The organism is Microbacterium sp. 05N427 (genome assembly GCF_056397105.1).
Genome location: NZ_JBFTMT010000008.1, coordinates 1 through 57,671, shown reverse-complemented (window position 1 = coordinate 57,671; position 57,671 = coordinate 1). Strand labels below are relative to the sequence as shown.

50 protein-coding genes, 1 tRNA gene, 1 rRNA gene and 1 pseudogene (1 of these 53 running past the window's edge) are annotated in these 57,671 nt (G+C 67.8%); 17 read left to right on the top strand and 36 right to left on the bottom strand.

Annotation, left to right across the window (positions count from 1 at the left end):
* Together AC1DG4_RS09990 and AC1DG4_RS09985 are read right to left on the bottom strand one after the other, a co-directional pair.
* A protein-coding gene (locus tag AC1DG4_RS09990) for a hypothetical protein (RefSeq protein WP_477381963.1) crosses the window boundary here: on the bottom strand, nt 1–638 show its 5' portion. It extends 79 nt beyond the left edge of the window; the window shows 638 of its 717 coding nt (coding positions 1–638); the start codon lies at nt 636–638; its stop codon lies beyond the left edge, outside the window.
* A 64-nt stretch (nt 639–702) separates the two neighbouring features.
* Entirely contained in the window at nt 703–1,341 is a 639-nt protein-coding gene (locus tag AC1DG4_RS09985; protein ID WP_477421213.1) for a TetR/AcrR family transcriptional regulator, read from the bottom strand.
* Nucleotides 1,342–1,421: 80 nt separating this feature from the next.
* Here AC1DG4_RS09985 and AC1DG4_RS09980 point away from each other — a divergent pair, with 80 nt between their 5' ends.
* Both AC1DG4_RS09980 and AC1DG4_RS09975 read left to right on the top strand, forming a co-directional pair.
* Entirely contained in the window at nt 1,422–1,706 is a 285-nt protein-coding gene (locus AC1DG4_RS09980) for a DUF1905 domain-containing protein (protein ID WP_477381965.1), read from the top strand.
* The gene (locus AC1DG4_RS09975) at nt 1,703–2,485 is read left to right on the top strand and encodes an alpha/beta fold hydrolase (protein ID WP_477381966.1); all 783 of its coding nucleotides are present in this window, start codon (nt 1,703–1,705) and stop codon (nt 2,483–2,485) included. Before AC1DG4_RS09980 ends, AC1DG4_RS09975 begins: the two co-directional genes overlap by 4 nt.
* A 904-nt stretch (nt 2,486–3,389) precedes the next feature.
* Here the strand turns inward: AC1DG4_RS09975 and AC1DG4_RS09970 are convergent.
* Nucleotides 3,390–5,417, bottom strand: coding sequence for a hypothetical protein (locus tag AC1DG4_RS09970; protein ID WP_477421212.1), 2,028 nt, complete (start codon nt 5,415–5,417; stop codon nt 3,390–3,392).
* A gap of 35 nt (nt 5,418–5,452) precedes the next feature.
* Nucleotides 5,453–5,653 carry a hypothetical protein gene (locus AC1DG4_RS09965; RefSeq protein WP_477381968.1) on the bottom strand — a complete coding sequence of 67 codons (201 nt, stop codon included), beginning with the start codon at nt 5,651–5,653 and terminating at the stop codon, nt 5,453–5,455.
* Between the two features lie 526 nt (nt 5,654–6,179).
* Here AC1DG4_RS09965 and AC1DG4_RS09960 point away from each other — a divergent pair.
* From AC1DG4_RS09960 to AC1DG4_RS09950, 3 genes are all read left to right on the top strand, one after another.
* Nucleotides 6,180–8,498, top strand: coding sequence for a hypothetical protein (locus AC1DG4_RS09960; protein ID WP_477421211.1), 2,319 nt, complete (start codon nt 6,180–6,182; stop codon nt 8,496–8,498).
* Nucleotides 8,495–9,511 (top strand): DUF3644 domain-containing protein, encoded by a 1,017-nt coding sequence (locus AC1DG4_RS09955; RefSeq protein WP_477381970.1) that lies wholly within the window; start codon nt 8,495–8,497, stop codon nt 9,509–9,511. Before AC1DG4_RS09960 ends, AC1DG4_RS09955 begins: the two co-directional genes overlap by 4 nt.
* Nucleotides 9,512–9,647: 136 nt before the next feature.
* Nucleotides 9,648–13,214 (top strand): SIR2 family protein, encoded by a 3,567-nt coding sequence (locus AC1DG4_RS09950; protein ID WP_477421210.1) that lies wholly within the window; start codon nt 9,648–9,650, stop codon nt 13,212–13,214.
* Nucleotides 13,215–13,502: 288 nt separating this feature from the next.
* On the opposite strand, the gene AC1DG4_RS09945 is transcribed toward AC1DG4_RS09950, so the two are convergent.
* Both AC1DG4_RS09945 and AC1DG4_RS09940 read right to left on the bottom strand, forming a co-directional pair.
* The gene (locus AC1DG4_RS09945) at nt 13,503–14,327 is read right to left on the bottom strand and encodes a hypothetical protein (protein WP_477381972.1); all 825 of its coding nucleotides are present in this window, start codon (nt 14,325–14,327) and stop codon (nt 13,503–13,505) included.
* A 300-nt stretch (nt 14,328–14,627) separates the two neighbouring features.
* A tRNA-Pro gene (locus AC1DG4_RS09940) sits at nt 14,628–14,704 on the bottom strand.
* Between the two features lie 119 nt (nt 14,705–14,823).
* On the opposite strand from AC1DG4_RS09940, the gene AC1DG4_RS09935 reads away from it, so the two are divergent.
* From AC1DG4_RS09935 to AC1DG4_RS09920, 4 genes are all read left to right on the top strand, one after another.
* Nucleotides 14,824–15,408 carry a GNAT family N-acetyltransferase gene (locus AC1DG4_RS09935; RefSeq protein WP_477381973.1) on the top strand — a complete coding sequence of 195 codons (585 nt, stop codon included), beginning with the start codon at nt 14,824–14,826 and terminating at the stop codon, nt 15,406–15,408.
* A 59-nt stretch (nt 15,409–15,467) separates the two neighbouring features.
* Nucleotides 15,468–16,187 (top strand): lysoplasmalogenase, encoded by a 720-nt coding sequence (locus tag AC1DG4_RS09930; protein WP_477381974.1) that lies wholly within the window; start codon nt 15,468–15,470, stop codon nt 16,185–16,187.
* Entirely contained in the window at nt 16,184–16,585 is a 402-nt protein-coding gene (locus AC1DG4_RS09925) for an RNA-binding S4 domain-containing protein (protein WP_477381975.1), read from the top strand. Before AC1DG4_RS09930 ends, AC1DG4_RS09925 begins: the two co-directional genes overlap by 4 nt.
* 79 nt (nt 16,586–16,664) lie before the next feature.
* On the top strand, nt 16,665–18,161 hold the full coding sequence (locus AC1DG4_RS09920; RefSeq protein WP_477421209.1) for an HNH endonuclease signature motif containing protein: 1,497 nt from the start codon (nt 16,665–16,667) through the stop codon (nt 18,159–18,161).
* A 12-nt stretch (nt 18,162–18,173) separates the two neighbouring features.
* Here AC1DG4_RS09920 and AC1DG4_RS09915 read toward each other — a convergent pair whose 3' ends face one another.
* Nucleotides 18,174–19,130, bottom strand: coding sequence for an NUDIX domain-containing protein (locus AC1DG4_RS09915; RefSeq protein WP_477381977.1), 957 nt, complete (start codon nt 19,128–19,130; stop codon nt 18,174–18,176).
* Nucleotides 19,131–19,204: 74 nt separating this feature from the next.
* On the opposite strand from AC1DG4_RS09915, the pseudogene AC1DG4_RS09910 reads away from it, so the two are divergent.
* A pseudogene (locus AC1DG4_RS09910) lies at nt 19,205–19,534 on the top strand (GNAT family N-acetyltransferase); the annotation flags it as partial.
* 140 nt (nt 19,535–19,674) lie between these two features.
* On the opposite strand, the gene der reads toward AC1DG4_RS09910, so the two are convergent.
* The 8 genes from der to AC1DG4_RS09870 form a co-directional block, all read right to left on the bottom strand.
* Complete coding sequence (gene der / locus AC1DG4_RS09905; RefSeq protein ID WP_477381979.1) at nt 19,675–21,198, bottom strand: ribosome biogenesis GTPase Der; 1,524 nt, start codon at nt 21,196–21,198, stop codon at nt 19,675–19,677.
* Nucleotides 21,191–21,919 (bottom strand): (d)CMP kinase, encoded by a 729-nt coding sequence (gene cmk / locus AC1DG4_RS09900; protein WP_477381980.1) that lies wholly within the window; start codon nt 21,917–21,919, stop codon nt 21,191–21,193. Before cmk ends, der begins: the two co-directional genes overlap by 8 nt.
* Nucleotides 21,912–23,033 (bottom strand): prephenate dehydrogenase, encoded by a 1,122-nt coding sequence (locus tag AC1DG4_RS09895; RefSeq protein ID WP_477381981.1) that lies wholly within the window; start codon nt 23,031–23,033, stop codon nt 21,912–21,914. Before AC1DG4_RS09895 ends, cmk begins: the two co-directional genes overlap by 8 nt.
* Nucleotides 23,030–23,872 (bottom strand): pseudouridine synthase, encoded by an 843-nt coding sequence (locus AC1DG4_RS09890; RefSeq protein ID WP_477381982.1) that lies wholly within the window; start codon nt 23,870–23,872, stop codon nt 23,030–23,032. Before AC1DG4_RS09890 ends, AC1DG4_RS09895 begins: the two co-directional genes overlap by 4 nt.
* Nucleotides 23,869–24,459 carry an SMC-Scp complex subunit ScpB gene (gene scpB, locus AC1DG4_RS09885; protein WP_477421221.1) on the bottom strand — a complete coding sequence of 197 codons (591 nt, stop codon included), beginning with the start codon at nt 24,457–24,459 and terminating at the stop codon, nt 23,869–23,871. Before scpB ends, AC1DG4_RS09890 begins: the two co-directional genes overlap by 4 nt.
* A 19-nt stretch (nt 24,460–24,478) precedes the next feature.
* Entirely contained in the window at nt 24,479–25,330 is an 852-nt protein-coding gene (locus AC1DG4_RS09880; protein ID WP_477381983.1) for a segregation and condensation protein A, read from the bottom strand.
* Nucleotides 25,314–26,177 (bottom strand): ParA family protein, encoded by an 864-nt coding sequence (locus tag AC1DG4_RS09875; RefSeq protein ID WP_477381984.1) that lies wholly within the window; start codon nt 26,175–26,177, stop codon nt 25,314–25,316. Before AC1DG4_RS09875 ends, AC1DG4_RS09880 begins: the two co-directional genes overlap by 17 nt.
* Nucleotides 26,178–26,292: 115 nt before the next feature.
* A complete protein-coding gene (locus tag AC1DG4_RS09870; protein ID WP_477381985.1) occupies nt 26,293–27,321 on the bottom strand; it encodes a LacI family DNA-binding transcriptional regulator in 1,029 nt (342 codons plus the stop codon).
* A gap of 144 nt (nt 27,322–27,465) precedes the next feature.
* Here AC1DG4_RS09870 and AC1DG4_RS09865 point away from each other — a divergent pair, with 144 nt between their 5' ends.
* Genes AC1DG4_RS09865 through AC1DG4_RS09845 form a run of 5 tightly spaced genes read left to right on the top strand, consistent with a single transcriptional unit; the run spans nt 27,466 to nt 34,250 of the window.
* Nucleotides 27,466–28,752, top strand: a complete 1,287-nt coding sequence (locus AC1DG4_RS09865; protein WP_477381986.1) for an ABC transporter substrate-binding protein — start codon at nt 27,466–27,468, stop codon at nt 28,750–28,752.
* Complete coding sequence (locus AC1DG4_RS09860) at nt 28,746–29,657, top strand: carbohydrate ABC transporter permease (protein ID WP_477421208.1); 912 nt, start codon at nt 28,746–28,748, stop codon at nt 29,655–29,657. The genes AC1DG4_RS09865 and AC1DG4_RS09860 overlap by 7 nt, the downstream gene beginning before the upstream one ends.
* On the top strand, nt 29,654–30,481 hold the full coding sequence (locus AC1DG4_RS09855) for a carbohydrate ABC transporter permease (protein ID WP_477381988.1): 828 nt from the start codon (nt 29,654–29,656) through the stop codon (nt 30,479–30,481). The genes AC1DG4_RS09860 and AC1DG4_RS09855 overlap by 4 nt, the downstream gene beginning before the upstream one ends.
* Entirely contained in the window at nt 30,478–33,099 is a 2,622-nt protein-coding gene (locus AC1DG4_RS09850; protein WP_477421207.1) for a family 78 glycoside hydrolase catalytic domain, read from the top strand. Before AC1DG4_RS09855 ends, AC1DG4_RS09850 begins: the two co-directional genes overlap by 4 nt.
* On the top strand, nt 33,096–34,250 hold the full coding sequence (locus AC1DG4_RS09845; protein ID WP_477381990.1) for a serine hydrolase domain-containing protein: 1,155 nt from the start codon (nt 33,096–33,098) through the stop codon (nt 34,248–34,250). The genes AC1DG4_RS09850 and AC1DG4_RS09845 overlap by 4 nt, the downstream gene beginning before the upstream one ends.
* Here AC1DG4_RS09845 and AC1DG4_RS09840 read toward each other — a convergent pair.
* From AC1DG4_RS09840 to AC1DG4_RS09775, 14 genes are all read right to left on the bottom strand, one after another.
* Nucleotides 34,247–34,990, bottom strand: coding sequence for a gamma-glutamyl-gamma-aminobutyrate hydrolase family protein (locus tag AC1DG4_RS09840; protein WP_477381991.1), 744 nt, complete (start codon nt 34,988–34,990; stop codon nt 34,247–34,249). The genes AC1DG4_RS09845 and AC1DG4_RS09840 overlap by 4 nt on opposite strands.
* Nucleotides 34,987–35,766: a 3-oxoacyl-ACP reductase gene (locus tag AC1DG4_RS09835; RefSeq protein WP_477381992.1), complete on the bottom strand. Its 780-nt coding sequence runs from the start codon at nt 35,764–35,766 to the stop codon at nt 34,987–34,989. Before AC1DG4_RS09835 ends, AC1DG4_RS09840 begins: the two co-directional genes overlap by 4 nt.
* Nucleotides 35,767–35,798: 32 nt before the next feature.
* Nucleotides 35,799–37,202 carry an aldehyde dehydrogenase family protein gene (locus AC1DG4_RS09830; RefSeq protein ID WP_477421206.1) on the bottom strand — a complete coding sequence of 468 codons (1,404 nt, stop codon included), beginning with the start codon at nt 37,200–37,202 and terminating at the stop codon, nt 35,799–35,801.
* A 34-nt stretch (nt 37,203–37,236) separates the two neighbouring features.
* Nucleotides 37,237–38,628, bottom strand: coding sequence for a glutamine synthetase family protein (locus AC1DG4_RS09825; RefSeq protein WP_477381994.1), 1,392 nt, complete (start codon nt 38,626–38,628; stop codon nt 37,237–37,239).
* A gap of 15 nt (nt 38,629–38,643) precedes the next feature.
* A complete protein-coding gene (locus AC1DG4_RS09820) occupies nt 38,644–39,366 on the bottom strand; it encodes a FadR/GntR family transcriptional regulator (RefSeq protein WP_477381995.1) in 723 nt (240 codons plus the stop codon).
* A 7-nt stretch (nt 39,367–39,373) separates the two neighbouring features.
* The gene (locus AC1DG4_RS09815) at nt 39,374–40,921 is read right to left on the bottom strand and encodes an amino acid permease (protein WP_477381996.1); all 1,548 of its coding nucleotides are present in this window, start codon (nt 40,919–40,921) and stop codon (nt 39,374–39,376) included.
* A gap of 88 nt (nt 40,922–41,009) precedes the next feature.
* Nucleotides 41,010–41,915 (bottom strand): site-specific tyrosine recombinase XerD, encoded by a 906-nt coding sequence (xerD, locus tag AC1DG4_RS09810; RefSeq protein ID WP_477381997.1) that lies wholly within the window; start codon nt 41,913–41,915, stop codon nt 41,010–41,012.
* A 1-nt stretch (nt 41,916) separates the two neighbouring features.
* Nucleotides 41,917–42,516: an NUDIX domain-containing protein gene (locus AC1DG4_RS09805; protein WP_477381998.1), complete on the bottom strand. Its 600-nt coding sequence runs from the start codon at nt 42,514–42,516 to the stop codon at nt 41,917–41,919.
* A gap of 1 nt (nt 42,517) precedes the next feature.
* Nucleotides 42,518–44,203: a CTP synthase gene (locus tag AC1DG4_RS09800; RefSeq protein WP_477382017.1), complete on the bottom strand. Its 1,686-nt coding sequence runs from the start codon at nt 44,201–44,203 to the stop codon at nt 42,518–42,520.
* Between the two features lie 36 nt (nt 44,204–44,239).
* A complete protein-coding gene (locus AC1DG4_RS09795) occupies nt 44,240–45,154 on the bottom strand; it encodes a carbohydrate kinase family protein (protein WP_477381999.1) in 915 nt (304 codons plus the stop codon).
* Nucleotides 45,155–45,181: 27 nt separating this feature from the next.
* Nucleotides 45,182–46,675, bottom strand: a complete 1,494-nt coding sequence (locus tag AC1DG4_RS09790; protein WP_477382000.1) for a glycoside hydrolase family 32 protein — start codon at nt 46,673–46,675, stop codon at nt 45,182–45,184.
* Entirely contained in the window at nt 46,672–47,505 is an 834-nt protein-coding gene (locus AC1DG4_RS09785) for a carbohydrate ABC transporter permease (protein WP_477382001.1), read from the bottom strand. Before AC1DG4_RS09785 ends, AC1DG4_RS09790 begins: the two co-directional genes overlap by 4 nt.
* Before the next feature lie 8 nt (nt 47,506–47,513).
* Nucleotides 47,514–48,467 (bottom strand): carbohydrate ABC transporter permease, encoded by a 954-nt coding sequence (locus tag AC1DG4_RS09780; RefSeq protein ID WP_477382002.1) that lies wholly within the window; start codon nt 48,465–48,467, stop codon nt 47,514–47,516.
* Entirely contained in the window at nt 48,467–49,849 is a 1,383-nt protein-coding gene (locus AC1DG4_RS09775) for an extracellular solute-binding protein (RefSeq protein ID WP_477382003.1), read from the bottom strand. The genes AC1DG4_RS09780 and AC1DG4_RS09775 overlap by 1 nt, the downstream gene beginning before the upstream one ends.
* A gap of 181 nt (nt 49,850–50,030) precedes the next feature.
* Between AC1DG4_RS09775 and AC1DG4_RS09770 the strand changes: the two genes are divergently transcribed.
* Nucleotides 50,031–51,056: a LacI family DNA-binding transcriptional regulator gene (locus AC1DG4_RS09770; protein WP_477382004.1), complete on the top strand. Its 1,026-nt coding sequence runs from the start codon at nt 50,031–50,033 to the stop codon at nt 51,054–51,056.
* A 35-nt stretch (nt 51,057–51,091) separates the two neighbouring features.
* Here AC1DG4_RS09770 and recN read toward each other — a convergent pair whose 3' ends face one another.
* Genes recN through AC1DG4_RS09740 form a run of 6 tightly spaced genes read right to left on the bottom strand, consistent with a single transcriptional unit; the run spans nt 51,092 to nt 56,450 of the window.
* A complete protein-coding gene (recN, locus tag AC1DG4_RS09765; RefSeq protein WP_477382005.1) occupies nt 51,092–52,777 on the bottom strand; it encodes a DNA repair protein RecN in 1,686 nt (561 codons plus the stop codon).
* Complete coding sequence (locus tag AC1DG4_RS09760) at nt 52,774–53,682, bottom strand: NAD kinase (RefSeq protein ID WP_477382006.1); 909 nt, start codon at nt 53,680–53,682, stop codon at nt 52,774–52,776. Before AC1DG4_RS09760 ends, recN begins: the two co-directional genes overlap by 4 nt.
* The gene (locus AC1DG4_RS09755; RefSeq protein WP_477382007.1) at nt 53,679–54,494 is read right to left on the bottom strand and encodes a TlyA family RNA methyltransferase; all 816 of its coding nucleotides are present in this window, start codon (nt 54,492–54,494) and stop codon (nt 53,679–53,681) included. Before AC1DG4_RS09755 ends, AC1DG4_RS09760 begins: the two co-directional genes overlap by 4 nt.
* Complete coding sequence (locus AC1DG4_RS09750; protein ID WP_477382008.1) at nt 54,491–54,673, bottom strand: hypothetical protein; 183 nt, start codon at nt 54,671–54,673, stop codon at nt 54,491–54,493. The genes AC1DG4_RS09755 and AC1DG4_RS09750 overlap by 4 nt, the downstream gene beginning before the upstream one ends.
* Before the next feature lie 38 nt (nt 54,674–54,711).
* Complete coding sequence (locus AC1DG4_RS09745; protein WP_477382009.1) at nt 54,712–55,743, bottom strand: HAD-IIA family hydrolase; 1,032 nt, start codon at nt 55,741–55,743, stop codon at nt 54,712–54,714.
* Nucleotides 55,740–56,450 carry a hypothetical protein gene (locus AC1DG4_RS09740; RefSeq protein WP_477382010.1) on the bottom strand — a complete coding sequence of 237 codons (711 nt, stop codon included), beginning with the start codon at nt 56,448–56,450 and terminating at the stop codon, nt 55,740–55,742. Before AC1DG4_RS09740 ends, AC1DG4_RS09745 begins: the two co-directional genes overlap by 4 nt.
* A gap of 6 nt (nt 56,451–56,456) precedes the next feature.
* On the opposite strand from AC1DG4_RS09740, the gene AC1DG4_RS09735 reads away from it, so the two are divergent.
* Nucleotides 56,457–57,512 carry a hypothetical protein gene (locus AC1DG4_RS09735; protein WP_477382011.1) on the top strand — a complete coding sequence of 352 codons (1,056 nt, stop codon included), beginning with the start codon at nt 56,457–56,459 and terminating at the stop codon, nt 57,510–57,512.
* A gap of 54 nt (nt 57,513–57,566) precedes the next feature.
* Here AC1DG4_RS09735 and rrf read toward each other — a convergent pair.
* Nucleotides 57,567–57,671 (bottom strand): 5S ribosomal RNA (gene rrf, locus AC1DG4_RS09730); the annotation flags it as partial.

The following is a 57,671-nucleotide window of genomic DNA, read 5'->3' as shown; positions in this document are numbered from 1 at the left end:
GTGACCGCGATCTCGGGCGAGAGCTGGGCACCGACGCCGTAGACGAACGGATCCGTGTCGATCTCGACGGCCTCGACCTCGCGTCCGTCGACTTCGAGCCGCGCCTTCGGGTTTACCGCGGACAGCCGTGCGTGCCAGGGCTCGCTGCCCGGCGGGCCGCTCGGCGGACCGTCCGGGATGCCGAGCTCGGCGCGGAAGCGGTTCATGAGGATGTGGTTCACGTGCTGCACGAGCTGATTCGGCAGCGACTGGTATTCCTCCGGGTCGTACGTCCACGTGGTGCGCACCGCTTCCCTGAGTATCGGGTACCGCATACGTTCGGCCCCCTCGATGATCCAGGGAGGACGCGGCCACGGCGGCTCCAGCTCGAGGGACTCGCGGGTGACGTCGTCGAGCTCGGCGAGGTTGACGGGATCGTCGTGATCGTCCGGGTTGTGCCACAGCGTGTAGGTGACCGAAACGGTCGTCTGCGTCGAGTGCTCGATGCCGCCGACGAACATCAGGCTGAGGCTGTCGAGATCCTCGAGGGTCGGCTGCGGCACCAGGCCGTAGACCGCGAATGGGAGTGCCCGCACGATCTCCGCACGTTCGATCCTCGGATCGGGGGCATCAGGAGGGAGGACTCCGGAGATCCACATGTCCCGAGCCTGACCGACATCCTGGGTCACGACAACCCTTCGATGCCGCTCGTGGCTGCGCCCCCTACCGCGTCGCCCCGGACGGATCCTTCGGTGCATAGGCGCGGAGAAAGACATCCACCGCGGCATTCACATGCTCCTCGATCTCGCCGCGGGTGAGGATCGCGTCGTCGCCGAGCATCATCGCGCGGTTGATGGGCTCCCCCATGACGAGCCAGTTCAGCTGCGTCGCCGCCTGCACGGGATCGCCGATGGTGAGCGCGCCCGTTGCCGAGATCGCCCCGAGGAGCTCGGCGAGGACCTCGATCGCATAGGCCGGGCCGTTGCGATACAGCGCCTCCGCCAGTTCGGGGGATCTCGTCAGCTCGCCGATCACGAGGCGGCGAAGTGCGAGCACACGAGGATCGAGCACCTGAGCCAGCTGCACGACCAGGCGCTCGCGCAGCAGTTCCCGAGGATCCGCCGTCTCATCCATGCCAGGCGAGGCGGCGAAGGCCGCGCCTCTGGCACCGGTCGTGCTCGTCGTGACGAGTTCGAGGAACAGCGCCCGCTTGCTGCCGAAGTGACTGTAGAGGGTCTGCTTCGCCACTCCCGATTCGTGGGCGATCGACTCCATCGTCACCGACTCGTAGCCGGTCGCCAGGAACTGCTTCTMCGCGGCGTCCAACGCCGCTTCGCGTTTGAGCTTCGAACTCGGTCGCATCCGCTCACCCCCTTGTCAAAATCATACCGAAGAGTCTATTCTCCAAACAAGACCGATGAGTCCAATAACTGGAGGATCGCATGCTGGCACACCCTGACACCCCTGTGGAGTTCGACGCGATGTTGCGGATCGCTCCCGAGACCGGATCCTGGACGGTCTTCGACGTCCCGGACTCCCGCGAGATCTTCGGCACCGGGAATCCTGTGAAGGTCACCGGGGCCATCGACGGGCACCCGATGCGGATCACGCTCATGCCGACCGGCAACGGCGCCCACGTCGGACCGGTCAAGGCGGAGCTGCGCAAGGCCATCGGCAAGGCCGCAGGCGACGCGGTCCGCGTCCGGCTCGACGGGAGGGCATCGTGAACACGCTGAGCACCGCCGCGGGCGACACCGTGACCTACGACCACTACGGTCCGGCCGAGGCTCCCGGCGTGCTGTTCATTCAGGGCGCCGGCCCCACGCGCGCCGATGATCCCGTCACGACGGAGACCGCGCGCCTGCTCGGCGAGAGCGGCGTGCAGGCCGTCGTCTACGACAGAGTCGGCCGCGGCGACTCCCCCGCTGCCGGCCCGATCCCCCTCGAACGCGAGATCGCGGCGATCACCGCGCTCGCCGCGACGATACCGGGGCCCGTCGTACTCGTCGGGCACTCGTCCGGATGCGCAATCGCCATCATCGCGGCGCCGGAAGTTCCGAACCTCGGCGGCCTCTTCCTCTGGGAGGCGCCGCTGGGCCAGTTCCCCGAGGGCGCGCCGGCGTGGTGGGCGGGCGTCGCAACACACATCTCCGCGGGTCACCTGGAGGACGCGGTGGCCGCCTACATGGTCGGCATGCCGCCGGAGTGGCTCGACCAACTGCGACGCTCGCCGGCATACCCCGAGCTCGTCAACTCATGGGTTCCGGACGGGTCCGCGCTCGCCCTGGTCGAAGAGGACGGCGTCGCTGCGCGGTTACGTGGGATCGCCGCTCCCGTCCTCGCTCTCGTGGGCACCGAGACGTTCCCGGGGATGGCCGAAGCGGCGGATGCGATCGCCGACGCCGTGGCGGCCGGGACGAGCGAGAGCCTCGCCGGCGCCTGGCACAGCTGGGATCCTTCCGCGATGAGCGCGCGGCTGGCGGGGTTCGTTCGGGACGGGTGCTGACAGGCTCGTGGCTGGCCCCCGGCGGCTCGCACCCACTGAACCTTTCGAGACCCCTGCGTGCGCGCCGCACCAGTCGCAGCACCGAAGATCCTCGCCTAACTCAGCTTCAACCGGTCGCTCGGGTTCTCCGTGGAAGAAGGTTAAGGTTCCACCTCCGCACAGCAGAAGGTGCTCTGAACTTCATCCGTATACGAAATGAGGCAGCCTTAGTCGCGCTGTCCGGCAGAAACCTAACCACATCTATCAACCGCCCGAAGACAAAGGTGCGGTCAATTGGACCGAGGCCGAGTCCGAGACTGCCGAACCCTTTGGAGCATCCGGAAGATAAGCGAGGCCGACAGGATTTGATCCTACGACCCCTTGGAGGATCCGGTCGATTTCCGGTCTCCGCCGATCGTCTCGGGAACTCGCGGATTCCCTTGTGTTTACAGGGAACCGGGCAGTTCGCTTGGAAGGAGTGTAGCCGGTTGACGGCGGGTCTTGGTGAGTGATCTAGATGGGTTTCTGATAGGTCGTGCTTCGGACTCGCGCCAAGAACAATTTACGGGCTCGAGCGGGATCCGGATAGAGTGGCGGATCGCTGATCGGTGGCCAGCGCCCACGATGTCAAGCTGCGTGGTGTAGTTCGGATTCAGGAGGTTGACGGACGGCTCAGCGCATTTGGAAACCTCGACCCAACGAAGCGTCGGTGGTCGTGCGCATAGGGAGCCACTATCGCGCAAAGCGTCGGGTGGCGCATAGGCGCACTAGACGCCACTCACGACTCGCCCTGTCCGCGCAATGACAGCCCCGGGCTCACGACGCGATTCCATGCACGCTCAGCCACCGACAACCGCTCGCCTTTGCCTGAGCGCTGATCTCAGCGTCCGATTAACATCAGCGCATGGAGCCGACACTAGTGCATTCACTCGAGTTGGTCAGCTCCTTCGAGCGAAGACGCGAGCGCCGACAGGCGAAGCGCAATCGTTGTTGCCGGTTCAACGGCCAGGTAGTGGCTTCCTCTTAGCGCGACGCCCGCAATGAGGGGTGATGTGAGTAGATCAGCGGCGGTTCGGAGGTCCTGCTTGTCGGCCTTGATCGCAAACTGATCGCGAATTGCGCGGTACATGCCGTCGAGGTCGAGACCCGCGGTGACATTGGGGTCGTTCTCTGCAGCCTCGCGTAGCAGAACGGTCAGCACGATGCCGACCAGTCCCTCCTTCGCGCTCCGCACCGACAGAGACTGGGCGAGGGCTTGATGGCCGTCATTGCCTTCCAGAAGTGTCTTGAGGTCGTCGCGTCCAAGCGGGGTCGTGGAGTGTCGACGAACGAGCGATGCAAGGAAATCGGTTGAAATGAGCGCGATCTGCTTGTCCGTCGCCCAGCTTGTCAAGCGCCCGGCAAAACTCGGTCCCACGATCGCCGCGAGCGATGCCCCGTGCTTCCGCTTATGGTCCTCGATCGCATCCAGCTTGACGGCATTCTCGCTGACGACGCCGTGAGTGGACGACTTGGCATCGATAATCGCGACGATACGATCCTTCGGTTGCGTACCGATCTCGGCCACCACATCGGTGTTTCCGGGGCCGCCGACAACCTTGGTGGCCGCACCTAAGTAGCCAAGTGCAGCCGCCACCGCCCGTTCGAGTCGTTGTGGCTGCTCAGACCGCGTGCTGGCAACCTCCAGCTCCCTAGCGATCTCCTCAGATGTCGGTCCGCTCTCGTCAGCGACACCCGAGGTAGTCGACTCGCCGGTGTCGTCGGTGAGCGTGCGACGAAGCGGGAGCGAGGCAGCTAGGTCACGCCCGAATGCCGTGCTGGCATATCGCGCGTACCCGATCTCGCGGATGGCACCGACGTCGAGGAGGAACGGCAGAATCCGCGCTACGGCAAGAGCAGATGTGCTTCGTTCGCCATATCGCGCATCGATCGCCGCGGCCAACGCTGGAGCGCGATTTACTTCGTCGACCAGATCGATCAGCTCGCCGACGGGGAACGTCTTGGCATGAAGTATCCGAATTAAGTCAATGGAGGACCTTGATTCGAGCCACTCGCGAGCAATAGGACTTGCGGAGAACGTGGAGCGGCCAGTCGGCTCAAACAAGCCACAGCCGCGCAAAGTCCCGAGCGAGGACTTGGCGCTACTCTCGCTGAGGCCGAACGTCAGGCGGGTGGCGGAAAGGAAGTCATCAATTGAGATCTGATCAGCCGCAAGCTCAATGAGCGCCGCGACGGACTTATTCACTGGGCTTTCAGGGTTGGCCGGGAGATACCCCAGTCCCCGGCGGCGGTCTGCGTCGATGGACGGGTCCGCCGCAAGCGTCATCAGGAGCGCCTCGATCGCCGGCCCAGACGCGGGAAGCGGCTGGGCGGGCTGATCGCTTTCGTCAGAACTGTCGACCATGTGTAGGGAGAGAGTGGGCAGGATCTCTCTGCCGGCATCCGTAATTGCGTAGAAGTTGTTGTAGAGCCGCTGAGCGAACCCGAGCGAGATGAGCCATGTCATACGGCGCCTTACCTGGTMTCGACTCCGCCAGTCGAGCTTGTACTCATCGTTCGCGAGGTCGTGAAGCTCGACCATTTCACGAGGCCGGTCGCTGATAGCGGAAAGGAGTTCGCCTACGAACTTCGCTCTCGCATGAATCTGGCGCAGCAGACGATCAGGGGAGGGGTCTTTCAGCCACTCACGCCCAGAGGCTCCGATTTCAACCTCCCGCTCGGCGGTCCGGTTCACGAGATCGAAAGGTGCCAACTGATTCGCGTACTGCTCAAGTGTGTACTGCGTATCCGAATCGGGGTTCGTGAACCTCGTCTCTCTTGCGAGCGGACCCGATTCGTCTAGCCACTTCATTAGACGAAGCAACTGATCCCGCCAGCCGTCGGTCGGGCTCGGAAGGGTAGGCACAGCGCCCACTTTTGCCAACCAGGGGAGCTCTTCAGCCTGGGTTTCCATAGCTTAACGATACCGTCCCACACCGCCACCCCATATCAAGCACCGAGGGCATCGACACGACGCCGAACGGCACGCTCCTGCACGGGATCATGGCGTCGATCGCGGAGTTCTACTCGCACCTCGCGCAAGAAGTAGACCGTGGAGACGGGTACGCCGAGGTACGCGGCGAGCTCGCCGACGTCGAGCAGCGGCTCCAGGCCCCAAGGGTTGCCGGTCGGTCCGTGTTCGGTGTCCATACCGAACAGGTGCGTCCTGCTCCCTCCCAAGAATCGGAAGCAACCGGCAAGACGGGACGGCTACCAGAGCAGGCGGCCCGAGCGGGCCGCGAGGGGGCCAAAGTGATGGGTTCTCGATGACCGGATCACATCCACCTACGGAAAAGTCCCGGAAACCCTTGAGTCTCCGGGACTTCTCAGTCGGGCTGACAGGATTTGAACCTGCGACCCCTTGACCCCCAGGTGCCAGAACAGCATTGCCTGGGGAAACTCCCGCGTGATTCTGCGACTCAGCGGTTGCCCTGCGATGCATGGGATGCAGGAATCGCATGATTGTGGTCCCCTTGTGGTCCCCTTTTGGTCCCCTTGGCGCCCCGGCCGCGGAGACCCACTGCTGCAGATCGGACACGGCGCGTCTCGACGGATACTCGGCTTTGTCGCCGGGCGATGCCAACCTAGACGTGACGGTTCGCTAGATCCGTAACAGATCAGATCGAATGCACGAGGTAGGGCAAGGCGGCCGCCCTCTGCGAGAAGGGGGTCCGCCGTGGCTTCGGAGGCTGCTCTGACAACGGGCAAGGTAGTTCTACGCCCGTGGCGTGTCGGAATAGTCCTGGACACGGCGAACCCGACTGCGGTCCGTGAAGCGATCCGAGCTCTGAGCGCGGTATGGGGTGGCATCTACATGCCGCTGTTGAATGTGAACGATGGTAGCGATCGGCTCAAAGAACAGGCCGCCGCGTTCGACGTCGACTCGTTGCACTCCGACATCGATGACGAACAGCTGCAGAAGTTCCTTCGCTCCCCGGGGTGGGCATGGCAAGGCTATGGAGAATACGGACCGCTCGTAGACGGTCCCGAGCCGTCGATCCGACACGGTCTTCTCAAGTGGGTCGAATTGGTCGATATCGGGAAAAGAGTGGCGCAACCTCAGTGGTCGGACGAGGATCCTGATGAGCTGGCCTACGCGGCGATGTTCGGCCTCCCACCTCTGTCCGATGACCCAGATCCGGCAGTGGCTATCTCGATAGCGGAGGCACTGGCGCTTGATCCGTCGCAGTCGACGCCCGGTCTAGTCCGTGCCACTGCCAGCTACCTGACGTTGTTCGGAGCAGAACATCGAAACCGGACCGGAGGAGTCCTTATACTCCGGACTGGCAACACACACGATGTCGTCAACTATTGGAACCTCCGGGCAATGGGCGTCGACGTCACAGCGGTCCCCGCAGGTGCCGCGTCCGAGACATTGGAAGTTCTACTAGCCGGCCCGCTGCCTACGCAGACGTGGATGTCGGGCGGTCCTAGCCCGATATCACGGGAGGTGCTGCCAGTGTACGGTGCGGAGGGCGCAGGACCCGCCCTGCTCGATCTCCTCAACGCACGGGCTGGTCAACTGGGAGTGACAATCAGTCACGAGACCGAGATCCCCTGGCCAAGGGACGCTTTTCCCGGAGTCACGACACGCTTCTCGCGGTCGTTCAGCCAGGACTCCCGGCCGACCGCGCAAATGATTGAGCTTCCGCTTCCCGAACTACCCCTCACGCATCGACCTTCGTCCATATGGCGAGGCATCATCGCCGCCGAGTTGCAGCCCCACACCTCGCAGGGGCACGATCCTCGACTCACGGCGGCTATCCCGCCGTACCGTAGACACTCCCAATTGCTTGAGCAGGCCACCAACCTACAAGGGATCAGGCAGAGGCGTGCTGCCGCGGCCGCACAGGTGATGGGCGTCGACGCCACCGCTGACACAGCACCGCTGGTCTTCGCTTTCAACCTTGATGTCTTCCAGCGCCTCTTCGATGACTCCTCGATTGAGGTCTCACAATCCGACATCGGCAAGTTCCAATCGCGCGCCGCTGAACGGCTGGGCGGCCCTTTTGGTGGCCTCTTTAGCCAGCCGGGGGCGCGCGCGGTCCTGTCTGAGACGGCGCGGAAGGGTGAGGGGCTGCACCTCGATCACCTACGCCGCATCTTCACCGACAACAAAGGCCCGTGGCCAGGGTGGTTCTACAGGGACCAGAAGCACTACGGCGTGGGGGAAGTTCTCAGCATGCTGAACACCGGCCTGTTCGTGCCGACGAGCCGAGTCCAATGCGCTCATTGCCGGGTTGATCGCTGGTTGTCCGCCGACGACCTCGCCACACGAGTCGAGTGCGAGCTATGCGGTGAGCAGTTCAACTTGGCGCTATCGCACGCCCTGGTCAAGCCCGAATGGCGCTATCGACTTGCCGCCCACCTCCGCCCCGACCAAGTTGACTCCCTGGTCTCGGTCCTCGCCACCACCTCGTTGCTACGACAGTTTCGGCACGTGGAAGAAGCCACGATGCCCCACGTCCTAGGACTCGAAGTCGCYATCGACGGGAAGAAGATCGAAGTGGATGTGGCGGTCTACCTTCCCAGCCACGACTGGACTGTGGTGCTGGGAGAAGTGAAGACACACAGCCGGATCGATGAAAACGACGTCCTCAACCTCGAGCTCCTCGAGAAGCGTCTCTCGCAAGCCGGCGTCCGGACCGTCACACTGTTCGCCACGATGAAAGATGAGTTCAACGACACCGAACGATCAGTGCTCAAGGCGCGGGTGGAACGGTCCCGCCTCGTGAAGACATCCCGGGCTGATCTCGCTCCCAACGTACCGATAGTCCTGACAGGACCTGACCTCTCGCATCCGCCCATGTCAGAGGACCACCCCTGGCGCTGGGATCACAACTACCAAGGACTGCTCGGAACGGCACTGACCTCCTGCAAGCGAAACCTCGGGCTGGAGGRCTACGAACGAGCGTCAGCTGACGAGATCACGTGGCGTTGGGATTCTCCCGAGGACGCCTCTGCAACCAACGCCGATGGAGAGTCCGGACAATGAGCGCGCCGTACGTTTCGATCAAACGGCTGGTCGATAACTCCCTCGCCGCGATGCTCTCCGCGGTGGAGATCTACAACAAACCGCAGATGACGTATCGCGACGAGGTGACAGTGATGCTCATCGTCAATGCGTGGGAGCTGGCGCTCAAGGCGACACTGCGGCAAACGAACCGCTCTATCTTCTACAAGAAGGAACGTGGCGAGCGGTACCGCTCGATCGGGATCGACGACGCACTTGGGCGAATGAACGCCAACACGCTGTGGCTCCCGGAGGTGGACGGCGCCGCAGTGACCGCCAACGTGAAGGCTCTCACGGAGTATCGCGACCGCGCGATCCACCTGTACAACGCGCACGGACTCGGTGCAGTCATCTACCCGTTCCTTCAACAGAACGTACTGAACTACCGTGATTTTGTGCTGGCGAAGTTCAAGAAAGACCTTGCCGAATCCATGACCTGGCAACTGCTACCACTTGGTGCGACGGCGCCAGCAAAGGCAGTGCAATTCATGAGGGTCAACAAGAACGCCGCGATGGTCGCCGAGGTAGAAGAGTTCATCAACGAACTACGATCCCTGATGGACGACGCCCAAAACTCCGGCGGAGACATGGGACGTGTCGCGACGATCTACGACATCCACATGCAGTCACAGAAGAAGATAACGAGCGCCGACCTCGTGGTGGCGGTGTCACCAACCGCTGACGGTCGGATCGCGATCCGCAAGACGGACCCGAACCAGACACATCCCTTCAGCGCGACGGAGTTGGTCAAGAAGGTCAATGAGAAGCGCAAGGGCCGGCCGATCACGTCAGATGACCACCAGGCACTCTGCTCGAAAGAATCGCTTCGCGACAACACGACATTCGCCTGGAAGCACAGCAACGGCGCATCACATGTCTGGTCGGGCGATGCCGTGACCTACCTTGTGTCGTTGACCGACCAGCAGTACGACGAGGTACGGGCCCAGTACCGCAAGCATCTCCGCGACGCGAAGAAGCAAAGTCAGAAGAACTAATGGGCCACGCGACATGGCCCTCGGGCAGGCCGAAGGCGCGATGACCGCCCAGCGACAGGCGATGGCGACTTGACGAGCTCCTCGCTTTTCACCTGTGTCGACCCTGCGGCACCACTATGCGGTAGTAAGTAGAGCTATGAGGATCACGGACGACGTCGACTTGCCCGAGGCTCTCATCACGGCGGCCGCCGCCGGGGATCTGGTTCTGTTCGTCGGTGCCGGAGCCTCCATGAACGCACCATCGGGACTCCCCTCGTTCGCCGAGCTAACGGCCCAGCTGGCCGCGGCGACGGGCGTCGAGTGGGACGAGCGACTGGAGCCGGATGCGTTCATCGGGCGATTGTGTGATTCCGATCCCACGGTGAGAGAGCGCGCCCGCGCGATCATTGCTACGCCGGTCTCGAAGCCCAACGACACACATCGCGCAATCGTTCGACTTAGTAGCGCCTGCGGCACCGTACGCATCGTGAGCACGAACTACGACGAGCACCTTTCGACCGCTGCCGCTGAGCTCGCGATTGAGGTTGGCGATGTCTACAGCGGCCCCGCGGTGCCGTTGGGGCGCGACTTCACGGGGCTCGTGTACCTCCATGGCCGTGTTTCGCGGCCCGCGGCAGAACTCGTGATCACCGACGATGATTTCGGCCGCGCGTACCTCTTTGACGGGTGGGCGCGGCGATTCGTCACGGATCTGTTTCTCAATCGCACTGTCCTGTTCGTCGGCTACAGCCACAGCGACGCCGTGATGAAGTATCTTGCACGAGGCCTGCCGCCCACGACGAAGAGATTCGCGCTCACAGACTCTCCGGACGACCCGAAGTGGCGCGACCTGCGCATCACCCCCATCGACTATCCGAAGGCGGCCGAACATGTCGCACTTACAACGGCGCTGGACGAATGGGCACGCCGACTTGAGATGGGCCAGCTCGACCATCGGGCCAGGGTCCACGAGATCGTCCGTGGTGGACCGCCCAAGTTGCCGGTAGAGGCTGACTATCTTGCCGCGGCCCTCAAGCTTCCCGCCGGCGTGAGAGCGTTCAGCGAGAAGGCGCGCGGAGAGGAGTGGCTTCTCTGGGCTGAGCAGCAGCCGGCGTTCTTGTCGTTGTTCACCTCGGGGCGGCACACGACCGACGAGAGCGAAGTATTGGCGCAGTGGTTCGCCGACCACTACGTGGCTGACGCCGAGATGACAGACCTGGCTCTGGCTACCCTCGCACGACAAGGGCCGATCGTGTGCGCTCGACTGCGCCAGGCGATTGCCTACGCCGCCTATGCCCTCCGCGAGTCCTCACCGGAATTGGCGACACGATGGTCCGTTATCGTGACAGCTGGTCTGCGTACACACGATGAAGATCCCGAGGAAACGTGGAACATCCTGCACCGATCGACGAGGCACGGCCTGTCCGTACTTCCTCTCCTGCGGCGCGCGCTCCGACCTCGGATTCAATTCAAAATCGAGCGCCCGTGGTTTCTCGAAGAGACTGAGGCACGCGACCGAACCAAGGCCAGTGTGAGGTGGTCCAGCTCCACGTCAGATCTGCGGCAACTCTGGGAGACAGTGCGCGAGGACCTCCCGGCGGACGCAACTTCCATCCTCCAGATATTCGAACAGTCTCTGAACGACGCATACGAGTTGCTGGCAACGTGCGAGCCGAACAGGTCTTGGGACAGTYGGTCCCATCGGCGCTCAGCTATTGAACCGCACGATCAAGATCGGTTACGAAGTTACGAAAGCACCCTGATCGACGCCCTTCGGGAAACGGGCATCATCTTGATCGGAACAGACGGCTCCATCATCGAACGTTGGCTCAAAAGCGACTTCGCGCTCTTCCGCCGGCTGGGTCTCCACCTTGTCACCGAGCATCCAACCATGAGAGCCCATGACAAGCTCGTGATGCTGCTTGCAGGACCGCATCTTTACGACATTCATAGTAAGCACGAGGTCTTTCGGCTCCTCGCGAGGATCGCGCCGAATCTGGAGGATCGCGATCGGAAGCTGCTCCTCGGACGTGTCCTCGAAGGTCCTCCGCCATTTGACCTCGATCCCGAGCGCGAAGAGCAACTCCACGAAAGATGCATCTTCGACATCGTCGAGTGGCTCACACGCTACGTCAGCGGATGGGACGACCTTGAACGCGCGGCCGCTGCGATCCGAGATCATCGACCGACCATCGGAGTGCGCCCGCATCCCGACTTCGACTATTGGATGGACTCGGGTGGCTGGGTCGAGGAGGCAGCACCGTTCTCCACCGACGAGTTTGTTGGAGCATTCGACGACCACGGTCCCGCGGGCGCCGTCGCGCTGGCAGTCAATCAGTCATACGCCGAAGACGCGCTGGATGGGCCGACCTGGCAGGGTGCGTGCGCCGTCGTGCAACAGGCGATCGAGAGCCGGCCGGACATTGGTCTGGCACTCCTCGGAGAGCCGATCGTCTCGGAGAACCCTGTACGAAAAAGCGACTTCAGGGCTTCAGTCATCACCGGGCTCGGCAATGCCAAGCTCACGGACCAGCAGATCGAACCGGCGCTCGCATCGCTGCTAGCCCTCGTCGCGGATGCGCGACTCGCCCGTTCGATCAGCGATCTCTGTCTCTCGGCTGTGGAGAGTGGCGCACCGGAGCACTCGGAGTCAGTGCTGGTTCGGCTCGATGAGCTGGCAAGCGCTGTGTGGGACACGCACGCTCCGGAATTGGAGGAACGCGACTCCCAAGATTGGCTGATGCTCGGACTCAACACGTGGCCCGGAGTTCTCGCACAATATTGGGTCAACCGTGTGCGCGTGCGGTGGACAGCCGAGGGGGACGATTGGCGAGGGCTTTCCACGGCCGACAAGGAAGCCGCGGCGAGGCTGCTGGATCCCGCTGACTACGCAACTCGCGCGAGTTTGGCGATCATCGCCGCGGACACATACTTCCTATTCGGTGCTGATCCCACGTTTGCACGCGAGCACCTCTTTCCATTGTTCGAGGCCACGACAGGCGAAAGAGCGACCCAAGCCTGGAAGAGCTACCTCCACCACCCCCGAGCCAACGATGCGATGCTGGAGGCCGGCTTCTGGCAGCAGCTGACTTCGGCCCATGATCTGATCGCTGGCCTGGGCTCCGAGCACGGTCTTGAGCGCCAGTACTGGTGGATGATGGCGTCAATCTGCATCCGATCGGGGGCAGCAGACGGTGTCGATGCGCCGGCTTTTCTCGCCAGCCTCACCGAGCCTGCGCAAGTTTGTGGCTTCATCAGTGCGATGGCCGATGTGCTCCACGACATCGACGAAGCGGAGTCGACGAACGCTTGGACTGCGTGGCTTGCCAAAAGCGTCCGAGTTCGCCTCTCTCAACCGATCAGCATGATTCCCGCGCAGGAACGCACAGCGTGGGGCGACATGGCGCTCCGCACGCCCAGCGGCATCACCTTGGAGACACTCGAAGTCACGGACTTAGCGCCGGGACCGCTCGGGGAGCACACCACGTTTGACGACCTGCCGGCCGAGATCATTCGCACGCATCCGGACAAGATTGCCCAGATCATCACCCGTCGCCTCGCACTGATGAGCCAATCTGATTGGCACATCGCTCACGAATTGCAATCAGTCGCAGGCCTGCTCAAGGAGAGCGGCGTCAGCGATCTGGAACTTCGAAACCTCGCGGAACATGCGATACGCATCGGTGTCCACAGCGCCGCGTCCTGGGCCGACGACGTCACCTGAGAACCCGGAAAGCCGGAGTCAAGCGGAACCAACGCCTGTAGGTCGGATCAACCATTGTGGCGCGTTCCGCAGTGGCAGTTCGCCGTTGCGCGGTCGGTAGGCGAGCCTTCAGAGAGACCTTCTGGGCGCCCGGTTCCACCAGGCTGAGTGGGGTGCCGCCGATCAGTGGGTGGTCTTACTGAGTGTTATGCCGTTCGAAGGGCATGCCGCGTATGACTCGGAAGGCACCTCGGTGGCCGCCAGCGCGTCACTCTCTCACGGCCCTAACCTCATCGTGGTCGGCGGCCGTCAAACCATGGGGCGCTGGTTCTGATGCTCCTCGGTTGCGTACCGCAGGAAGAACGCGACTGTGGTTTCCAGATCGGTGACGGCGATCTCAAGGAAGTTCGCGTAGACGCTCATACTGATCGGATGCTCCGAAGGATTCCGCACCGAATGCGGGCCAACCCCGATGCCCGCTGAGATCGGGACGTTTCCGTGGGACACGCCCGCGCAAGCCATCCAGCACGACTCCATCAAAGTGGGATAGCTCGGTCGCACAGCGCGGCTTGCTTCCCGAACGACGCCGCTCAACGCCACCCTCTTCGACGTCGTCACCTTCTCCGGGTCAAGCCCCTTGATCGGCTCCGCGATCTCGTGGATCGTCTCTTCAAGGTCATACACCGCGCTGAGATCCGGATTTGCGTTAGCAACGACCGCCATGTCAACAGCGCTCTGGGTGTCCCACCACATCCGCTTGAGGAATCGCTCAACCCGGACACGATGAGACGGGTCCGCGATGAGCCAATGTGCTGTCGCTATGCACTCGATCGCGACTCTCAGCACAACGAACGACGTCAGAGCCGGGGTACGACCGTCGCAGGCAGATCCGATGTAGTGCTGTGCCAGTCGGAGTTGAGTCCGCACCATGTCCGATGGGAGGAACGTTTCCTCGAAGCAGCGATCAACCGCTGACGCACGACCTCCAGGGATCACTTTCACAGTGTCAATAAGCTCGCCCACCTCTTCCAGGCGGGCCCGGGCGACACGTACATGATCTTGCGGGTCAGGTTCCTGAATCCGCGCTTCAAAGAACGCAGAGATGCGCCCCAACTCCTCCTCATCGATCTCCACAGGTTCAGGCTACGTCGAACGCCGCTGACACCCCCCGCCGACGCAAGGACGAACAGGCGCATCTCCGGAGATGCGTTGGGCCACCTCGCCGCCATTCGGCGCCGAGGCTCTCGATTGCGGCCAGTCCGGAGGGCATTGGTCCCCTTTTGGTCCCCGTCGCCCACAGGCCACCCGACAGAGGCGCCCCTATGGGGTGCCTGACGGCTGGACTCGACTCCCAGGGGACCACATGGGGACCACCTGAACGAACCCCAGATATGACTAGCCCTGGTGAGATTTACCGTCTCACCAGGGCCCTTGTGGTCGGGCTGACAGGATTTGAACCTGCGACCCCTTGACCCCCAGTCAAGTGCGCTACCAAGCTGCGCCACAGCCCGTGGACGACCGCACCGAAGCGCGGGCAACTCGACCATCCTAGCCGACTCGAGGAGCGTCCGCGAAACCGGGTGAGGCGCCGGGCGCGGCGCGTGTCGCCGGCCCCGCGTATCGTCAAGACATGTCAGCAATCACGACGAAGGCAGCGACGCCCACGGAGTGGGAGGACGTGCAGCGCACGCTCACCGGAGGCGGCGACGGCGCCTCGTGCCAGTGCGTGTGGCCGGTGCTGCGTAACAAGGACTGGAACGCCACGACGAAGGACCAGCGCGTCAGGATCCTGCGGGACGAGATCACGACCGGTCCCCCGCCGGGCATCGTCGCGTACGTCGACGGTGAGGCCGCCGGCTGGATCCGCATCGGGCCGCGCCCGGCGCAAGCTCGCCTCGCCTATACGCGCAACATCGTCGCCGCGACGCAGGAGCCGCTCGACGATGGCAGCGTGTGGGCGGTGACGTGCTTCTCCGTGCGGCGCGACCATCGCGGACAGGGGTTGAACGCTGCCCTCCTCGGAGCCGCCGTCGACTACGCGCGCGAGTCCGGCGCCCGCGTCATCGAGGGCTACCCCGTCGACACGGCCGCGATGAAGGTGTCCTCGAACGAGCTGTTCCATGGCGCGCTGTCGACCTTCCTCACCGCCGGATTCTCGGTCGTCGGCGAGCTGCGATCCGGGCGCCCCCTGGTGAGCATCGACCTCGCGGGATAGTCGTGAACGCCGATACGACAGCGTCGGCCCGCGCATCTCCTCGCTCCTACGATGGAGGGATGCAGAGCCGCACCCGACTTCGCGCCCTGTGGCCGTTCGCGCCGTACCTCGTCGTCGCCCTGGTCCATGTGATCGTCCTCGCCGCCCACAGCCCTCTCGCGGTTCCGACGAAGGCGCTGCTCATGCCGCTACTCGCGGTCCCTGTCGCGCTCACCTGGAAGACCCTGGCGCCGCGCGGAGCCACGGTCTTGCTGATCGCCGCCCTGTTCTTCTCCTGGCTCGGCGACGAGGCCGGGCTGTTCTTCCCCTTCGCCCCGGAACTGCCGCTCATGCTGGGCTTCTTCGGGCTCGCGCACGTCGCCTACATCCTGCTGTTCCTCCGCCACCTGCGCGTGCGCCGGCTGCCGCTCTGGACAGTGGTCTACCTGCTCTGGTGGCTGTTCATGATCGCGATCCTCGGACCGCACACCGGATCCCTGTTCGCGGCGGTCGCCGTGTACGGGGTCGTGCTCGCCGGGACGGCGGCGACCTCGGCGCGCTGCCACGCGATCGTCGCTTGGGGTGGCGTCTTCTTCCTCTCCAGCGACACGATCCTGGCCTTCCGACTGTTCCTGCCCGACACGATGCCCGACTGGACGAGCCCCGCCGTCATGGTCACCTACACGATCGGGCAGGGCTTGATCGTCGCCGGCGCGCTCCTGACCCTGCGGCGCGGCGAGGCCCGCCAGACGCCGGTCGGCGCCGGTGCGATCGACCGCGGCACGGAGGCGCTCGCATGAACACGGATCCCTGGGCCAGCGGCCCCGTACGCATCGACAGCTGGCTCTGGGCTGTGCGCGTGTTCAAGACCCGTTCCGCAGCGACGACCGCGTGCCGCGCCGGCCACGTGCGACTCAACGGAGACCGCGTCAAGGCATCGCAGAGCGTGAAGATCGGCGACGAGCTGCGCATCAGGATCAGTGGGTTCGATCGGATCCTGATCGTGCGCCAGACCCTGGTCAAGCGCGTCGGCGCTCCCTTGGCCGCCGTCGCCGCCGAGGATCGCACGCCGGCCCGCGATCCGATGGCCGCCGCGGGCTTGCGGGATCGCGGAGCAGGGCGCCCGACCAAACGCGAACGCCGCGACATCGATCGGCTGCGCGGGCGCGATCCCGATGGCGAGCGCACCGGTCACTAGTCGATAATTCCAATGCGATCAGGGAGAAAAGTTATCCACACCCCCTCCTGAGTTCGAAGTTCTGTTCTATAATGGGAGCATGAACAAAGCCCCGCTCCGGCCCGCCGCAGATCGCGGCGCGCTGCTGGATGCGTGGGTGACGAAGCGGGCCGAGATCGCACGACTCGAGGGCGRGGCTTCCGAGCTGCTAGCCGCCAGGGCGGTGATCTTCGACGAGGATGTTCGCGCCGATCCGCAGCACCGTGACATGATCCGCCGGTCGATGATCGCGGAGTACTCCGCCGCAGGGCGCATCTCCAAGACCGCCGCGGAACTCGGTTTCAACGACGCTGCCGCCCTGAGCGAGTTCTTCCCCGCACTGCGTCATGCCCTGCAGCAGGGCGCGATCACGGCTCAGCACGTCCGCGTGCTGGTTGCTGCCGCCGCGCCCGTTCGTGAGGCGGTGCTCAACGGCGACCTCGACGCCGAGGCGCTCACGGTGTACGAAACCGCCGCCATCACGGTCGCCGAGCACGAGACGCCGGCGCGCACCCGTCCGTACGCTCGGCAGATCGCGGCGACCCTCGCGGGAGAGAGCATCCGGGAGCGCCACGCCAGGGCGGCATCCGAACGTCAGATCACCGTCCGCCCCCTCGACGACGGACTGGCTCTACTGACGGCGGTGCTGCCGGAGGTATATGCCGTCGCGATCATGGATCGCCTCCGCAGCCTTGCGACGGCCGTCGCGGCCACCGGTCGGAGCGCTCACGAGAACGACCTCGGTCTGATCTTCGCCGACCCGATCACGGAACGCTTCGCGGGCGCGGATCCCGAGGAGTTCCCCTTCCCCGAGGATCTCCTGCCCGACGATCCTCGGCTGCAGACGTACGACCGCATCGCAGCGGCAGGAACCTACGCCCTCGACCCGGATCACGACCTTCACGATCCCGAGACCGACACCTGCGAAGCCACGAAGGTCGGGCCCGACGCCCGACCGGAGTTCATCGCGGCGGACGGACGCACCCGCCGCGAGATCGAGGCCGACACCTTCATCGACCTGCTGCTCGCCGCGACTCCCTCCGAGGCTCTCGGCACGGGACTGGAACGGATCACCGCGACGGTGCAAGTGACGATCTCCGCCACCACCCTCGCCGGAGAGGACGACCGACTCGCCGAACTCGATGGACACGGCCCTCTGCATCCCGACATCGCCCGCGATCTCGCCCATCACGCCCGCGGATGGAACCGGCTGTTCCTGGATGACACCGGGATGGTCACCAAGGTCGACCGCTACACGCCGACCACCGCGATGAAACGGTTCCTGAGGGCGAGGGATCAGCGCTGCCGCTTCCCGGGCTGCCACACTCCCGCCCTCCGCTGCGAGATCGATCACAATCACGACTACGCCCTGGGCGGGCTCACCGAGATCACCAACCTGAGCGACTTCTGTCCAGGGCATCACGCGCTCAAACATCCGGATGTCGACGAGGGCCACCGCTGGACCGCGCGGCAGCTCCCCGACGGCTCCCTGCGCTGGACCAGTCCGATCGGCCGCGCCTACGACGATCGCGCCCCACGACGCGTCATGTTCGTCTGAGACCCGCCGGTACTAGTCCGCCGGCAATGCAGCCTCGTCCAGTTGCTCGAGCAGCCAGCTCACCGGCTGCACCTCGGCCGGACCACCATCGCCCGTCAGCTCCTCGATCCGCGCGGTCAGGCCGCGATCGCTCGTGACGACGAACACGCGATCGCCCGCTGCCACACGCTCGCCGGCGACAGCGACGATCGTGTCATCGCCCGCCGCGGGAGCACGCACGATCTCGACCGCGCACGCCACGTCGGCACTGTCCGCCGGATCGGCGACCTCGCGTGCCGCCCCTTCCGCGACGAGCACGACCCGCGGATGCCAGCGCGTCGAATCCAGCGCGACCCGCTCGGCCGAGACACCGCGCCGCGCCCAGGCGTCCAGCCGGTCGCGAAGGCGCGCGGTCGCTCCCGCACGGTCCTTCCACCAGCCGTCCGGCACGGATCCGACCACGTTCGCCGCGTCCACCACGACCACTGGCCGCACGCCCAGCAGCGCCCGCAGTTCGGGCCATGACTCGGCGAAACCGGGATGCAGCGGACGGTGGTCCACCTCGTCGACTGGCACCCATTGCAGCGCGAGGCTCTCCGGATCACTGATCACCGGCTCGAACGGTGTCACCACGTCCGCGACGACGGTCGTGTAGCTCCAGATACCCAGATCCAGCACGCTCTCGAACTGCGCGCGGACGGCGCCGTCCGGCACGCCGGCCTCCTCCTGCGCCTCGCGGATCGCGCCCTCACGAGCGGACTCGCCATGATGCAGCGCTCCGCCGGGCAGCGCCCAGGTGCCGCCGTGGTGGCTCCACGCGACTCTGTGCTGCAGCAGCACGCCGCGCTCCCTGTCGTGGGCGAGCAGCCCTGCCGCGCCGTACCGGCCCCAGTACCGCTCCCCTGTCGGCGCCACCACCCAGGCATCGCCGCTGTTCAGCGGCCCGTGAGGGCGCCGGGGTTCGCCGGGTTCCGGGGGAACGATCGTCACCCCTCCACCCTTTCACACGCCGTCGAGGGGTGGCCCTGTGCGACGGCTCATTGCACGCCTTCGCCGTTGCAAGAATGGACGGTATGAACGACGCCTACGAAGTGGACGACGATCCCTCCCGCATCCAGATCGAAGCCGTGTGGACGTGGCTCTCGACGGAGGTCTACTGGGGTCGCTGGCGCACGCGCGCCGACGTCGAGGCCCAGCTCGCGACCGCCTGGCGCGTCGTCGGCGTCTATCGCGCCGGGACCGGCGAGCAGGTCGGTTTCGCGCGCGCGGTCTCGGACGGCGTCGGCTTCGCCTACCTCGCCGACGTCTACGTCGACCACGAGCACCGCGGCCACGGCCTCGGCAAGCGCCTGATGCAACTCATGATCGACGACGGCCCCGGCGCGGACATGCGCTGGACGCTGTTCACGAGCGACGCGCACGGCCTCTACCGGCAGTTCGGATTCACCGAACCCGACCGCACGGCAATGGTGCGCGCCTCCCGCCAGGGCTACAGGACAGGAACGGCGCCGACCCTGGAGTCGGCGCCGTATCCTCAGCGCTGCCGGCGCTCGCGCACCCGCATGTTGATCACGATCGGGGTGCCTTCGAAGTCGTACAGCTCGCGCAGCCTGCGCTGGATGAACCGGCGATACCCCGGGTCGAGGAAGCCGGTCGTGAACAGCACGAATGTCGGCGGACGCGTGGTCGCCTGGGTACCGAACAGGATCCGGGGCTGCTTGCCGCCGCGCAGCGGGTGCGGGTGTGCGGCGACCAGCTCGGAGAGGAAGGCGTTGAACTTGCCGGTCGGGATCCGGCGGTCCCAGTTCTCCAGCGCGGTCTCCAGCGCCGGGACCAGCTTGTCCAGGTGACGACCGGTCTTCGCCGAGATGTTCACGCGCGGAGCCCAGGCGACGTGCGCCAGGTCCTGCTCGATCTCGCGCTCCAGGTACCGGCGACGGTCCTGGTTCTCCATGTCGTCGTCGAACAGACGGTCCCACTTGTTGAACGCGAGCACGAGCGCGCGGCCCGACTCCAGCACCATGTCGATGATGTTCAGATCCTGAACGCTGATCGACTGGCTCACATCGAGCACGACGACGGCCACCTCGGCCTTCTCCAGCGCCGTGGACGTGCGCAGCGACGCGTAGAAGTCCGCGCCCTGCTGCAGGTGCACGCGGCGGCGGATGCCGGCGGTGTCGACGAGGCGCCACAGCTTGCCGCCCAGCTCCACGACCTCGTCCACGGGGTCGCGTGTGGTGCCCGCGAGCTCGTTGACGACGACGCGCTCCTCCCCCGCAGCCTTGTTCAGGAGCGAGGACTTGCCGACGTTCGGCCGGCCCAGGATCGCGACGCGGCGCGGTCCGCCGATCTCGCCCTTGGCGACGGCGGAGACCTCGGGCAGCTTCTCCATGATCGCGTCGAGGAGGTCTGCGACTCCGCGTCCGTGGATTGCGGACACGGGGTACGGCTCGCCGAGACCCAGGTTCCACAGCGCGGCGGCCTCGGGCTCCTGCCGGGCGTCGTCGATCTTGTTCGCGACCAGGAAGACGGGCTTGCCGCTCTTGCGCAGCAGCTTCACGACGTGCTCGTCGGTCGAGGTGGCGCCGACCATCGCGTCGACGACGAACATCACCACGTCGCAGAGGTCGATCGCGACCTCTGCCTGCGCGGCGACCGAGCGGTCGATGCCCTTCGCGTCGGGCTCCCAGCCACCGGTGTCGACCAGCGTGAAGCGCCGGTCCATCCACTCGCCCTTGTACGTGACGCGGTCGCGCGTGACGCCGGGGGTGTCCTCCACGACCGCCTCGCGACGGCCCAGGATCCGGTTCACGAGCGCGGACTTGCCGACGTTCGGCCGGCCCACGATCGCGATGACCGGCAGGGCGGGCAGGAACTCGATCCCGTCCTCGCCCGCGACGAGACCCGCGAGCAGCTCGGCGTCCTCGTCGTCCAGGTCGTAGTCCTCGAGGCCCGCGCGCAGGGTCGCGGCGCGCGACTCCACGAGCTCCGCGTCCATCGCGTCCAGCTTCTCGGCAAGACGGTCTTCGCCGCCCTCGTATTCTTCTTCGTCAGCCATTGTCGGCTCCTCGCTGCGCTCCGGGCGCACGTCGCTCGATCACCGCGATCACGGCATCGATGGTCTCCTCGAAGTCGAGGTCGGTCGAATCCACGACCTCCACTCCTTCCGCGGCGGTGAGGAAGTCCACCACCGCGCTGTCCTTGGCGTCGCGGTGGTGCAGAGCAGCGGCGACCGCCCCTGCATCCTCCGCGTCGAGTTCCGCGGCCCGGCGCGCTGCGCGCACCTCAGGTGCCGCGGTGAGCAGGATCCGCACGGGGGCGTCCGGGGCGACCACGGTCGTGATGTCGCGCCCCTCCACCACCACGGCGGGGTATTCGGCCGCTCGGGCGATCCGGCGGAACGCGTCGTTCACCTGCGCGCGCACGGCCGGCACGCGTGCCACGCCGCTCACGGCGCCCGTGACGCGCGGGTCGCGGATCGCGCCCGTCACATCCGTCGCGCCGACGTGCACGAGACGGTCGTCGGGGTCGAGCCCCTGCGCGAACGGGAAGTCGGCGGCGGCGGCCAGCACCGCTGCCTCGTCGGCGGTGTCGTCACCGCGGTCCAGGACGTGCCAGGCCAGCGCGCGGTACGCGGCGCCCGTGTCCAGGAATCCGTAGCCGAGGCGTCGTGCCACGGCCTTGGACACGCTGGACTTCCCGGATCCGGCCGGGCCGTCGATCGCGACGATGAAAGGCGCCTGCGCCGCGGTCCCTGAGCCTGTCGAAGGGTCAGTCATCGGGCATGCTCGCAATCCGCCATCCCCTGGCCTCCAGTCCTTCGACGGCGCCGCGGAGCGCGGCCGGCGTCACGCTGATCTCCGCGAGGCCGAACTGTGCACCAGGCGAGTGCTCCAGGCGCAGGTCCTCGACGTTCACCTCGAGCTCGCCGAGTTCGCCGAAGAGGCGGCCGAGCTGACCCGCGGTGTCGTCGATCATCACCACGAACGACTCGAACCGGCGGTTCTGGCCGTGCTTGCCCGGCAGCCGCTCGACGCCCTCGTTGCCGTGCCGGATCGCCTCGGCGACGGTGCGCCGGGATCCGGTGCGGTCGGGCTCGCGCAGCGCGTCGGCCACCTCGGCGAGGTCCGCCGCGAGCGCGTCCAGCACCGACACGACGGGGGCCGCGTTCGCGCCGAGGATCTGCACCCACAGCTCGGGGGCGGAGGCGGCGATGCGCGTGGTGTCGCGCACGCCCTGGCCGGCGAGGCGGAGAGAACCGTCCTCGGCGTCGGCGAGGCGGGCGGCGAGCAGGCTCGCCACGACCTGAGGAACATGCGAGGTCAGCGCGACCGCGCGGTCGTGCTCCTCCGGAGTCATCTCGAGCGGCATCGCCTCGAGGTCGAGAGCCAGGCCTTCGACGAGCGCGAGATCCGCCGCGCGGGTCTCCTCGTCGCGGCAGACCACCCACGGGCGGCCGATGAAGATGTCGGCGCGCGCCGAGATCGCTCCCCCGCGCTCGCGACCGGCGAGCGGATGGGATCCGATGTACCGCGTCAGATCGACGCCGCGCGCGCGGAGCACGCGCAGCGGCTCAAGCTTGACGCTCGCGACATCGGTGACCACGGCTTCCGGGAACCGCGTCAGCTCGGCCTCGATGACGTCGGCCGTCACGTCCGGCGGCACGGCGACGACCACGAGCGACGGGGCGTCATCCTCCCGGGCGGCGCGACCTGCACCGTAGTCGATGGCGAGCCGCAGCTGCGCAGGAGAGGTGTCGGCGAGGGCGACGTCGACGCCCTTCGCGGTCAGGGCGTGCCCGATGCTGGCGCCGAGAAGCCCCGCGCCCACGATCCGGATGGTTCCGGAAAGTCGCGCGGCACGCTCGTTCGGCGTCCTGCTCGTGTCGCTCACTCGTTCTCCTGCGCGTCTCCCCGCGCGGCGTCGGTCCCCGAGGCCGTCGAGGGGTTCGAAGCGCCCTCGGCCGGGGAATCCTGGCGCGACAGGGTCAGAAGCGCGCCGAGTTCGATTTTAGTCAGTTCGCGGGACTTCCCCGCCGGGAGCGTTCCCAGGTGCAGCGGGCCGAACTGACGTCGCACGAGTTCGGTGACCGGGTGACCGACCGCGGCGAGCATCCGGCGCACGATCCGATTGCGTCCGGAGTGCAGGGTGAGCTCGACGAGACTTGATCCCGCCCTGGTCGCCGAGCCCGTCGAGGCGTCCAGCAGCCTCGCCTTGTCGGCCGCGATCACTCCGTCTTCGAGCTCGATGCCCTTCGTGAGCTTCGCGATCGTCTGCGCGGTGACGACGCCCTCGACCTTGGCGATGTAGACCTTGGTCACGCCGAAGGAGGGGTGCGCGAGCACGTGCGCGAGGTCGCCGTCGTTAGTGAGGATGAGCAGCCCGCTGGTCTCCGCGTCCAGGCGCCCCACGTTGTAGAGGCGCTCCTCGTAGTCCTTCGTGAAGCGGCGCAGATCCGGGCGCCCGTTCTCGTCCTTCATCGTGCTGACCACGCCGGTGGGCTTGTTCAGCATGACGTAGCGCTTGCCGGTGTCCAGCTGCACCGCGGTGCCGTCGACATCGACCAGATCGTTCTCCGGGTCGATCCGTCGGCCGAGCTCCGTGACGACGGATCCGTTCACCCGGATGCGTCCTTCGACGATGTACTGCTCGATCACGCGTCGCGATGCGACACCGGCGTTCGCGAGCACCTTCTGCAGGCGCACGCCCTCAGGGAGTTCGGTCGTCATCATGCCCTTTCACTGAATCCTTCTGAGCCGTCGTCGAGCAGCGGCGAGATCGGCGGCAGCTCGTCGAGCGAATTGATGCCGAGGTTCTGCAGCAGCGCGTCGGTCGTGCCGTAGTTGATCGCCCCGGTCTCGGAGTCCTGGAAGAGCTCGGTGATGAGCCCGCGGCCGAGCAGCGTGCGCACCACCGAGTCGACGTTGACGGCGCGGATCGAGGCGACCTGACTGCGGGTGACCGGCTGCTTGTAGGCGATCACCGCGAGCGTTTCGAGCGCGGCCTGGGACAGCCGCGCCGGAGCCTGCCCGCCCACGAAGTCGGCGACGAGATCGTCGTAGTCCTCGCGCACGTACAGCCGCCAGCCTCCGCCGACCTCGCGCAGCTCGAAGCCGCGACGAGGACCCTGCCCCCGCCCGTCGTACTCGTCGACGAGGGACYCGATCGCCTGCCGCACCGCGGGCACGGGCGCGCTGACGGCAGCGGCGAGGGAGACGAGGCTGTGCGGCTCGTCGATGATGAGCAGGATCGCCTCGAGCTTCTCCGTGAGCGGCTGCTCCACGGTCATGGTGCCCACGGGCGCAGCGTCGTCGGTCATGGTGTCATCGGTCATGGTGTCATCGGTCATAGTCGGCTCCCAACGTCGCCAGCATCTCGTCGGTCCAGTGCTCGGCAGACCATCGCAGGGTCAGCTCGCCGAGCGGCTCGAGCTGTTCGAAGGAGAGCGCCGCATGCCGGTACAGCTCGAGTACGGACAGAAAACGCGCCACCACGATCCCCGGCTCCACAGCCCCCGCCACGATCTCACGGAACGTCACGGATTCCGCGCTGCGCAGCAGCGTCACCACGATCGCGGCCTGTTCCCGGATGCTGACGAGCGGCGCGTGCAGGTGGTCGAGGCCGACCGTCGGGATCTCCTTCGGCGCGAACGCGAGCAGGGCGAGCGTGCCGAAGTCGGCGGTGCTGAGCGTCCACACCAGCTCCGGCGTGCGTGCGCGGTGCTTCTCGTCCAGCCGCACCGCGCGGGCGTGGCGCCGATCCTCGTACTGCAGGCTGCGCGCGAACCAGGTCGAGACCTCTTTGAACGCCCGATACTGCAGCAAACGCGCGAACAGCAGATCCCTGGCCTCCAGGAGCGCGACGGACTCGGCGTCCACGAGCTCGCCCTGCGGCAGGAGCCCGGCGACCTTCATGTCGAGCAGGGTCACCGCGACGACGAGGAACTCGCTGGTCTCGTCGAGGTCGTCCCCTGAGCCTGTCGAAGGGTCGGATCCGAGGTCCCGCAGGTACGCGATGAACTCGTCGGTGACCCTGCTCAGCGACACCTCCGTGATGTCCATCTCGTGCTTCGAGATGAGGTTCAGCAGCAGGTCGAACGGCCCGTCGAAGTTCGACAGGGAGACACGGAACCCGGACTCGGGCTCGGGGATAGGGGCGTCCTCGGGGATCGCGTCAGGCGACGGCGCCACGAGCGACCAGCTCCCGGGCCAGTCGCAGGTACGCCTGTGCGGCGGGATGCTCCGGCGCGAACTCGGTGATCGGCACCCCCGACACCGAGGCGTCGGGGAACTTGACAGTGCGCCCGATCACGGTCTCCAGCACGTCGTCGCCGAACGCCTCGACCACGCGCTCCAGCACCTCGCGGGAGTGCAGAGTCCGCGCGTCGTACATCGTCGCGAGCAGGCCGTCGAGAGTGATCGAGGGGTTGAGGCGGTCGCGCACCTTGTCGATCGTCTCGACGAGCAGGGCGACGCCGCGCAACGCGAAGAACTCGCACTCGAGCGGGATCAGCACGCCGTGCGCGGCCGTGAGGGCGTTCACCGTGAGCAGGCCCAGCGAAGGCTGGCAGTCGATCAGGATGACGTCGTACTCCCCCGCCACCTGGCGCAGCACGCGCGAGAGGATCGTCTCGCGCGCGACCTCGTTGACGAGGTGCACCTCGGCGGCGGACAGGTCGATGTTCGCGGGGATCAGATCCAGTCCCTCGACGTGCGTGTGCACGATCGCATCGTGAGGGTCGCGCTTGGTGTCCAGCAGCAGGTCGTAGACCGTGGGGATGTCGTGCGTGGGGATCCCGAGACCCGCCGACAGGGCGCCCTGCGGGTCGAAGTCGACGGCGAGCACCTTGCGCCCGTACTCGGCGAAGGCGGCGGCGAGGTTGATCGACGTCGTGGTCTTTCCGACGCCGCCCTTCTGGTTGCAGAGGGCGATGATCCGCGCGGGACCGTGCACCTTCAGCGGAGCGGGGATGGGGAAGCCCTGGTAGGGACGCCCGGTCGGCCCGATCGGGGTGTCGTCCTTCGTCTTCTTCGCCACGTTTCTCCTGCTCGTCGTGCTCGATCGATCATAGCCGCCGACGAGGTTCCAGCCAGGGCCCCACACGCCGTTCCGCCCGATCAGCGGGCGCGCATGCGCTCCTTCGCCGCCGCGATCAGCCCGCGGCGCGCCGGGATGACGCGCGGACGACGAGTCGCGGCGTCGTCACCACGTGGCGCGCCTCGGCGCGCCCATCGAGCCGCTCCAGAAGCAGCTCGGCGGCGCGACGCCCCATCTCGAAGCCCGACTGGTCGACAGAGCTCAGCCCGACCGGGGGCAGAGCGGCTGTGGGCGTGTTGTCGTATCCGACGAGTGCGGGCCTCCGGTCGCCTGCGCCGCTCCACAGCTCAGCCATCAGACCGAAGGCCGCGATGTCTGCTCCGGCGTGGATCGCCGTGGGTTGTTCGTCCCTGCCTCGCAACAGCTCCCCGGCCCGCCTGCCGCCATCCAGGCTCCACTCGGCCGGCACCACATCGATGAACTCGTCCAGCCCGTGGGCGCGCATGGCGTCGAGGTATCCGCGCTCTCGAACGAGCTCGGGGCGTCTGTGGTCGTCCGGATCCGGTCCGGAGTGCGTCACATACGTGATGCGTCGATGCCCCTGGGCCACGAGATGGTCCACGATCAGGCGCGACCCCAGGGCATCATCCCCCGCCACGGTGTCGAAGGACTCGGCCGGACCGTGTCGACCGATCACAACCGTCGGGATGTGCCTGGCCACGTCCTCGAGATCGTCCTCCCGCAGATGCGGCGCGATGAGCACGAGTCCATCCATCTGGCGATCCCGCATCGCCTCCAGCATCCTGCTCTGCGTCGCGCGCGTCGGACCGGCGGGGCCGACGAGAGGTTCGTAGCCTGATCCGGCCACGGCGGCCGCGACGCCGTCGAGGAGCATGCCGAAGAACGGGTTCTGGATGTCGGAGACGAGGACGCCGAGCGTGAACGTCTTGCCGCGCATCCCTCGCGCCGATGCCATCGGGCGGTAGCCGAGCTCTTTCATCGCCGCTTCGACGCGCTGCCGGGTCTCGTCGCTGATCCCCGCCGCTTTGCGCAGCACCAGCGACGCGCTCGCCGTGGAGACTTGGGCCCGTGCGGCGACATCGCGGATGGTCGGCCTGCGTCCAGCGGACTTGGTGTCGGTCATGCTCCCTCTTCATCCTCCCGTTGACTCGATGAACCGAAGGCTTGACATCGAGTCGGCGGCTTCCCTAGATTATGCCACTAGAACGGTCTAGAAGAACGTTCTAGTAGATCGTGAACCCGACCACTGGACCCAACGGAGTGACCAATGAAGACTCGCGTACTGCTCGCCGGGGCCGTAGCCGCCGGCGCCTCCCTCGTGCTCGCCGGGTGCACCGCGTCGTCTGACGACGGCACGGCGCCGACGTCGCTGACGATGTGGCACAACTCCGCGGACTCCCCCGCACTCCTTCAGCTCTACAAGGACTTCGAGGCCAAGACGGGCATCGCCATCGAGCTCGTGGACCTCCCCTCCGACTCGTTCGAGACGACGACCCTCACCAAGTGGGCCACCGGAGATCGACCCGACCTCCTCGAGTTCCATCCCACCGTCGCCAATATGCTCACGCTCAACCCCGCGAAGAACATGCAGGATCTGACTCAGATGGAGTTCGTCAAGGCTTCAGGAGACCTGTACGCGTCCATGGGGTCCCTGGACGGCACGGTGTACGCGGCCGTCACCGGCTTCCCCTCGGTTTTCGGTGTCTACTACAACAAGGCCGTGCTCGCCGATCAGGGTCTCCAACCGCCCCGGAGCTTCGACGACCTCAGCAAGCTGTGCACGGCGCTGAAGCCGACCGGAGTGGCACCGATCTGGGAGTCCGGCGGCAGCGTGTGGCCCACCCAGGTCCTCCCTCTGCTCTACGTCGCCGACCACAACTCCGGCAACGCGTACGGCGCGGCCATCGGAGGCAACAAGGAGGCGCTGGATGCCGCGGACAGCCCGTTCCTCGCCGGCCTGACGGCGTACGCGGGGCTCCGCGACGGCGGCTGCTTCAACGCGGATGCCACCTCCGCAACGTTCGAGGACGGCCTTAAGGCGGTCCTCGAGGGCAAGGCGGCGATGACGGCACTGCACTCCGACACATACGCGTCCCTCCTCGCCGATGCCGACGGGTCCCCGGAGGGACTCTCAGCCGCCGTCGGCTTCGTCCCCGTGTCGTCGTCGTCCCCCGTGGCCTCGTGGGCCGGTGGGCCCCTCGGCACCTACTACGCACCCAAGACCGGTGACGCCGCCAAGGAGAAAGCTGCGCTCTCCTTCATCGAGTACGCGACCGGGTCCGGCTACCAGAAGCTCGTCGACAAGGGGAACTCGTTCCCCGTCATCGACACGGCGAAGACGCCGAAGGGCTTCTCCGAGCTCCAGCTGAGCTACCAGTCGGCCTTTGAGGGCGACTCCAGCATCGCGTTCAACTCGAACGTCGCAGGATTCGGCGCCCTGGCGACCGAGACTTCCAAGCTCTTGGCCCGACAGACGACACCGGAGGCCGCCGCCCGCACCGTGCAGGCCGCGGTCGAGCAGGCATCGACGGCGGCTGGTCTGCCCGGATGGTGATCGCCTCGGCACCCCGCCCCACGGCGGAAAGCAGCGCGCACCGGGTCCGCCGGAGAGGGGGCTGGATCTGGTTCGCGCTCCCCTCACTCGTCCTGGTCGTGCTGTTCTTCCTCATCCCGTTCCTGCTGAACCTGCCCTTCGCGTTCTCGTCTTGGAGCGGCTATTCGAACGACATCCGCTTCACGGGACTCGCCAACTGGATCCTGCTGTGGCGGTCCGGAACTCTGAGCAACGCGATCATCGTCACGCTGGTGTACGCCGTGATCGCGATGGTGATTCAGAACGTCGTGGCGCTCTCCCTCGCCAACGCGCTGCGCGAGACGACTCGCATCAACGCGTTCTTCCGCTCCCTGTTCTTCCTGCCGGTGCTCATCTCGCCCCTCGCCGCCGGGTACATCTGGCGGGCGATCGTCGCGCCGAACGGGGTGCTCAACGATGCCATCGGCGCGTTCGTCCCCGGGTTCGACCTCGCCTGGCTCGGCGATCCGGTCGCCGCTCTCGTCACGGTCGCCTTCATCGATGCGTGGAAATGGTCCGGCATCGCGACGCTCGTGTACATCGCCGGCCTCAACAGCATCCCCGCGTCCCTGCTCGAGGCCGCGGAGATCGACGGCGCCTCTCCATCGYAACGGTTCTGGCGTGTCGTGTTCCCGCTTCTCGCGCCGGCTTTCACCTTCAACGTGGTCACGACGCTGATCGGAGCCCTGAGCGCGTACGACATCATCGCGTCGACAACCTCCGGCGGCCCTGGCATCTCGACGCAGACGCTCAATGTCGCCGTTCAGCAGCAGTTCGGCCAGTCGTACTTCGGCACGGCCAGCACGCTGAGCCTGACCGTGACGATCCTGGTGGTGCTGATCGCTCTACCTCTGGTCTCCTGGCTCCGTCGACGGGAGATCGCATGATCCGCCTCCGCCGCGTCCTGAAATACACCGTGGTCGCACTCTTCGCCGTCCCGTGGATCCTCATCCCGTTCTGGCTCCTCGTGGTGAACTCGTTCAAGTCGCCCGCAGAGGCGGCGGACCTGTCACTCGCGCTGCCCGAGCAGTGGGCACTCGTCGAGAACTACACCGCGGTGTTCACGAAAGGCCACTATCTCGTCGGCCTGCGCAACAGCGCACTCGTGGCCGTGCCGACGATCGTCGTCGTCCTGCTGCTGGGGGCCATGGCCGCCTGGGCCTATGCGCGCAGCACGCGTCGCTCGTTCCAGGTGTTCTTCTACGTCACCTCGCTCTCGATCCTCCTCCCGCCCGCGGTGATCCCGACGCTCTTCCTGCTCTCCACCCTCCACCTCGACGGGTCGATCGCCGGATACGCCCTCATGATGATGGGCACCAGGATGGGGATGATCGTCTTCCTGACCACGGGCTTCGTGCGCAGCATCCCCGTGGAGCTCGAGGAGGCCGCGGCGATCGACGGCGCCCACCGCCTGCGCATCTTCGTCTCCGTGATGCTGCCGCTGCTGCGGCCGACGCTGTTCGTGGGCGGCGTGCTCCTCGTGATCCAGGTGTGGAACGACTTCTTCTTCGCCCTGCTCCTGCTGAAGACCTCTGCGAACGCGACGCTGCCCCTCACGCTGTTCTCCTTCGCGTCGGCATCGACCACCACGCTGAACTGGAACCTCGTGTTCGCGCACGTGATCATGACCAGCCTGCCCCTCATCGTGCTCTACCTGATCGCTCAGCGCCGCGTTCTCGCCGGCCTCACCGAAGGCGGGGTGAAGGGATGACGGCGCGGGTGCGCGAAGATCTGGCGCCGTCGCCCGTCGGCTTCGAGCACCTCGGAGCGAACGTGCTCGGCATCGGCGAGCGCAGGCCGCGGCTGTCCTGGACGCGGCAGATCCATCCCGACCGAGCAGCGGCCGTCTCGCACGAGCTGCGCGTGGCGGACGCCGTCCACGAGGCCGTCTTCGTACTGGCCGGCACCGCCGGCGTCCTGGAACCATGGCCCGCGCTCGACCTGAGGTCGGGAGAGCGCCGCTCCCTCCAGGTGCGCGTCTTCTTCGACGATGGCACGGTCTCGGGATGGAGCTCGCCGTCGTTCGTGGAGGCTGGTCTGCTCGAGGCGGGCGAATGGGTCGGATCGTTCGTCGGCGCTCCCCCCGCGTCGGCCGGCGAGCCCCCACCCATCGTGCGGCGCATCTACGAGGTCCACGGCGAGGTCGTCCGCGCCCGGCTGCGCTCGAGCGCCCACGGTCTCTACACCGTGACCGTCGACGGAGCACCCATCGACGATGCCGTTCTGGAGCCCGGGTGGCAGAGCTATCACCACCGGCTTCGCTACCGGACCCACGACCTGACCCGCTACGCACGAGAGGGGCGTCTGACGATCGGCGCGCTCCTCGCCGACGGCTGGTACCGCGGAAGGCTGGGTTTCCCGCTGATCGCCCGCGAAGAGGTGTACGGCTCCCGGCTCGGCTTCCTTGCTCAGCTCGAGCTCGAATTCTCCGACGGTCGCCGCGAGGTGCACGGCACCGACGGCTCCTGGGAATGGCGCTCGGGCCCGGTCCGCAGCGCGGGGCTCTATGACGGCGAGCATTGGGACGCGCGCCTAGACGTGGACTGGACCTCCGCGGACGGCTGGAGGCCGGTGACCGTGCACGAGCCCCCTTCCGCACGCCTGGTCGCTCCCTCCGCGCCTCCCGTCCGCGCCACGGAGACGCTGGCCGCCCGGCGGATCTGGACCTCCCCGACAGGGCGGACCCTCGTGGACTTCGGTCAGAATCTCGTGGGCTGGGTGCGGGTGCGGGTCGACGGACCGGCCGGCACGCGGATCGGCCTGCGTCACGCCGAGGTCCTCGAGGACGGGGAACTGGGAACCCGTCCGCTGCGGACGGCGGCCGCAGAGGACTCCCTCGTGCTCGACGGCCGCGGCGTCACCGCCTGGGAGCCCCGCTTCACCTATCACGGCTTCCGGTATGTCGAGGTGACGGGCTGGCCGGGCGAGGGGCCGGATGCCGACGCGCTGGAAGCCGTCGTCGTGCACTCCGACATGACGAGGACCGGGTGGTTCTCCTGTTCCGATCCGCTGCTGAACCGGCTGCACGAGAACGTCGTGTGGGCTATGCGCGGCAACTTCGTGGACATTCCGACGGACTGCCCCCAGCGCGATGAGCGCCTCGGCTGGACGGGCGACATCGCGGTGTTCGCCCCGACCGCGACCTACCTGTACGACTGCGCCGGCTTGCTCGGATCCTGGCTCGAAGACCTCTCCGCGGAGCAGAAGGAGGACGGCACGGTTCCCTACTTCGTGCCAGAGCTGCCCGTCCCCGACGATGTGCGGCACCTGCCTGGGCTCGATCCGCAGCCGGCCGCGGTCTGGGGCGACGCCGCCGTGATCGTGCCGATGGCGCTCTACGAGGCCACCGCGGATGCCGGCCTCCTCGAACGCCAGTATCCGAGCATGTGCGCCTGGGTCGAACAGGTGCAACGGCTCGCCGGTGCGGAGCGGGTGTGGGACAGCGGCTTCCAGTTCGGCGACTGGCTCGACCCGAGCGCGCCCGCGGACGACCCCGCGGCCGGGCGCACAGATCCCGCCTTCGTCGCGACGGCCTACTTCGCCCGCTCCGCCCGACTCCTCTCCGCGGCCGCAGAGACGCTAGGGCGGCCCGGGGATGCAGGACGTTGGGCCGCCCTGGCCGACCAGGTGGCGAGGGCTCTCCGACGGCGTTTCCTCGACGACGAGTCGGGGCTGCTGCTGCGCCCCTCGCAGACGGCGTATGCGCTGGYCCTCCACTTCGATCTGCTCCCGAGCGGCCTGCGGGCGCGCGCGGGAGCCGAGCTGGTGCGGCTCGTGCGTGCCGACGGCCATCGGATCGGCACCGGCTTCGCCGGGACTCCGGTCGTGCTCCACGCCCTGAGCGCTGTCGGAGCGCACGAGGACGCGTATGCGCTGCTGCGCCAGACCGAGGCCCCGTCCTGGCTGTACGCCGTTCAGATGGGCGCGACCACGATCTGGGAGCGCTGGGACAGCATGCTGCCCGACGGAAGCATCCACCCCGGCGAGATGACATCGTTCAATCACTATGCGTTCGGAGCAGTGGCGGACTGGATGCATCAGCACATCGGCGGCCTCCGCCGCACCGCCCCGGGATGGTCCGAGTTCGTCGTCGCGCCGAGGCCGCACAAAGACATCACGGAAGGCTCGACGGCTCACCTGAGCCCGCACGGGCGGATCGCCGTGTCGTGGCGGGCGACCGACGGCACCCTCTCCGTCGAGGTGCAGGTGCCGGTCGGCACCCGTGCGCTGTTGGATCTCCCCGGCGTCTCGCCCGAATACGTCGGCCCAGGCGCCCATGTGCGCACCGCCTCCCTGCACGTCCGACCTGAAGGGAGCACCGTACGGTGATCACCGAGAAGAGACTCTCCGAGCTCGATGCCGTCCTCGCCCGCGTGGTCGAGGAGAGCGGAGCCCCGGCCGCGCAATACGCGTTGGCCCTGAACGGCCGCGTCGAGCAGGCGGGCGCCCTGGGCCGCGCCGATGCGGACTCCCGCTTCTGCATTTTCTCGGCGAGCAAACCCGTCTTCGCCTCGCTCATCCTRCATCTCGCGAGCGCGGGGACGCTCGATCTCCGCTCCCGCGTCGCCGATCTGTGGCCGGAGTTCGCCGCGGGAGGGAAGCAGGACGTGACGATCGAGCAGCTGCTCCTGTTCACGGCGGGCATGCCGTCCTACTGGCCGGCGCGCGATAGCGCCATCGATCACGAGCGGCGCGCAGCCGAACTCGCCGCCACGCCCATCGAGACCGCTCCGGGCACTGCCTACGCCTATCACCCCGTCTCCGCGCACTGGGTGCTCGCGGAGATCGTGCGACGCACGACAGGGCTCGACCACCGCGAAGCGCTGCGCCGCCTCGTCCTCGATCCGCTCGGGCTCGACCGCATGCAGCTGGGGGTTTCTCCTGTTGAGCAGCAGGGCATCGAGCCTGCCGGGTTGGTGGGAGCATATGACCTCGCATACGCCGAGGCGACGCTCGGTCAGCCGCTCACGCCCGCCGAGCTGGATGCGGCGAATGCCCTCGCGCTCGACATCGGGCGGGATCCAGCCCTCATCGCTGCGGGCGTGCCCGGCGGAGGTGTGATCTCCGATGCGTCCTCGCTCGCGCTCTTCTATCAAGCGCTCCTGCACGGTCATCCCGCGCTGTGGGACGAGGACGTCCTGAACAGCGCCACGAGGGAGAGCCGCAACGTCCTGGTCGATGAGGGGCGCGGCGGCGCACCCGCGAACCGGACGGTCGGATGCCTGACGATCGCCGGCGAAGGCGTGCCCTACGCGGAGTTCCCCGCGCTCGGGCTCGGCCATCCCGTGCGCCACCACGGAACGCGCACCTCGGCGCGCACCTTCGGGCACCCCGGATTCGGCGGACAGCTCGGCTTCGCCGATCCGGACCACGGATACTCCTTCGCGTTCCTCATCAGCGGAGCCGAACGCGACGGCGTGGCGGGAGCCAGACGCGATCGTGAGATCGCCGATGCCGTCGCCGAAGCCTTCTCCGGCTAGCTGCGCGCGGCGGCGCGTTCTCGCGCCGCCGCGATCAGCCCGTCGAAGAGGCCGGGATCCGCATCGGTCTCCGGATGCCACTGCACTCCGACCGCGAACCGATCGCCCTCGGCCTCCATCGCCTGCAGCACGCCGTCCGTGTCGTGCGCGACCGGGCGATAGCCGGGATGCTGAGCGACCGCCTGGTGATGATGCACCGGGACTGTGATCTCGGGCGCCACCAGCGCCGCGACACGCCCCTGCGCATCGACGCGGACCGAGGCGGATCCGTACGACGTCGGCCCTCCCCCGTGCTCGCCGTGACCGACCACGTCGGGAAGGTGCTGCACGAGGGATCCCCCGGCCGCGACCGCCATGAGCTGCATGCCGCGGCAGATCCCGAGCAGAGGCAGCCGGATCCGCTCCGCCTCCGCGAGCAGCGCGAGCTCCCACGAGTCGCGGTCGTCGTACCAGCGGCCCCCCACGGTCCCTGAGCCCGTCGAAGGGCCGGGCTCCTGGCCGTAGCGGGCGGGGTTCACGTCCGCTCCGCCCGCGATGAGGAGTCCGTCCAGGCGCGCGAGCACATCGCCCGCGGCGCCAGGAGCCGCGACCGGCGTCAACAGCAGCGGCACGCCGCCGGCGCGCTCGATCGAGCGCGCGTAGTCACTCGGGAGCAGATCGGCCTCGACCTGCCGCCAGGTACCCCAGGAGGCTTCCTGGCGGTAGGTCGTGAGTCCGACGACAGGACGCGGCTCGCTCACTCGAAGTCGCTCTCCAGCGGGGTCACGTACGCGTTCGAGAGGCCGCCGTCGACGAGGAAGTCCATCGCCGTGATGAAACTCGACTCGTCGCTTCCGAGGAATGACACGGCGTTCGCGATCTCCTCCGGTTCGGCGAAGCGCCCCATCGGGACGTGCACGAGGCGGCGCGCGGCGCGCTCGGGGTCCTTCGCGAAGAGCTCCTGCAGCAGCGGGGTGTTCACCGGGCCGGGGCAGAGCGCGTTGACGCGGATGCCCTTGCGGGCGAACTGCACGCCGAGCTCGCGGGTCATCGCGAGTACGCCACCCTTGGACGCGGTATAGGAGATCTGCGAGGTCGCCGCGCCCATGATCGCCACGAACGAGGCCGTGTTGATGATGGATCCGCTCCCCTGCTCGAGCATGTACGGCAGCACGGCCTTGCAGCAGTAGTAGACGCTGGTGAGGTTGACGTCCTGCACCAGGTTCCACGCGTCGATCCCGGTCTTCAGGATCGAGTCATCGGACGCGGGCGAGATCCCGGCGTTGTTGAAGGCGATGTCGATGCGGCCGTAAGTGTCGTGCGCGACCTTGAAGAGGTTCTCCACCTGGGCCTGATCGGTCACGTTCACCGATACGAACACGCCGCCGAGCTCCTCCGCGATGCGAGGGCCGTTCGCCTCGTCGAGGTCGCCGATGACGACCTTCGCGCCCTCCGCCACGAACTTCCTCGCCGTCGCCAGTCCGATACCGCTGCAGCCGCCGGTGATGACGCCGACCTTGCCTTCGAGCTTTCCCATTCCTGTGTTGCCTTTCGCTGTGTGGGGAGGGTTCAGTACGTCGTGGAGATGAACACGTTCTTCACCTCGGAGAAGGAGTCCGGCGCGTCCGGTCCGAGCTCGCGCCCGAGCCCAGACTGCTTGAACCCGCCGAAGGGGGTCCAGTAGCGCACCGACGAGTGCGAGTTGATCGAGAGGTTGCCGCTCTCGACGCCGCGGGCGACGCGCAGAGCACGGCCGACATCGCGGCTGTAGATGGATCCGGAGAGCCCGTACTCGGTGTCGTTGGCCTTCGCGATCGCATCGGCCTCGTCGCGGAACGGCATGACCGCGAGCACAGGGCCGAAGAGCTCCTGCGACCACACCGGATCGCTCGCGCTGCGCGGCAGCACGACCGCGGGGGCGAGCCAGAACCCGCCGACCCCGTCCGCGCCCGCAGCGGTCTGGCCGCGGAACGCGATGTCGGCGCCGTCCAGGTGCGCCATGACCGCGTCGCGCTGCCGCGCCGAAACCATCGGCCCCATCTCCGCGTCCTCCGCGGACGGGTCCTTGACCCGGAACGCCTCGACCGCCGGCTGCAGCAGCTCGAGGAACCGGTCGTACACGCTCTCCTGCACGAGGATGCGGGAGCGGGCGCAGCAGTCCTGACCTGCGTTGTCGAGGCCCCCGCCCGGGGCCGCTGCGGCCGCCGCCTCGAGGTCCGCGTCGTCGAACACGATGTTCGCGTTCTTGCCGCCGAGCTCGAGCGTCACGCGCTTGATCTGATCGGCGCAGCCGCGCATGATCCCCTTGCCCACCTCGGTGGACCCGGTGAAGCACACCTTGCGCACGAGCGGGTTCGTGACGAAGCGGTCTCCCACCACGCTGCCCTTGCCGGTGATGACCGTGAAGACGCCCTCCGGGAGTCCCGCCTCGAGAGCGAGCTCGCCCAGGCGCATCGCGGTCAGCGGGGTGAGCTCGGCGGGCTTGAGCACCACCGTGTTGCCTGCGGCGAGCGCGGGGGCGAACCCCCAGCCGGYGATCGGCATCGGGAAGTTCCACGGCACGATGATGCCGACGACGCCGAGCGGCTCGTGGAACGTCACGTCGATCCCGCCGGCCACAGGGATCTGCTTGCCGAAGTGCCGCTCGGGGCTCGCGCTGTAGTAGTTCAGCACGTCGCGGACGTTGCCGGCCTCCCAGCGCGCGTTGCCGATCGTGTGGCCGGCGTTCGCGACCTCGAGCGCGGCGAGCTCATCGATGTGCGCCTCGACGACGCTCGCGAACGACCGCAGCAGCCGGGCGCGATCCCCGGGCGCGATCGCCCGCCACGCGGAGTAGGCCCGATGGGCGCGCTCGATCGCCGCGTCGGTCTCCGCGAGGTCCGCGAGTCCGACCTCCCCCACCGGATGTCCGGTCGCGGGGTTCAGGACGGTGAAGGCGCCGGCGGCGCCGAAGCGGGAAGAAGGGATCCTCATGCGCTCAGCCTTTCGAAGTCTCCGATGAACCCGTTCACAGCCGTTCGAAGCCGCGGCGCAGCTCCCAGTCGGTCACCGCTGCGTCGAAAGCCGCGATCTCGACATCGGCGTAGTTCACGTAGTGGCGCACCACGTCCTCGCCGAAGACCTCGTTCGCGATCGCGGACTGCGCGAGCGCTTCGCGCGCCTCGTGCATCGTGGAGGGAACCGTCGGAGCGCCGGACTCGTACGCGTTGCCCTTCGTCTCCGGCTCCAGCGACAGCTCGTGCTCGATCCCGTACAGGCCGCCGGCGAGCATCGCGGCGAGTCCGAGATACGGGTTCATGTCTCCGCCGGGCAGCCGGTTCTCCATCCGGGCGCCCTTGCCCCGACCGACCAGCCGCACGGACGTCGTCCGGTTGTCCACACCCCAGGCGACCGCGGTCGGCGCGAAGGACCCCTTCACGAACCGTTTGTACGAGTTGATGTTCGGCGCGTAGAACAGGGTGAAATCGCGCATCGTCGCGAGCACGCCGGCGATGAAGTGGTCGTAGACCGCGGTCCGGGCGCCGCTCTCCGCGTCCCAGAACACCAGCGCGTCGTCGTCCTTGCCGCGCAACGACATGTGCACGTGGCAGGAGTTCCCCTCGCGCTGGTTCGGCTTCGCCATGAAGGTGATCGACTGCCCGTGCTGGCGCGCGATGTCCTTCGACGCGGTCTTGTAGAACGAGTGGTTGTCGGCGGTGGTGATGACCTCGTCGTAGAGGAACGCGATCTCGTGCTGACCGAAGTTGCACTCCCCCTTCGCCGACTCCACGTTGAGCCCCGAGGCGTACATCGTGTTGCGGATCTCACGCAGCAGCGGCTCGACGAGGGTGGATCCGAGGATCGAGTAGTCGATGTTGTAGCGGTTGGCCGGCTCCAGGTCGCGATAGCCGGTGTCCCACGCCCTGTCGTACGGGGTGTCGAAGATCACGAACTCGAGCTCGGTGCCGGCGAGCGCCTTCCAGCCGTGGGACGCGGCGCGCTGGGTCTGCGCGCGCAGGATCTCGCGCGGCGAGACCCGCACGGACGCACCGTTGGTCCCCGCCAGGTCGCACTGGATCATCACGGTTCCCGGTCGGTGCGGGAGGAGCCGGATCGTCGCGAGATCCAGCACGAACTCCATGTCTCCGTAGCCGTCGGCCCAGGACGCATGCGCGTAGCCGTCGACCGTGTTCATCTCGACGTCGACGGCGAGCAGGTAGTTGCACCCCTCCGTGCCGTGGCCGAGCACCGAGTCGAGGAAGAAGCGCGCGTGCAGGAGCTTGCCCTGCAGGCGTCCCTGCATGTCGGTGAACGCGAGGATCACAGTGTCGAGCGAACCGTCGAGGATGCGTCCACGCAGCTGGTCGACGGTGAGCATGCGGTCGTTGCGGACGGGGACGATGAGGTCGGAGGAGTTCATGTGCAGCGGTGTCCTTTATTTCAGAAGGCCCTTGAGGAGCGCGGCGGTCGCATCGCAGTGCGCGGTCATGATGTCGCGGGCGCGGTCGGCGGAGCCGTCCAGGATCGCCGCGACGATCGCACGGTGCTCGGTTTCGGAGTGGTCGATGTTGGTCTTGAGGAACGGGATCTCGGCGAGGAGCTGATGGATCCGGACCTGCACCGCGCTGCAAGAGCGGGCGAGCTCGTCGGATCCGCAGACCGTCGCGATGGCGAGGTGCAGCCGGGCGTCGGCCTGGCGGTAGTCGGCGGGGGTCTCGGCCGCGGCGAGGTCGGCGAGGCTGTCGGTGAGGAGCGTGCGCTGAGCCTCATTCAAGGGGATCAGCGCCGCCCGGTAGGCGGCTCCCGGCTCGATCACGGAACGGAACACGATCACGTCGTCGATCTCCGCGCGGTGCGGCGGGGTCTGGTCGGCGGGCCACTGCTCGGCGGCCGGCAGGACGACGGTGCCCCCTCCGCGTCCCCGGGTCGTGGTGACGAGCCCGGCGGCGCGAAGGGCGCTGATGGCCTCCCTCAGGGTGGCGCGGGAGACGCTGAGCTTCTCGGCGAGCTCGCGCTCGCCGGGCAGCTTCGTCCCCACCCGGAAGATCCCGAGCCTGATGGCCGATCCGAGCTGCTCCACGCAGCTCTCGAAGGCCATGTGGCCTCGGACCGGATGCAGCGCCGCGTCCACCAGAGGAGAGTCCATCGCGTCCGTCATGTCGTGATCATTCCTCCAGGAGCTTGTCCGGCGCCATGGTGAGGTGCTCGGCCTCGGCACTGGATGCCATGAAGTCGCGCTTGCCGTACCCGAACCACAGCACGATCGCGAGGATGGCGACGACCACCACGGCGATCGGGGCGTAGTTGAATGTGTCGATCGTGATCGGGTTCACCGGGGGCAGGACGAACAGGATGATGATGAAGATCACCCAGACCACGGCGATCCAGCCGACCACCGCGCTCCATCTGCCGAGGTGCCACGGCCCTGGGGTGAAGCCCTTGTCGAGCCGGCGCAGGAACACCGGGGTCACGTAGGCGATGTACAGGCCGATGACCGCCACCGAGGTGACCGCGAGGTATGCGGTGTTGTTGAACAGCGCGGGTGTGGTCAGGATGATCGACAGCACCACGCACAGCCAGATCGAGTTGGTCGGGGTGCCGGTGCGCTTGTTGACCTTGGCCCACAGCCGCGATCCCGGGATCGCGTTGTCCCGCGAGAAGGCGTAGCTCATCCGGGAGTTCGCCGTGACCGAGGCCATGCCGCAGAAGAACTGCGCGCCGCAGACGATGAAGAGCAGGAACTTCGCCATGGTCGGGTTGTTCAGCGCGTCCAGGAAGATCTGCGCCGGAGGCAGTCCGGTCGAGGATCCGAGGAGCCCCTGGATCCCCTTGTCGCTGCCGTCCTGAATCGCGGCGGTGATCGAGAAGAGCAGGATCCAGCCGCCGATGATCGAGATCACGACGCTCATCACGATGCCCTTGGGCGCCGCGACCGAGGCGTTCTTGGTCTCCTCGGCGACGTGCGCGGAGGCGTCGTACCCGGTGTAGGTGTACTGCGCCATGAGCAGGCCCATGAGGAACACGTACGGTCCGAAAGACCAGCCGGTGCCGTTGTACCAGTGCGTGAACGTCCAGCCGACGTCCTGATGCTGGGTGGGCATGATCCACAGCGCTCCGACGATGACGAGAACACCCACGATGTGCCACCAGGCGGACACGTTCGAGAGCAGGCTCACGATGTTGACGCCGAACGTGTTCAGCAGCCCGTGGATCACGATGAGCACGACGAACAGGCCGAAGGTGCTCGCCTTGGTCGGCTCGATGCCCCACACCAGGTTCGCGAACGCCATCATCGTGGTGGCCGCGCCGAAGTCGATGGCCGCGGTCACCGCGACCTCGCCGAGGAAGTTGAACCAGCCGACGGTCCACGCCCACTGGCGCTTGTTCCGCTTGGCGAGCCGGCCGGCCCAGAAGTACAGGCCACCGGCGGTCGGGTACTTCGAGCAGACCTCCGCCATGGCGAGGGCGACCATGAGCACGAAGACGCCGACGACAGGCCAGCCGATCGTGATCGCGGAGGGACCGCCCGAGTTCAGGGCGATCGCGTACGAGGTGATGCATCCCGCGAGGATGGAGATGATCGAGAAGGAGACGGCGAAGTTGCTGAACCCCGACATCCCCCGATGCAGTTCCTGCTTGTAGCCCAGGGCGGCCAGGGCTGCGGCGTCGTCATCGATCGGGTGCGAGCCCGGCGCCTCTGTCGTTTCGCTCATGGAATGCTGCCTGCTTTCAGTGGAGGGAGCGTGTGCAGCGATTCTGACGCCCTGATCCCTCAACTGTCAATGGTCTGACTTCAAACCATTAACCGCGCGCCCGAGGATGCGAGGTCGCGTAGACGTCGAGCAGAGCGTCCACCGAGACGTGCGTGTAGATCTGGGTGGTCGCGACCGACGCGTGCCCCAGCAGCTCCTGCACGACGCGGACATCGGCGCCGCCCTGCAGGAGGTGCGTCGCGAAGGAGTGCCGCAGCGTGTGCGGCGACACCTCCGCCGTGATGTCCGCGCCCTCGGCCGCCGCACGGATGATCAGCCACGCGCTCTGCCTGCTGAGCGGTGCACCGCGTGCGCCGAGGAACAGCTTCGCCGTGGCGTGCCCCCTCGCCGCGAGCGCGGGACGCACCCGGGTGAGGTAGGCGTCGACCGCCGCGCGCGCATACGACCCCATGGGGACGATGCGCTCCTTGGATCCTTTTCCGCGCAGCCGCAGCACGTCGCCGTGCGCGAGGTCGTCGACGTCCAGCGAGACCGCCTCGGAGACGCGGGCGCCCGTGGCGTAGAGCAGCTCGAGGAGCGCCCGATCCCTGATCCCGATCGGATCCTCGGCGGAGGGCGCGGCGAGGAGGTGCTCGACCTGATCGATCGTGAGCGCCTTCGGCAGACGCCGCGGCTGCTTCGGCGGACGCAGCCGCGCGCTCGGATCCGCCTCGGCGATACCCTCCCTGGCGAGGAAGCGATGCCATCCGCGCACCGAGGACTGCAGCCGGGCGAGGCTCGACGCGGCGGGCGGCGGCTCATCGCCCGCCCGCTCGGCGGCGAACGCGGCGACGGTCTCCGCAGAGATCCCGTCGGTGTCGGCGATGCCCTGCTCCCCCAACCACGCCAGATACCCGCCGAGGTCTCGGCGATAGGCGGAAAGGGTGTGCTCGGCGAGCCCTCGCTCGATCGTCACGTGCCTGAGATACGCGTCGAGCGCTCGGTCGAGCTGCACGTCAGGCCCCGCGGCCCTGCCGCCCCGTCGACGACAGGCGGCGTTCGGCCGCGAGAACCCCGGCGGCGAGGATCCCATTGCGCAGCCGCCCGGCCAGTACGCCGTCCGCTGCCTCGGACAACGGCACCCAGGCGAGCCGGATGTCGGCCTCCTCGTCCGTCCGCGCGAAGGGCGCGTCAGCGGGACTGAGCTCCGTCGCGAGATAGATGTGGACGATCTCCGAGTTGCTTCCGGGTGTCGTCTGGATCGAGATCAGTGGCTCCCACGCGCTCGCGACGAGATCCGCCTCCTCGGCGAGCTCCCGCCGCGCGGCGTCCATCGGGTCCTCCCCGGCCACGTCGAGCAGCCCTGCCGGCAGCTCCCAGTCGCGCTGCCGGATGGGATGCCGGTATTGCTGGATCAACAGCACCCGGCCGTCCTCGTCCATCGCGACGACCGCGGCCGCACCGGAGTGGTCGATGTACTGACGCACGATCTCGCCGTCGCCGTAGCGGACGTGGTCCTCGCGGATCCCCCACACCGCGCCGCGATAGACCTCGGCGCTGGAGAGCACCTCGGGCTCGTACGGCTCGTCGCGCGGCGCGGTGGTGGAGTCCGTCACGTCAGTCCTCGTCGTCGAACAGCTCGCTGGCGCGGTGCCGCTCGATCGCGGCTCCCACGAGTCCGCGGAACAGCGGGTGCGGGTCGGTCGGACGCGAGCGCAGCTCGGGGTGCGCCTGCGTGGCGATGTAGAACGGGTGCACCTCGCGCGGCAGCTCGACGTACTCGACGAGGTCGAGCTCGGGGTTGAGGCCCGAGAACGAGAGCCCGGCATCCGCCAGACGGCCGCGGTAGGCGTTGTTCACCTCGTACCGGTGGCGGTGGCGCTCCGACGCCTCGGAGGCGCCGTAGAGCTCGGCCGCGAGCGAGCCCTCGCCGAGCGCCGCCTGGTACAGCCCCAGGCGCATGGTGCCGCCCAGGTCGCCGCCGTCGAGGATCTCGACCTGCTCGGCCATGGTCGCGATGACAGGCTCTGCGGTGTCGGGGTCGAACTCGCTCGACGACGCGCCGGCGATGTCCGCGACGTTGCGCGCGTACTCGATCACCATGCACTGCAGGCCCAGGCACAGGCCGAGGGTCGGGATGCCCTGCTCGCGGGCGAAACGGAGAGCGCCCAGCTTGCCCTCGATGCCGCGGATCCCGAAGCCGCCAGGCACGCAGATGCCGTCGAGGTCGCTCAACGCCTTGGCGGCGCCCTCGGGCGTCTCGCAGGAGTCCGACGGGATCCAGCGGATCTTCACGGCGACCTCGTGCGCGAAGCCTCCGGCCTTGAGCGCCTCGGTGACCGAGAGGTAGGCGTCGGGCAGATCGATGTACTTGCCGACCAGGCCGATCGTGACCTCGTGCTTCGGGTTGTGCACGGCCTGCAGCACCTTCTGCCAGCGCGACCAGTCCACATCGGCGGCCTTGTCGAGACCGAGCGCGTCGACGATGTAGTCGTCCAGACCCTGGTCGTGCAGCATCGTGGGGATGTCGTAGATGCTGGGCACGTCGACCGCGTTCACGACCGCGTCCTCGTCGACATCGCACATGAGCGCGATCTTGCGCTTGTTCGAATCGGTGACGGGACGGTCGCTGCGCAGCACGAGGGCATCGGGCTGGATGCCGATCGAGCGCAGGGTCGCGACCGAGTGCTGCGTCGGCTTGGTCTTCTGCTCGCCGGAGGCGCCCATGAACGGCACCAGCGACACGTGCACGAAGAACACGTTCTTGCGGCCGAGCTCGTGCCGGATCTGACGCGCCGACTCGATGAACGGCTGCGACTCGATGTCTCCGACCGTGCCGCCGATCTCGGTGATGATGACGTCGGGGCGGGGCGTCTCGTCGGCCTGCAGACGCATGCGGCGCTTGATCTCGTCGGTGATGTGCGGGATGACCTGCACGGTGTCGCCGAGGTACTCGCCACGACGCTCCTTGGCGATGACCTGCGAGTAGATCTGGCCGGTGGTGACGTTAGCGGCCTGGCTGAGCTCGATGTCGAGGAAGCGCTCGTAGTGGCCGATGTCGAGGTCGGTCTCGGCGCCGTCATCCGTGACGAAGACCTCACCGTGCTGGAAGGGGTTCATCGTGCCGGGATCCACGTTCAGGTAGGGATCCAGCTTCTGCATCACGACGCGCAGCCCCCGGGCGGTGAGCAGGTTGCCGAGGCTGGCTGCCGTCAGGCCCTTGCCCAACGAGGAAACGACACCGCCCGTCACGAAGATGTGCTTGGTGGTGTCGTTGTCTGTCCGCGCGGCTGAGTTCTGCATCACGGGCTTTAATCCTATCAGCGCGATCGCCCCGAGTCACTCTCGCGACGCGCGGAGCGCCTCGTCCAGTTCCGCCGACGCCGGAGGGTTCGCTCCGGCACGGGCGACGGTCAGCGCAGCGCTGGTGAGGGCCGTCTCCAGGGCCGCGAGCACCGCGTCGTCCGTCAGGGGCTCCCCCGCCGTGAGCAGACGGTCCGTCCCGTCGCGCAGCAGAGCATGCAGCAGCCCGGACATGAACGCATCGCCCGCTCCGATCGTGTCGGCGACGACGACGGGGCGCGCCGGACGGGCGAACCACACGCCGTCCACGAGCGCGAGGCAACCCTCCGATCCTCGGGTGACGACCACGAACCTCGCGCCGTGCGCGGCGAGGTCGGCGAGCACCTCCTCGAGCGCCGCTTCCGGGGCGAGCCAGGCCGCATCCTCGTCGCTCAGCTTGACCACCTGGCACAGCGCCGCGAGGTCGGCGACCCGGCGCAGCACCTCGTCCCGCGAACCGATCACGTCGGGGCGGATGTTGGGATCGAGTGTCTGGAGCGTCCCGGAGTCGGCCGCCTCCAGCGCTACCAGGACCGCCGACGCGCCCGGTTCCCTCAGCGCGCCGATCGAGCCGGTGTGCACCAGCCGAGCGGCGGCCACGTCGGGCGCGACGATGTCCCAGTCGATGTCGAACTCGTAGCTGGCCTTGCCATCGGAGTCCACGCGCGCGATCGCCGTCGAGGTGGGGCCCGCCACGAGGGTGCCGGGCCCGAGCGTCACCCCGGCCTCATCCAGGTGGGCGCGGATCAGGCCGCCGTGCCGGTCGGCCCCGATCCGCGCGTGCAGGGTCGTGGGATGCCCGAGCCGGGCGAGCCCGACCGCTATGTTCATCGGCGATCCCCCGGGATGCGTCTCGCCGCCCTCGACGACGTCGACGAGGGCCTCACCGATCACTGCGATCTGATCCGTCACGCCGTCCGCCTCTTCACGCCTGCCTCTTCAACCCTGCCGCTTCACGTCCGCCGTACTCCCGACGCAGACGAGGTCGCGCACCGCGCCCACCTCGAACCTCTCGATGAGAACGCTATCGCCTCGCCCGACGATCGACGCGCCGGCGCCGACACGCTCCGGCAGCAGGTCGGTGATCGTGCGCGTACCGCCGGCTGCGAACACCTCTATCGAGTCGCGGTCGAGCCAGATGACCAGCTCGACGCGGTCGCGCGCTCCGATCCGAACCTCCTCGACACTGCCGAATCCGTCCGGCATCGTGTCGGCGGCCGGGTATCGATCCAGGCGCAGCAGACCCCTGTCCGCCGAGTACTCCAGGATCGCCGTGCCGCCCAGGTCCAGGACGAATCCGTCCGCGCCGTCGAGACGAACGCTCAGGTCGATCCGGCACCGATCCGGAAGCTCGTCGATCAGCTCCGCGGGTCCACCCACCCGCACGTCCGCAAGTTCGGCGACCGCGGTCGTCTGCGGTCCGATCGGCTCCTGACGAAGGCGCACCCGCCCATCCGCGCGGACCAGGGACAGCCGGCGCGCGATCGTCATCGCACCGCGCTGCGGGGCGCCGGCATCGACAGGAAGCCGGCCCGCGTAGTCCCAGTTGCTCATCCAGGCGAGGAGGATCCGCTCCTCGTCGGGAAGACCGGAGAACGTCACCCCGGCGTAGCAGTCCCGTCCGTGGTCGAGCCAGTCGCACGCCTCGAGCTGCGCACGGCTGTTCGCCCACCCCGCGCCAGGAGAGGCCGGGGGCATCGGCGCGTCGGCGACGAAGCGCACCCCGTCGAACGAGCCGATCACGTACTGAGTTCCGGATCCGCCGGCGATCCCACCCGGGTTGAGGCTGATCAGCAGCACCCAGCGCACCTCAGCGGGGTCGCCGTCGACCGCGAGCGGGAACAGGTCGGGGCATTCCCACACGCCGCCCGTCGCCCCGCGCGGTCCGTAGTCGGACAGGTACGTCCAGGTCTTCAGATCGTCGGAGCGGTAGAGCACGACGCGACGTTCTGCCGCCTCGACCGCGACCATCACCCAGTACGCGCCCGCGGTCCCCGTGTAGCGGAACACCTTCGGATCGCGGAAGTCCGCCGACCCCCGGTCGAGCACCGGGTTGCCCTCGTATCGACGCCAGGTCAGCCCGCCGTCCAGGCTCGAGGCGATGCCCTGCGCCTGGTGCTGCGCGACCTGGTCGGCGAGCGTGAACACGGCCACCAGGGGCGGGTTCCCCGGCGTGCCGAGGCCACTGGTGTCGTGCTCGTCGAACACGACGGAGCCCGAGAAGATCTCATGCGCGTCCGTGTGGCGGATCGCGACCGGATGCTCCTCCCAGTGCTGGAGATCATCACTCGATGCATGCCCCCAGCTCATGAATCCGTGGGTCGCACCCTCGGGGTTGTACTGGAAGTACAGGTGGTATCGACCATCGTGGAACACGAGCCCGTTCGGGTCGTTCATCCAGTTGCGTGCAGGGCGGAAGTGCATCGTCCTCATTTCCCGGTTCCGGCGGTCAGTCCCTCGCGCAGCGGCTTCTGCCCGAAGATGAACACGATCAAGGCGGGGATCATCGAGATCACGACCCCGGCGAGGACCGTCGACACGCTCCCGGTGCCGAGGTTGCCCTGCAGGGTGACGAGTCCGAGCGGCAGCGTGAAGTTCTGGTCACTGATGGTCAGGATGAGCGGGCGGAAGAACTCGTTCCAGTGATAGTTGAACGCGAGGATCCCGACGATCGCCAGACCCGGCGTCGCCAGCGGCAGGTAGACGCGGAAGAACGTGCGCCATGGTCCCGCGCCGTCGAGCTGGGCGGCCTCGCCGAGCTCCGTGGGCAGGCCCATGAAGTACTGCCTCATCAAGAACGTGCCGAATGCCGTCGGGAGCGCAGGGATGATGAGCGCCAGCAGCGTGTCCGCGAGGCCCATACCGCGCACGAGCATGAACACGGGCACGATGATCACCTGCAGCGGCACCATCATCGTCGCCAGGATCATGCCGAACAGAAGCTTCTTGGCGCGGAACTCGTAGCGTGCGAAGACGTAGCCGGCCATCGCCGCGCTGAGCATCTGCCCGGCCGCGATGAGGAGCGTGACGAGCACGCTGTTCCAGATGTACAGCCAGACCGGGATCTTCGCGAAGACGTCCGTGAATGCGGAGAAGCCGAACGAGGTCGTATGGGTCACGGCATCCGTGGGGGTGAGCGCCGTGATCACCGTCCACACGACGGGGCCGAGGGTCAGCGCCGCAGCGACGATCAGGACCATGAAGGTGCCGAGGCGGCCGAGGGCGAACCCGCGCCCGCGCGGGAGAACTGCTGTAGTCGACATGTCTGACCTCACCCGTAGAAGACGAAACGCTTGCTGAGCTGGAACTGGATCCCCGTGACGAGCATGATCAGCAGCGTCAGGACGATGCCGATCGCGGATGCGCCGCCGAAGTCGAGCTGGCGGAAGGCCGACTCGTAGATGACCATCACCGCGGTGCGGGTGTCGTCTCCCGGCCCGCCGCGCGTGAGCACGTAGGGCTGGTCGAAGATCTGCAGGGCGTTGATGATCGCCATGACCGTTGCGACCAGCATCGTGGGGCTGATCAGCGGCAGGGTGATCTGCCGGAACTGCGCCCACCCGGTCGCGCCGTCGATCGAGGAAGCCTCGTAGACCTCCTGCGGCACCGCGGCGAGACCGCCGAGGAAAAGCAGGAACGTGAAGCCGAAGTTCTGCCACACGTAGACGAGGAGCACGACGACCTTCGCACCGAGGCCCGTCGTCAGCCATCCGACCTTGCCGACGCCGAGCAGCCCGAGGAGCTGGTTCACCAGCCCGAATTCTTGATTGAACAGGTAAGCCATCACGAGCGACACCGACGCGGCAGAGAGGATCAGCGGGAAGAACAGCGTCGAGCGGAAGAACGCACGCAGCCAGCGCGGCATCTTCGACTGCACGAGAACCGCGAGCAGCAGCGCGACCGCGAGCTGGAGCGCCACCGCGACGACCACGAAGCCGATCGTGTTGAGGAACGAGACGCGGATCGTCGGGTTGGTGGCGGCCCGCACGAAGTTGTCGACGCCGACGAACTCGGGCGGGGTGATGATGTCCCAGCGGAAGAAGGCCAGGACGACGGAGGCGAGGATCGGCAGGAAGCTGAAGAGTCCGAGGCCGATCACGGTGGGCGCGAGGAAGACGGCGATGAGTGCGCGTCCTCCCCCGCGTTTCGGTGCGCCGGGACGAACGGCTCCAGGTGCGGTGATCGCGGACGTCGCGGGGGCGGTCACGGGGGCGGTGGTGGACATCAGCGTCCCTTCAGGGCGAGTTCGAGGTCGCGCTGCATCGTCTCCAGGCCCGCGCGGACTCCGCTGCGGCCGTTGGTGATGGTGCCGACGACGTTCTTGATGAGGGCCTGCTCGACCGCCGCCTGCTGCGGCGGCGCCGGGATCGGACCGGTGGTCGGGAACCGGTCGAGGGTGTCGTAGAAGACCTTCCAGTGCGCGGGGCCGACGCCCGCTCCGTAGAGCTCGTCGTTGAGCGAGCGGCGGGTGAGCGACGAATCAGGCTGCGGGTGCGCGATGCGCATCCCTTCGACCGACACGCAGTACTTCAGCCATTCCCAGGCCTCGTCCTTGCGCCGCGAAGTCTCCATGATGGCGTAGCCGGCGGCGCCGAACTGGTGCCGCTGACTGCGCATCTTGGGGAAGAAGGACACGTCGTAGTCGTCGTTCGCGAATCCGGCCTCCTTGAGTCCCTTCACCCAGAAGCCGCCCGCGGGAGTCATCCCCACGGATCCGCGCGAGAACAGCGCGACGAGCTCGTTGCCGCCGCCCTGCGCCGGGTTCGCCGCGAGTCCTTCGGAGACCATGCGCTGCAGCACCTCGAAGCTCTCGACCGTGCGGTCGTTGAGGGCATCCGCGTTCTGCCACAGGAAACCGCCACCGCGCGGCTTCTCGTCCGGATAGAACTGCTTCCAGAACCAGTCGCCGCCGGTCGCCTTCTCCTCGGTGAGGATGCTGGTGTCGTTGATGTACAGCCACGGGACGACRCCGCCCCAGAGCCGGTTGTTCCAGAAGTAGGGCAGGAACGGCGACTGCCCCGACTTCTTCATCGCCTGGGCCACGCGGAAGAAGTCGTCCACGCTCCAGTCGTCGGCCGGACGCTCCAGCCCCGCGCGCCCCAGCGCCTTGGTGCTGTAGTAGACGTTCGCAGCGTTGAAGTTGTCCGGCAGCTGGAACAGGCTGCCCTGGTAGAGGAAGGCTTCGACGAGCGACGGGTGCACGTCATCGAAATAGCCCTTCATCTCCGCCGCGTCGCGGCGCACGTACGAGTCCAAGGGGTGCGCCATCCGCGAGGCGAACAGCTGCGCGCCTTCGGTCGCCACCGTGACGACGTCGGGCGAGGTTCCGGCGGCGACCATGGTCAGGATCTTGGCGAAGTAGTCGCCCCAGTCCGTGCCCTGGATCGCGACGATCCGCACCGGGATGTCCGGGTGCATGCGCTGGAAACCGTCGACGAGGCCCTGCCGGGCGGCCGCATCCTGCGCCGTCCCGAGCAGCGCGACCGTCAGCGCATCGTCCCCCCGTCCCGGGATGTCCGTGCCGGTGAGCCGGGGCCATGAGATCGCCGTGCCGACGATGCCCAGCCCGACCGCTCCGAGCATTGCCCGTCGTGAGATGTCAACCACGTCGTTGCTCCTCTGCTTGGTGCTGAATTGATTCAGCAACGGCATGCTAACAACGCAGGACGCGCTCCTGCAAGAGTTTTGCTGAATTAATTCAGCACCGTGCGCACGCAGGCCGGAGCCGGTCGCTATCGTGGAGGGGGACGAGTCGCACCGCACACCGCGGCGACAGAGGGAGGTCACCATGCCCGAGCCGCGTACCGGACGGAGACCCACCCTGTCGGATGTCGCCGAGCGTTCCGGGATGTCCAAGTCCGCGGTGAGCATGATCCTGAACGACCGGCCGGGCTCGCGACTGTCGGCGGAGGCCGCAGAGCGCGTGCGTACCGCGGCTGCCGAACTCGGCTACCGCCCGAATCCCGCCGCGCAGAGCCTGCGCCTCGGCCGGACGGGGACGATCGGCTTCATCTCGGACCAGGTCACGATCACCCGTTATGCATCGGGGATGATCCGCGGCGTGCTCGATGCCGCCAGATCGCGGGGCCGCACGATCCTCATGACCGAGACCGGCGGCAGCGAGGACCTCCGCGATGCGGTCGAGGAGATGACCGACCGTCGGGTCGACGGGCTGATCATCGGCCTCATGGCGGCTCGGGTGATCGATGTGCCCAAGATCCGCAACGACATCCCTGTCGCGCTCGTGAACGGCCGCTCCGACGCGGGGCATCCGAGCATCCTCCCCGACGAGCGGGGCGCCGGGGCGGTCGTCGCGGAGCATCTCATCGCACGCGGGCACCATCGCATCGGCGTCATCGGCACGATCCCCCATGTCGCCGGTGATCCCCGCCGCTCGGCCACGATCGCCGAGCGGTTCTCCGGAATCGACGACACCCTCGCCCGCGCGGGAGCCGACGTCGTGCGCGAGCAGGTCGAGGGCTGGACCCCCGAGGTGGGCTACACGCACCTGCACCGCCTGCTCGATGCCCACCCCGACCGCACCGCGATCATCGCGGGCAACGACAACGTCGCCTTCGGCGTCTACCAGGCGATGGCCGAGCGCGGCCTTCAGGTCGGGCGCGATGTCTCGGTGATCTCCTTCGACGACGAAGAGCTCGCCGGCTTCCAGCGCCCTGGGCTCACCACGGCGCGCCTGCCGTACGAGGAGATGGCGCGTCACGGCATCGAGATGCTCGTCGGAGAGCGCGAGCTCGCCCACGAGCGGATTCCGATGCCGTTGATCGAGCGGCACTCCGTCCGAGACCTGCGCTGACGCGCCCGGCCGGCCGTTCCGCGCCCTCGGCCGACTCAGTCCTCGCGCAGCGCGAGCAGCTCTCGGGCGTGTTCGAGGGCCGCACCCGAATCGGCGAGCCCGGAGAGCAGCCGGGCCATCTCGGCCTCGCGCTCCTCGCCGTCCAGGCGGCGGACGCTGGACGCGGTGACATGCCCGTCATTGGCCTTCACGACGCTGAGGTGGTTGTTCGCGAACGCGGCGACCTGGGCGAGGTGCGTGACGGCGATCACCTGGGAGGTGCGCGCCAGTCGAGCCAGGCGCCGCCCGACCTCGATCGCGGCCGCACCGCCGATGCCCGCATCGACCTCGTCGAAGACGAAGGTGGGGACGGGATCCGTGCCGGCGATGACGACCTCGATCGCGAGCATCACGCGGGACAGTTCGCCGCCCGATGCGCTCTTCGCGACGGATCGCGGATCCGCGCCCGGGTGCGGAGCGAGGAGGATCGCGACGTCATCGCGCCCATGGGCGCTCTCGGTGCCCTCGGTGACCGCGACGACCAGGCGTGCGTCCGGCATTGCGAGGGCGTGCAGTTCCTCCGTGACCGCACTGCCGAGCCGGCCCGCGGCCTCGGTGCGCGTCGCGGTGAGGGCGGCGGCAGCGTCGTCCAGGGTCGCGCGTGCTGCATCGCGTTCGACCGTGAGCCGCTCGATGTGGTCGGAGTCGTCATCCAGCTCGGCGAGCCGAGCGGATCCTGTGTTCCAGAGCTCGAGGGCGGCGTCGAGCGTGCCGTGGGCGCGCACGAGGGTTGCGAGGGCCGCGCGGCGCTCCTCGACCGCGGCCAGCTCATGCGGACCTGATTCGTCGAGATCGGCGAGATAGCCGCTCAGCTGCGCGGCGATGTCCGTGGCGCGGTAGCCGAGCTCCGCAATGCTCTCGGCGATCGCCGTCAGCTCCGGATCGCCCGCGCGCTCCAGGGAACGCCGCGCCTCGGCTGCCAGCGTCGTGATGTCGTTGTCGCCGTCCTCATCGGAGAGAGCCGCACGGGCGATCGCGGCGGACTGGCGCAGCTCCTCGGCGTTCGCGAGCCGTTCGGCGCGCTCGGTGAGAGCGTCGTCCTCCCCCGGCTGCGGATCGGTCGCCTCGATGAGCTCCAGTGCCTCGCGCAGGTCCTCGGCCTCTCTGCGCCGCCGCTCCTGATTGCCGCTGATCTCGTCGAGCTGGGCGGACAGAGTGCGCCAGCGCTCCCATGCGCCCTCGTAGTCTGCTCGCACGAGCGCCAGGGCGGATCCGCCGAAGCGATCCAGAGCGTCCCGCTGCGCGGCTGCGGACCGCAGGCGCAGCTGCTCGGACTGTCCGTGCACGACGACGAGGTCGTCGGCGAGGTCGGCCAGCACGCCGGCCGGCGCGGCGCGGCCGCCGACGCTCGCGCGGCTGCGCCCCTCCGCGGTGAGCGTGCGGGAGACGTACAGCTCGCCGCGCTCATCGTCGTAGGGTTCGAGCTCGCCGCCCGCATCGGCCACGGTGTCGGCGACGGATCCCGCACTCGGCACGATCCACACGCCTGCGACCGAGGCCTGTGCGGCTCCGGCTCGCACAGCGCCCGAGTCGGCTCTCGCCCCCAGCAGGAGTCCGAGGCCCGTCACGACCATGGTCTTGCCGGCGCCGGTCTCTCCGGTGATCGCGGTGAACCCAGGCCCGATCGGCAGGACGGCCTCGGCGATGACGCCGAGGTCGCGCAGGCGCATCTCCTCGATCATGCGTCAGAACCCCGCCAGCCCGAGACCGGCAGCTGGAACTTGCGCACCAGCCGGTCCGTGAACACGCTCGGGTGCAGCCGCGCGAGGCGCACGGGACGCGAGGAACGGCGCACGATGACCCTCGCGCCGCGGGGAAGCTCGTGCGAGCGCCGCCCGTCGCACCACAGGATCGCGTTCCCGTCGTTGCGATCCAGCAGTTCGATCGCGACCGGCGCGCCCGGTGCGACCACGAGCGGCCTGGCGAACAGGGCATGGGCCGACAACGGCACCACGGCGATGGCTTCGACACCCGGCCAGATCACCGGTCCGCCCGCCGAGAAGTTGTACGCGGTCGCGCCGGTGGGCGTCGACACCACCATGCCGTCGCACCCGAAGCTCGTCAGCGGGCGTCCGTCGATCTCGACGACCACCTCGATCATGCGCTCTCGGCTTGCCTTCTCGACCGTCGCCTCGTTCAGCGCCCACGTGCTGTAGACGACGGATCCGTCGGCGTCCTTGACCCGCACGGCGAGCGCCATGCGCTCCTCGACCGAGTAGTCGCGGTCGATGACGCGCGCCACAGCGGCGTCCATGTCGTCGCGCTCGATCTCGGCGAGGAAGCCCACGTGCCCCATGTTGATGCCCAGGATCGGGGCCGTCCCTTCGCGGACGAGTTCCGCCGCGCGCAGGATGGTGCCGTCGCCGCCCAGCACGATGGCGAGCTCGACATCCTCGACCGGGATGTCTGTTCCGAGCAGGTCGATATCGGCGAAGAAGTCGTCCTCTGCCGTCAGATCGGCGCGGTCGTCCGCCGAGAGGACCGGCCGGGCGCCCGCTCCGCGGAGGGCGGTGACGACGCGTCTGGCGGCCTGCACGGTCTCGTCCCGGCGCGCATGTGCGACGACGAGGATCCTGCGCTCGTTCATCGGCCTCCTGCCATCTCGTCGATCGTGCTCATCCATTCTGTCGGATTGCCTCCGCCACCGCGGGCCCGATCCCCCGCTCGCAGATGCACCAGGTATTCGGCATTGCCGTGCGTGCCGAGGATCGGCGACGGGAGGAGCCCTAGGACGCCGAATCCCTGATCCCACGCGCTCCACAGCACACGGGCGACCGCATCGGCGCGGATCGTGGGGTTGGTCACGAGCCCGCCCCGTACCGCGGTGCGCCCCACTTCGAACTGCGGTTTGACGAGCAGCACGACGTCGGCGTCCGCCTCTGCCGTCGCCGCGATCGCGGGAAGCACGAGCGCCAACGAGATGAACGACAGGTCGCCGACCACGAGCGAAGGCCGCGCGCTCTCCCCCGTCGCCGTGGCCAAGACCTCCGCGTCCATGTGGCGGACGTTGAACCCCTCCACGGCCACCACATCGGGATCCAGGCGGATCGACGGTGCGAGCTGATCATGCCCCACATCGACCGCGAGCACGCGGCGCGCGCCGCGCTCGCGCAGGACCTGAGTGAAGCCGCCTGTGGACGCGCCCATGTCCAGGGCCAGCCGCCCCGCAGGGTCGAGGCCGAATCCGTCCAGCGCGGCGATGAGCTTGTGCGCACCGCGGCTGACGTAGTGGTCGATGCCGGCCACGTCGATCGCGTCGCCGTCCTCGACCTTGGTGGAGGCCTTGACCACGGGCTTCCCGTTGACGGTGACGAGGCCGCCGTCGATGAGGGTCGCCGCGTGTGTCCGCGAGCGGGCGAGGCCGCGTTCCGCGAGAGCGGCATCCAGGCGGGCCGTCATCCGCGGTCGGTACCCGACTGCGCGGACGAGGCGTCGCGCGGAGCGCTCTCCAGCCGACGCGCCACGTCGTCGTGCAGCGCCTGATACGCGGCGGCGCGAGAATCCAGCGGCTGCCCCTCGATCAGACGCAGCCGACTCCAGAGCCCGTCCGAAGGATCCGGTTCCGTGTTCTCGCTCACCCCCTCAGCCTACGGCGAGAGGGCGCCGTTCCGACGGATTACGGGCGGTGGAACGGATCCGCGTACAGTCGTTCCGGCACACGGAAGCCGAAGATCTGCCGGCCGGTGCGCCAGATCGCGGCGGCGCCGGCGCGCACGAGGTCGATGGGGCGGTCGCCCTCGCTGAGGATCGTGACGTCCGGACCGTCCACGCGGACCGAGGCTCCTCGCACCGTGACGGTGTCGCCCTTGATCTGCGTCTGCGGGTACGGCTCGTCCAGCTCACGCAGATCGCCGAGGATGTACGTCGGGCGCGATCCCTCGGCAGCGGCGAGGAGGTGCTTGGGACGATCGATGCCCGTGAGCACGAGGACCGACTCGATGCCGGCGCGGGACGCGCCGGCGATATCTGTGTCGAGGCGGTCGCCGATGAACAGCGGGTGCTTCGCACCGAACCGGGCGACGGCCTCCTCGAAGATCGGCGTCTCCGGCTTGCCCGCGACCGTCGCAAGACGACCGATCGCCGTGTGCACCGCGGAGACCAGGGTTCCGTTGCCGGGCGCGACGCCCCGCGACTGCGGAATCGTCCAGTCGGTGTTCGTCGCGATCCACGGGATCCCGCCCTCGTCCTCGGGGAGCTTCAAAGCGAACGCCGCCTCGGCGAGATCCTTCCAGCCCACCTCGGGCGCGAATCCCTGGACCACGGCCGCGGGGGCGTCATCGGCACTGCGCGTCACCTGGAACCCGGCCTTGTGTACCTCGTCGACGAGACCCTCCCCGCCGATGACCAGGATCGTGGATCCGGCGGGGATCAGGCTGCTGACGAGCCGCATCGCGGCCTGCGGGCTGGTGACGACCTCGTCGGGCGCGACCGTCAGGCCGAGCTCGGTCAGGTGGGCGGCCACCGAGGCATCGGTGCGGGAGGCGTTGTTCGTGATGTAGCCGAGACGCCGCGACGCCTCGACCTTCTTCAGGCTTTCGATCGCGTGCGGGATCGCGCCGGCCCCGGCGTACACCACGCCGTCGAGATCGGCGAGCACCACATCGACATCGGACAGCGGAGTGCGCTTGTCCCGGGAGAACAGGCTCACTCGGACCGCTCCGCGTCCTCCGGCTGCTCCGACTCCTCGGCCTGCTCCGCTTCGTCGACCTGCTCCGCCTCTTCGACCTGCTCCGCTTCTTCCGGTTCCGTGCTCCGGGGCTCGGTGCTGTCGATCTCGATGCTCTCCGGCTCGTCGGCGAGGTCCTCGTAAGCGTCCTCGATGATCAGTTCTTCGTCGTCACCGTGCCCCAGCGCCGCAGAAGCCACATCCGCGCGCTCCTGCCAGAACGCGGCTTCCTCCCCGCGTCCGAGGTCCTCGAGCACCGCGGCACGGGCCGAGAAGAGAGCAGGACTCCAGTCGAACGCGAGGTCGGGGTTGAGCTCTGGGATCTCGAGCTCGCCGAGCGCCAGCTCGGTCTCGCCACGATCCAGGCGCGCACCCGACATCGCGATCGCCAGCGCCACGCGCGTCGCGGTCGGCAGAGCAGCTCGGTCGACGGATCGCGCCTCTTCCAGCGCGCGGTCGGGACGTCCCATGCCGCGCTCGCTGTCGACGATGAGCGCGATCTGGTCGTCGCTTCCAGAGATCCGACGGTAGGTGCGGAGCTCGCGCAGCGCCAGCGCGAAGTCGCCCATGGCGTAAGCCGTGATAGCCACGGACTCGCGGACGACCGCGACGCGGCCTGCTCGGCGCGACGCCGCCAGCGCATGCAGGTGCGCGAGCTCGGGGTCCTCATCGATGAGCTGCGCCGCCATGGCGAGGTGACGCGCGACCTGCTCGGCGTTCTCCTTGCTGAGGGTCTTCAGCTCGTTGCGCGCAGAAGGATGCAGATCGCGAGCCGTGACCTCATCGGGAATCTCCGGATCGCGCGGCCGGTCCGCCGCGAACGTGTCGCGACGGGGCCGATCGCTCCCGTAAGAGGGGCGGTCGTCACCCCCGCGGTAGGGGCGTTCCCCATCGCGACGCGGGCGGTCGGTGCGATCGGACGCCGGGCGGAACGGACGGTCGCCATCGCGGCGCGCGCGGTCATCGCCACCAGAACGGTAAGGACGATCCCCGTCGCGGCGCGCGCGGTCGTCCCCACCGGCACGGTACGGACGGTCGCCATCGCGACGCGGGCGATCGGTGCGCTCCGCCGCGGGGCGGTACGGACGGTCGCCCGCGGGACGGTACGGACGATCGCCGTCACGACGCGGACGGTCGGTGCGCTCCGCTGCAGGGCGGTACGGACGGTCACCATCGCGACGCGGGCGGTCATCCCCACCGGCACGGTACGGACGATCACTATCGCGGCGCGGGCGATCATCCCCACCGGCACGGTAGGGACGGTCAGAGCGCTCCGCTGCAGGTCGATAGGGGCGGTCCCCGTCACGACGCGGACGGTCGGTGCGCTCCGCCGCGGGGCGGTAAGGACGGTCACCATCGCGGCGCGGGCGGTCGGTGCGCTCCGATGCCGGACGGTAGGGACGGTCACCATCGCGGCGCGGACGGTCGGTGCGCTCCGATGCCGGACGGTAGGGACGGTCACCATCGCGGCGCGGGCGGTCGGTACGGTCCGACGCGGGACGGTAGGGACGGTCACCATCGCGACGCGGACGCTCAGTACGATCCGACGCCGGGCGGAACGGACGATCGCCGTCACGACGCGGACGATCGCTGTCATTGCGCTGCGGGCGGTCACCGCGCGCGGCGTCACTGCGGAAAGAACGGTCGGAACGGTCGCCGTCGACATAGCGACGAGGCTGCCTCGCGCCCTCATCCTTGCGGTCGCGCGCGGGCTTGCCTTCTTCGGCCATGTCGGGACTCCTTCCGTTTGAGCATGTTAACGCAGAAAGGCCACCCTGCGTTGGGTGGCCTTTCTGTTAAAGGAAGTCCGGCGGTGTCCTACTCTCCCACAGGGTCCCCCCTGCAGTACCATCGGCGCTGTGAGGCTTAGCTTCCGGGTTCGGAATGTGACCGGGCGTTTCCCTCACGCT

Coding starts and splice junctions, on each gene's coding strand:
- AC1DG4_RS09980 (WP_477381965.1), top strand. CDS start 1,422: ATGCTGGCACACCCTGACACCCCTGTGGAGTTCGACGCGATGTTGCGG.
- AC1DG4_RS09965 (WP_477381968.1), bottom strand. CDS start 5,653: ATGGACACCGAACACGGACCGACCGGCAACCCTTGGGGCCTGGAGCCG.
- AC1DG4_RS09955 (WP_477381970.1), top strand. CDS start 8,495: ATGAGCGCGCCGTACGTTTCGATCAAACGGCTGGTCGATAACTCCCTC.
- AC1DG4_RS09935 (WP_477381973.1), top strand. CDS start 14,824: ATGTCAGCAATCACGACGAAGGCAGCGACGCCCACGGAGTGGGAGGAC.
- AC1DG4_RS09930 (WP_477381974.1), top strand. CDS start 15,468: ATGCAGAGCCGCACCCGACTTCGCGCCCTGTGGCCGTTCGCGCCGTAC.
- AC1DG4_RS09925 (WP_477381975.1), top strand. CDS start 16,184: ATGAACACGGATCCCTGGGCCAGCGGCCCCGTACGCATCGACAGCTGG.
- der (WP_477381979.1), bottom strand. CDS start 21,198: ATGGCTGACGAAGAAGAATACGAGGGCGGCGAAGACCGTCTTGCCGAG.
- cmk (WP_477381980.1), bottom strand. CDS start 21,919: ATGACTGACCCTTCGACAGGCTCAGGGACCGCGGCGCAGGCGCCTTTC.
- AC1DG4_RS09890 (WP_477381982.1), bottom strand. CDS start 23,872: ATGATGACGACCGAACTCCCTGAGGGCGTGCGCCTGCAGAAGGTGCTC.
- AC1DG4_RS09870 (WP_477381985.1), bottom strand. CDS start 27,321: ATGACCGACACCAAGTCCGCTGGACGCAGGCCGACCATCCGCGATGTC.
- AC1DG4_RS09865 (WP_477381986.1), top strand. CDS start 27,466: ATGAAGACTCGCGTACTGCTCGCCGGGGCCGTAGCCGCCGGCGCCTCC.
- AC1DG4_RS09855 (WP_477381988.1), top strand. CDS start 29,654: ATGATCCGCCTCCGCCGCGTCCTGAAATACACCGTGGTCGCACTCTTC.
- AC1DG4_RS09835 (WP_477381992.1), bottom strand. CDS start 35,766: ATGGGAAAGCTCGAAGGCAAGGTCGGCGTCATCACCGGCGGCTGCAGC.
- AC1DG4_RS09825 (WP_477381994.1), bottom strand. CDS start 38,628: ATGAACTCCTCCGACCTCATCGTCCCCGTCCGCAACGACCGCATGCTC.
- AC1DG4_RS09820 (WP_477381995.1), bottom strand. CDS start 39,366: ATGACGGACGCGATGGACTCTCCTCTGGTGGACGCGGCGCTGCATCCG.
- AC1DG4_RS09815 (WP_477381996.1), bottom strand. CDS start 40,921: ATGAGCGAAACGACAGAGGCGCCGGGCTCGCACCCGATCGATGACGAC.
- AC1DG4_RS09800 (WP_477382017.1), bottom strand. CDS start 44,203: ATGCAGAACTCAGCCGCGCGGACAGACAACGACACCACCAAGCACATC.
- AC1DG4_RS09790 (WP_477382000.1), bottom strand. CDS start 46,675: ATGAGGACGATGCACTTCCGCCCTGCACGCAACTGGATGAACGACCCG.
- AC1DG4_RS09785 (WP_477382001.1), bottom strand. CDS start 47,505: ATGTCGACTACAGCAGTTCTCCCGCGCGGGCGCGGGTTCGCCCTCGGC.
- AC1DG4_RS09780 (WP_477382002.1), bottom strand. CDS start 48,467: ATGTCCACCACCGCCCCCGTGACCGCCCCCGCGACGTCCGCGATCACC.
- AC1DG4_RS09770 (WP_477382004.1), top strand. CDS start 50,031: ATGCCCGAGCCGCGTACCGGACGGAGACCCACCCTGTCGGATGTCGCC.
- recN (WP_477382005.1), bottom strand. CDS start 52,777: ATGATCGAGGAGATGCGCCTGCGCGACCTCGGCGTCATCGCCGAGGCC.
- AC1DG4_RS09760 (WP_477382006.1), bottom strand. CDS start 53,682: ATGAACGAGCGCAGGATCCTCGTCGTCGCACATGCGCGCCGGGACGAG.
- AC1DG4_RS09755 (WP_477382007.1), bottom strand. CDS start 54,494: ATGACGGCCCGCCTGGATGCCGCTCTCGCGGAACGCGGCCTCGCCCGC.
- AC1DG4_RS09740 (WP_477382010.1), bottom strand. CDS start 56,450: ATGGCGGCGCAGCTCATCGATGAGGACCCCGAGCTCGCGCACCTGCAT.